General features: G+C 71.3%; 54 protein-coding genes and 3 pseudogenes (1 of these 57 only partly in view). 21 read left to right on the top strand and 36 right to left on the bottom strand.

Features of this window, described 5'->3' with window-relative positions:
- Together ACF088_RS04415 and ACF088_RS04420 are read right to left on the bottom strand one after the other, a co-directional pair.
- The coding region (locus tag ACF088_RS04415) for an Ig-like domain repeat protein (RefSeq protein WP_392373848.1) at positions 1-1,272 on the bottom strand (1,272 nt) is incomplete at its 3' end.
- Between the two features lie 502 nt (positions 1,273-1,774).
- Positions 1,775-3,187, bottom strand: a complete 1,413-nt coding sequence (locus ACF088_RS04420; protein WP_392373849.1) for a PLP-dependent aminotransferase family protein — start codon at positions 3,185-3,187, stop codon at positions 1,775-1,777.
- Positions 3,188-3,234: 47 nt separating this feature from the next.
- Between ACF088_RS04420 and ACF088_RS04425 the strand changes: the two genes are divergently transcribed.
- Both ACF088_RS04425 and ACF088_RS04430 read left to right on the top strand, forming a co-directional pair.
- On the top strand, positions 3,235-3,816 hold the full coding sequence (locus tag ACF088_RS04425) for a carboxymuconolactone decarboxylase family protein (RefSeq protein ID WP_392373850.1): 582 nt from the start codon (positions 3,235-3,237) through the stop codon (positions 3,814-3,816).
- Positions 3,813-4,565: an isocitrate lyase/phosphoenolpyruvate mutase family protein gene (locus ACF088_RS04430; protein ID WP_392373851.1), complete on the top strand. Its 753-nt coding sequence runs from the start codon at positions 3,813-3,815 to the stop codon at positions 4,563-4,565. The genes ACF088_RS04425 and ACF088_RS04430 overlap by 4 nt, the downstream gene beginning before the upstream one ends.
- A 171-nt stretch (positions 4,566-4,736) precedes the next feature.
- Here ACF088_RS04430 and ACF088_RS04435 read toward each other — a convergent pair whose 3' ends face one another.
- Positions 4,737-5,222: a carboxymuconolactone decarboxylase family protein gene (locus ACF088_RS04435; RefSeq protein WP_392373852.1), complete on the bottom strand. Its 486-nt coding sequence runs from the start codon at positions 5,220-5,222 to the stop codon at positions 4,737-4,739.
- Between the two features lie 46 nt (positions 5,223-5,268).
- On the opposite strand from ACF088_RS04435, the gene ACF088_RS04440 reads away from it, so the two are divergent.
- Both ACF088_RS04440 and ACF088_RS04445 read left to right on the top strand, forming a co-directional pair.
- Positions 5,269-6,732, top strand: coding sequence for a PLP-dependent aminotransferase family protein (locus ACF088_RS04440; RefSeq protein WP_392373853.1), 1,464 nt, complete (start codon positions 5,269-5,271; stop codon positions 6,730-6,732).
- A gap of 107 nt (positions 6,733-6,839) precedes the next feature.
- Positions 6,840-7,355: a putative immunity protein gene (locus ACF088_RS04445; protein WP_392373854.1), complete on the top strand. Its 516-nt coding sequence runs from the start codon at positions 6,840-6,842 to the stop codon at positions 7,353-7,355.
- A 312-nt stretch (positions 7,356-7,667) separates the two neighbouring features.
- Here the strand turns inward: ACF088_RS04445 and ACF088_RS04450 are convergent, their stop codons facing one another.
- Positions 7,668-8,828, bottom strand: coding sequence for a trypsin-like serine peptidase (locus ACF088_RS04450; RefSeq protein ID WP_392373855.1), 1,161 nt, complete (start codon positions 8,826-8,828; stop codon positions 7,668-7,670).
- 207 nt (positions 8,829-9,035) lie between these two features.
- On the opposite strand from ACF088_RS04450, the gene ACF088_RS04455 reads away from it, so the two are divergent.
- Complete coding sequence (locus ACF088_RS04455; protein WP_392373856.1) at positions 9,036-10,283, top strand: MFS transporter; 1,248 nt, start codon at positions 9,036-9,038, stop codon at positions 10,281-10,283.
- A gap of 83 nt (positions 10,284-10,366) precedes the next feature.
- Here the strand turns inward: ACF088_RS04455 and ACF088_RS04460 are convergent, their stop codons facing one another.
- Positions 10,367-11,074, bottom strand: coding sequence for an SRPBCC family protein (locus ACF088_RS04460; protein ID WP_392373857.1), 708 nt, complete (start codon positions 11,072-11,074; stop codon positions 10,367-10,369).
- A 198-nt stretch (positions 11,075-11,272) separates the two neighbouring features.
- Between ACF088_RS04460 and ACF088_RS04465 the strand changes: the two genes are divergently transcribed.
- On the top strand, positions 11,273-11,926 hold the full coding sequence (locus ACF088_RS04465) for a TetR/AcrR family transcriptional regulator (RefSeq protein ID WP_392373858.1): 654 nt from the start codon (positions 11,273-11,275) through the stop codon (positions 11,924-11,926).
- Positions 11,927-11,944: 18 nt separating this feature from the next.
- On the opposite strand, the gene ACF088_RS04470 is transcribed toward ACF088_RS04465, so the two are convergent.
- Together ACF088_RS04470 and ACF088_RS04475 are read right to left on the bottom strand one after the other, a co-directional pair.
- A complete protein-coding gene (locus tag ACF088_RS04470) occupies positions 11,945-12,325 on the bottom strand; it encodes a VOC family protein (protein WP_392373859.1) in 381 nt (126 codons plus the stop codon).
- 221 nt (positions 12,326-12,546) lie between these two features.
- Positions 12,547-12,876, bottom strand: a pseudogene (locus ACF088_RS04475) (ArsR/SmtB family transcription factor).
- A 128-nt stretch (positions 12,877-13,004) separates the two neighbouring features.
- Here ACF088_RS04475 and ACF088_RS04480 point away from each other — a divergent pair.
- A pseudogene (locus tag ACF088_RS04480) lies at positions 13,005-13,192 on the top strand (quinone oxidoreductase); the annotation flags it as partial.
- Between the two features lie 108 nt (positions 13,193-13,300).
- Here ACF088_RS04480 and ACF088_RS04485 read toward each other — a convergent pair.
- The 5 genes from ACF088_RS04485 to ACF088_RS04505 form a co-directional block, all read right to left on the bottom strand.
- On the bottom strand, positions 13,301-13,453 hold the full coding sequence (locus ACF088_RS04485) for a hypothetical protein (RefSeq protein ID WP_392374007.1): 153 nt from the start codon (positions 13,451-13,453) through the stop codon (positions 13,301-13,303).
- Between the two features lie 36 nt (positions 13,454-13,489).
- Positions 13,490-13,954 carry a glycine-rich domain-containing protein gene (locus ACF088_RS04490; RefSeq protein WP_392373860.1) on the bottom strand — a complete coding sequence of 155 codons (465 nt, stop codon included), beginning with the start codon at positions 13,952-13,954 and terminating at the stop codon, positions 13,490-13,492.
- Positions 13,955-14,143: 189 nt separating this feature from the next.
- Positions 14,144-14,305, bottom strand: coding sequence for a hypothetical protein (locus tag ACF088_RS04495; RefSeq protein WP_392373861.1), 162 nt, complete (start codon positions 14,303-14,305; stop codon positions 14,144-14,146).
- Positions 14,306-14,437: 132 nt separating this feature from the next.
- Entirely contained in the window at positions 14,438-14,821 is a 384-nt protein-coding gene (locus ACF088_RS04500) for a hypothetical protein (RefSeq protein ID WP_392373862.1), read from the bottom strand.
- Entirely contained in the window at positions 14,818-15,189 is a 372-nt protein-coding gene (locus tag ACF088_RS04505) for a DUF6415 family natural product biosynthesis protein (protein WP_392373863.1), read from the bottom strand. The genes ACF088_RS04500 and ACF088_RS04505 overlap by 4 nt, the downstream gene beginning before the upstream one ends.
- A 151-nt stretch (positions 15,190-15,340) precedes the next feature.
- On the opposite strand from ACF088_RS04505, the gene ACF088_RS04510 reads away from it, so the two are divergent.
- The 4 genes and pseudogenes from ACF088_RS04510 to ACF088_RS04525 form a co-directional block, all read left to right on the top strand.
- Positions 15,341-16,783: a helix-turn-helix domain-containing protein gene (locus ACF088_RS04510; RefSeq protein WP_392373864.1), complete on the top strand. Its 1,443-nt coding sequence runs from the start codon at positions 15,341-15,343 to the stop codon at positions 16,781-16,783.
- 15 nt (positions 16,784-16,798) lie between these two features.
- Positions 16,799-17,284 (top strand): hypothetical protein, encoded by a 486-nt coding sequence (locus ACF088_RS04515; RefSeq protein WP_392373865.1) that lies wholly within the window; start codon positions 16,799-16,801, stop codon positions 17,282-17,284.
- 65 nt (positions 17,285-17,349) lie between these two features.
- Positions 17,350-17,511 (top strand): hypothetical protein, encoded by a 162-nt coding sequence (locus tag ACF088_RS04520; RefSeq protein ID WP_392373866.1) that lies wholly within the window; start codon positions 17,350-17,352, stop codon positions 17,509-17,511.
- A 474-nt stretch (positions 17,512-17,985) separates the two neighbouring features.
- Positions 17,986-18,771 (top strand): annotated as a pseudogene (locus ACF088_RS04525) (zinc-binding dehydrogenase); the annotation flags it as partial.
- A gap of 119 nt (positions 18,772-18,890) precedes the next feature.
- Here the strand turns inward: ACF088_RS04525 and ACF088_RS04530 are convergent.
- The 7 genes from ACF088_RS04530 to ACF088_RS04560 form a co-directional block, all read right to left on the bottom strand.
- Positions 18,891-19,109, bottom strand: a complete 219-nt coding sequence (locus tag ACF088_RS04530; RefSeq protein WP_392373867.1) for a hypothetical protein — start codon at positions 19,107-19,109, stop codon at positions 18,891-18,893.
- A gap of 222 nt (positions 19,110-19,331) precedes the next feature.
- Positions 19,332-20,324: an ABC transporter substrate-binding protein gene (locus ACF088_RS04535; protein ID WP_392373868.1), complete on the bottom strand. Its 993-nt coding sequence runs from the start codon at positions 20,322-20,324 to the stop codon at positions 19,332-19,334.
- Positions 20,325-20,326: 2 nt separating this feature from the next.
- A complete protein-coding gene (locus ACF088_RS04540) occupies positions 20,327-22,324 on the bottom strand; it encodes an ABC transporter permease (protein ID WP_392373869.1) in 1,998 nt (665 codons plus the stop codon).
- Positions 22,321-22,491: a hypothetical protein gene (locus tag ACF088_RS04545; protein ID WP_361124007.1), complete on the bottom strand. Its 171-nt coding sequence runs from the start codon at positions 22,489-22,491 to the stop codon at positions 22,321-22,323. Before ACF088_RS04545 ends, ACF088_RS04540 begins: the two co-directional genes overlap by 4 nt.
- Positions 22,491-23,615, bottom strand: coding sequence for a glycine betaine/L-proline ABC transporter ATP-binding protein (locus tag ACF088_RS04550; RefSeq protein WP_392373870.1), 1,125 nt, complete (start codon positions 23,613-23,615; stop codon positions 22,491-22,493). The genes ACF088_RS04545 and ACF088_RS04550 overlap by 1 nt, the downstream gene beginning before the upstream one ends.
- Positions 23,615-25,165, bottom strand: a complete 1,551-nt coding sequence (locus ACF088_RS04555; protein ID WP_392373871.1) for a GMC family oxidoreductase — start codon at positions 25,163-25,165, stop codon at positions 23,615-23,617. Before ACF088_RS04555 ends, ACF088_RS04550 begins: the two co-directional genes overlap by 1 nt.
- A 58-nt stretch (positions 25,166-25,223) precedes the next feature.
- Positions 25,224-26,732 carry an aldehyde dehydrogenase family protein gene (locus tag ACF088_RS04560; protein ID WP_392373872.1) on the bottom strand — a complete coding sequence of 503 codons (1,509 nt, stop codon included), beginning with the start codon at positions 26,730-26,732 and terminating at the stop codon, positions 25,224-25,226.
- A 213-nt stretch (positions 26,733-26,945) separates the two neighbouring features.
- On the opposite strand from ACF088_RS04560, the gene ACF088_RS04565 reads away from it, so the two are divergent.
- The 3 genes from ACF088_RS04565 to ACF088_RS04575 all read left to right on the top strand — a co-directional run bounded on the left by ACF088_RS04565 (position 26,946) and on the right by ACF088_RS04575 (position 28,770).
- Positions 26,946-27,761, top strand: a complete 816-nt coding sequence (locus ACF088_RS04565; protein ID WP_392373873.1) for a hypothetical protein — start codon at positions 26,946-26,948, stop codon at positions 27,759-27,761.
- 134 nt (positions 27,762-27,895) lie between these two features.
- On the top strand, positions 27,896-28,480 hold the full coding sequence (locus ACF088_RS04570) for a Uma2 family endonuclease (RefSeq protein WP_392373874.1): 585 nt from the start codon (positions 27,896-27,898) through the stop codon (positions 28,478-28,480).
- 80 nt (positions 28,481-28,560) lie between these two features.
- Positions 28,561-28,770, top strand: a complete 210-nt coding sequence (locus ACF088_RS04575; RefSeq protein WP_164992965.1) for a DUF5988 family protein — start codon at positions 28,561-28,563, stop codon at positions 28,768-28,770.
- Between the two features lie 28 nt (positions 28,771-28,798).
- Here the strand turns inward: ACF088_RS04575 and ACF088_RS04580 are convergent, their stop codons facing one another.
- The 4 genes from ACF088_RS04580 to ACF088_RS04595 form a co-directional block, all read right to left on the bottom strand.
- On the bottom strand, positions 28,799-29,833 hold the full coding sequence (locus ACF088_RS04580; RefSeq protein WP_392373875.1) for a hypothetical protein: 1,035 nt from the start codon (positions 29,831-29,833) through the stop codon (positions 28,799-28,801).
- A 2-nt stretch (positions 29,834-29,835) separates the two neighbouring features.
- Positions 29,836-30,210: a hypothetical protein gene (locus tag ACF088_RS04585; RefSeq protein WP_392373876.1), complete on the bottom strand. Its 375-nt coding sequence runs from the start codon at positions 30,208-30,210 to the stop codon at positions 29,836-29,838.
- 16 nt (positions 30,211-30,226) lie between these two features.
- Positions 30,227-32,041, bottom strand: coding sequence for a hypothetical protein (locus tag ACF088_RS04590; protein ID WP_392373877.1), 1,815 nt, complete (start codon positions 32,039-32,041; stop codon positions 30,227-30,229).
- Positions 32,042-32,292: 251 nt separating this feature from the next.
- Positions 32,293-33,819, bottom strand: a complete 1,527-nt coding sequence (locus ACF088_RS04595) for an MFS transporter (protein ID WP_392373878.1) — start codon at positions 33,817-33,819, stop codon at positions 32,293-32,295.
- A gap of 103 nt (positions 33,820-33,922) precedes the next feature.
- On the opposite strand from ACF088_RS04595, the gene ACF088_RS04600 reads away from it, so the two are divergent.
- Entirely contained in the window at positions 33,923-34,822 is a 900-nt protein-coding gene (locus tag ACF088_RS04600; protein ID WP_392373879.1) for a helix-turn-helix transcriptional regulator, read from the top strand.
- Between the two features lie 28 nt (positions 34,823-34,850).
- Here ACF088_RS04600 and ACF088_RS04605 read toward each other — a convergent pair whose 3' ends face one another.
- Positions 34,851-35,033 (bottom strand): DUF397 domain-containing protein, encoded by a 183-nt coding sequence (locus ACF088_RS04605; RefSeq protein WP_392373880.1) that lies wholly within the window; start codon positions 35,031-35,033, stop codon positions 34,851-34,853.
- Positions 34,951-35,907: a Scr1 family TA system antitoxin-like transcriptional regulator gene (locus ACF088_RS04610; RefSeq protein WP_392374000.1), complete on the bottom strand. Its 957-nt coding sequence runs from the start codon at positions 35,905-35,907 to the stop codon at positions 34,951-34,953. The genes ACF088_RS04605 and ACF088_RS04610 overlap by 83 nt, the downstream gene beginning before the upstream one ends.
- Before the next feature lie 205 nt (positions 35,908-36,112).
- Between ACF088_RS04610 and ACF088_RS04615 the strand changes: the two genes are divergently transcribed.
- Entirely contained in the window at positions 36,113-36,472 is a 360-nt protein-coding gene (locus ACF088_RS04615; RefSeq protein WP_392373881.1) for a hypothetical protein, read from the top strand.
- A 97-nt stretch (positions 36,473-36,569) separates the two neighbouring features.
- Here the strand turns inward: ACF088_RS04615 and ACF088_RS04620 are convergent, their stop codons facing one another.
- From ACF088_RS04620 to ACF088_RS04645, 6 genes are all read right to left on the bottom strand, one after another.
- Positions 36,570-37,562, bottom strand: coding sequence for a malate dehydrogenase (locus ACF088_RS04620; protein ID WP_392373882.1), 993 nt, complete (start codon positions 37,560-37,562; stop codon positions 36,570-36,572).
- Between the two features lie 555 nt (positions 37,563-38,117).
- On the bottom strand, positions 38,118-39,260 hold the full coding sequence (locus tag ACF088_RS04625) for a helix-turn-helix domain-containing protein (RefSeq protein ID WP_392373883.1): 1,143 nt from the start codon (positions 39,258-39,260) through the stop codon (positions 38,118-38,120).
- A 240-nt stretch (positions 39,261-39,500) separates the two neighbouring features.
- Complete coding sequence (locus ACF088_RS04630) at positions 39,501-40,463, bottom strand: helix-turn-helix domain-containing protein (RefSeq protein WP_392373884.1); 963 nt, start codon at positions 40,461-40,463, stop codon at positions 39,501-39,503.
- Entirely contained in the window at positions 40,460-41,329 is an 870-nt protein-coding gene (locus ACF088_RS04635; protein WP_392373885.1) for a helix-turn-helix domain-containing protein, read from the bottom strand. Before ACF088_RS04635 ends, ACF088_RS04630 begins: the two co-directional genes overlap by 4 nt.
- A gap of 534 nt (positions 41,330-41,863) precedes the next feature.
- Positions 41,864-42,292: a DUF3017 domain-containing protein gene (locus tag ACF088_RS04640; protein ID WP_392373886.1), complete on the bottom strand. Its 429-nt coding sequence runs from the start codon at positions 42,290-42,292 to the stop codon at positions 41,864-41,866.
- Positions 42,293-42,357: 65 nt separating this feature from the next.
- Positions 42,358-43,212 carry a bifunctional methylenetetrahydrofolate dehydrogenase/methenyltetrahydrofolate cyclohydrolase gene (locus ACF088_RS04645; protein WP_392373887.1) on the bottom strand — a complete coding sequence of 285 codons (855 nt, stop codon included), beginning with the start codon at positions 43,210-43,212 and terminating at the stop codon, positions 42,358-42,360.
- A gap of 242 nt (positions 43,213-43,454) precedes the next feature.
- Between ACF088_RS04645 and ACF088_RS04650 the strand changes: the two genes are divergently transcribed.
- Both ACF088_RS04650 and ACF088_RS04655 read left to right on the top strand, forming a co-directional pair.
- On the top strand, positions 43,455-44,237 hold the full coding sequence (locus tag ACF088_RS04650) for an RDD family protein (RefSeq protein ID WP_392373888.1): 783 nt from the start codon (positions 43,455-43,457) through the stop codon (positions 44,235-44,237).
- A gap of 118 nt (positions 44,238-44,355) precedes the next feature.
- Positions 44,356-44,931, top strand: a complete 576-nt coding sequence (locus ACF088_RS04655) for a hypothetical protein (protein ID WP_392373889.1) — start codon at positions 44,356-44,358, stop codon at positions 44,929-44,931.
- A gap of 81 nt (positions 44,932-45,012) precedes the next feature.
- Here ACF088_RS04655 and purH read toward each other — a convergent pair whose 3' ends face one another.
- Both purH and purN read right to left on the bottom strand, forming a co-directional pair.
- Positions 45,013-46,578 carry a bifunctional phosphoribosylaminoimidazolecarboxamide formyltransferase/IMP cyclohydrolase gene (purH, locus tag ACF088_RS04660; protein ID WP_392373890.1) on the bottom strand — a complete coding sequence of 522 codons (1,566 nt, stop codon included), beginning with the start codon at positions 46,576-46,578 and terminating at the stop codon, positions 45,013-45,015.
- The gene (purN, locus tag ACF088_RS04665; protein WP_392373891.1) at positions 46,575-47,231 is read right to left on the bottom strand and encodes a phosphoribosylglycinamide formyltransferase; all 657 of its coding nucleotides are present in this window, start codon (positions 47,229-47,231) and stop codon (positions 46,575-46,577) included. The genes purH and purN overlap by 4 nt, the downstream gene beginning before the upstream one ends.
- Before the next feature lie 254 nt (positions 47,232-47,485).
- On the opposite strand from purN, the gene ACF088_RS04670 reads away from it, so the two are divergent.
- Entirely contained in the window at positions 47,486-48,382 is an 897-nt protein-coding gene (locus tag ACF088_RS04670) for a hypothetical protein (RefSeq protein WP_392373892.1), read from the top strand.
- 121 nt (positions 48,383-48,503) lie between these two features.
- Here the strand turns inward: ACF088_RS04670 and ACF088_RS04675 are convergent, their stop codons facing one another.
- Positions 48,504-50,114, bottom strand: a complete 1,611-nt coding sequence (locus ACF088_RS04675) for a DUF6350 family protein (protein WP_392373893.1) — start codon at positions 50,112-50,114, stop codon at positions 48,504-48,506.
- 123 nt (positions 50,115-50,237) lie between these two features.
- On the opposite strand from ACF088_RS04675, the gene ACF088_RS04680 reads away from it, so the two are divergent.
- Entirely contained in the window at positions 50,238-51,125 is an 888-nt protein-coding gene (locus ACF088_RS04680; protein ID WP_392373894.1) for an RNA polymerase sigma factor, read from the top strand.
- Between the two features lie 297 nt (positions 51,126-51,422).
- Here ACF088_RS04680 and sucD read toward each other — a convergent pair whose 3' ends face one another.
- Together sucD and sucC are read right to left on the bottom strand one after the other, a co-directional pair.
- Entirely contained in the window at positions 51,423-52,307 is an 885-nt protein-coding gene (gene sucD / locus ACF088_RS04685) for a succinate--CoA ligase subunit alpha (RefSeq protein WP_311624746.1), read from the bottom strand.
- Between the two features lie 20 nt (positions 52,308-52,327).
- Positions 52,328-53,503: an ADP-forming succinate--CoA ligase subunit beta gene (gene sucC / locus ACF088_RS04690; RefSeq protein ID WP_392373895.1), complete on the bottom strand. Its 1,176-nt coding sequence runs from the start codon at positions 53,501-53,503 to the stop codon at positions 52,328-52,330.
- Between the two features lie 985 nt (positions 53,504-54,488).
- Between sucC and ACF088_RS04695 the strand changes: the two genes are divergently transcribed.
- Positions 54,489-54,964 carry the 5' portion of a peptidoglycan-binding protein gene (locus tag ACF088_RS04695; protein WP_392373896.1) on the top strand. It continues 412 nt past the right edge of the window, so 476 of the gene's 888 nt are visible here — the first part of the coding sequence; it begins with the start codon at positions 54,489-54,491; its stop codon lies off the right edge, out of view.

The following is a 54,964-nucleotide window of genomic DNA, read 5'->3' on the forward strand; positions in this document are numbered from 1 at the left end:
CGCCGTGCCCCCGGAGAGGGTGCCGGTCAGCGTCGGACCACCGCTGATGACGAAGGTGACCGTGCCCGTCGGCGTACCCGCACCCGGCGCAACCGGGGCCACCGTCGCCGTGAACGTCACCGACTGCCCGAAGACCGACGGATCCGGCGACGAGGTCACCGTGGTCGTGGTCGCCGCCTGGCCGACCGTCTGCGTGTCCGTGCCGCTGGAGGCGTTGAAATTTCCGTCCCCGCTGTAGGTCGCGGTGACCGTGTGCGTACCGGGGGAAAGAGCGCTGGTGGTGACGCTCGCCGTGCCCCCGGAGAGGGTGCCGGTCAGGGTCGGACCACCGCTGATGACGAAGGTGACCGTGCCGGTCGGGGTGCCCGCGCCCGGCGAGACCGGGGCCACCGTCGCCGTGAACGTCACCGGCTGGCCGACTGCCGACGGATCGGGCGCGGAGGTCACCGTGGTCGTCGTGGACGCCTTGTTGACGGTCTGGGTGTCCGTGCCGCTCGACCCGGCGAAGGTGCCGCTGCCGCTGTAGGTCGCCGTGACGGTATGGGAGCCCACGCTGAGGCTGCTGGTGGTGACGCTCGCCGTGCCGCCCGAGAGCGTGCCCGTCAGCGTGGGGCCGCCGGAGATCACGAAGGTCACCGTGCCGGTCGGCGTACCCGAACCGGGCGGGACGGGGGCGACTGTCGCCGTGAAGGTCACGGCCTGCCCGAAGACCGACGGGTCGGGGGACGAGGTGACGGTCGTGGTCGTCGGCAGCAGGGTCGCCTGCACCGTTTGTGTGTCGGTACCGGAGGACGGATTGAATTGGGCATTGCCGTTGTAGGTCGCGGTGATGGCGTGTGTGCCGACGCTGAGACTGCTGGTGGTGACGGTTGCGGTGCCGCCCGAGAGCGTGCCCGTCAGGGTGCCGCCCCCGCCACCGCCGATGACGAAGGTGACCGTGCCGGTCGGTGTGCCCGCCCCCGGCGCGACCGGCGCAACGGTGGCGGTGAGGGACACCAGCTGCCCGAAGGTCGACGGGTCCGGGGACGAGGTGACCGTCGTGGTCGTCGACGCCTTGGTCACCGTCACGGAGGTCAAGCCGCTGGACGGAGAGAACAGAGCGCTGCCGTTGTAAGTCGCGGTGATGGTATGAAAGCCGACGCTGATACCGCTGACGGTGACGGTCGCGGTGCCACCCACGAGTGTGCCCGTCACTGTGGGCCCGCCGGTGACGACGAAGGTGACCGTGCCGGTGGGTGTCCCCAGCCCCAGCGGGATGACAGTGGCGGTCAAGGTGACCGGCTGTCCGAAGACTGCTGGATTTGGTGACGCGGATGCCAAGGTGAAGGTGGGTGCCATGGAATGGCCCTCCGGATGGTGTGATGAGGGCGGGCCGTTCAGCTCCCCGTAGTGCATGACGCGCTGCGGGAAGTGGGCATCAACCTGGGGAGCAGGCTCGGTACTTACTGCCGACGGAGCTTCGCATCTGCGTACCGATGTCCTCCGCCAGGTTGGCAACCCGCCGGTCGAGAGCACCAGTAGGCGCGCGGATCAGGGCGCCGCGCCATAGCCGTCCCGCGCATTTACCCTGAATGGCGCAGCGCAGAGCGGCTCGCACGGCGCCCCGCGGCGCGCGCTGCGGGGCGCGGAGGCGACGGGCGTCGGTACGGGTGGCGAGCGATCAGCGCAGGGCAACGCCGAGAGCTGGTGCCGCACCACCTTCCACGTCGTTGCACAACAGCGCAGTTGCGAGGCGCCCATGCTCCGGTCGTTCGTCGTTCCTTCTCCCCCCCTCCTACTCCCCCGGCGGCAGCGCCCTGAGCAAGGCGTCCACGGCGCCCGCGAAGGAGTGGTCGGGCGGGGTGCCGTAAGCCACTACCAGTGCGTCGCGGGGGGCCGGTGGGGCGGTCGGGTCGTGGAAGCGGCTCAGGCCCTCCAGGGCGAGGCCCTGCCGGTGGGCGGCCCGGAGGATGGACTGTTCGGTGCCGGGCGGGAGTTCCAGTACGGCGTGCAGGCCGGCGGCGATGCCGGAGACACGGACCTGGGGTGCGTGGTCGGTCAGAGCGGCCACCAGTTGATCGCGGCGTCGTCGGTAGCGCAGCCGCATGCCGCGCAGATGGCGGTCGTAGGCGCCCGAGGAGAGGAACTCGGCGAGAGTGAGCTGGTCCAGCGCCCCGGACTGCCATTCGCCGGTGCCCTTGAGGGCGAGCACCGGATCGACCAGGCGTTCCGGAAGCACCATCCAGGCCAGCCGTAGCGCGGGGGCGAGGCTCTTGCTCGCGGTGCCCAGGTAGACGACGTGGTCGGGATCCAGGCCCTGGAGGGCGCCGACCGGCTTGCGGTCGTAGCGGAATTCGCCGTCGTAGTCGTCCTCCAGGATGAACCCGCCGGTGGCGCGCGCCCAGTTGATGGCGGCCGCCCGGCGGTCGGGGTGGAGCGGTACGCCGGTGGGGAACTGGTGGGCGGGGGTGAGGAGGGCCGCGCGTACGTCGTCGAGGGCGGTCAGCTCCTCGGTGCGGGCGCCGCGTTCATCCACGAGGAGCGGGACGGTGCGCAGGCCCGCGCGGGTGATGACGGCGCGGTGGAAGTCGAGGCCGTACGACTCGACGGCCAGCCGCCCGGCGCCCAGGACGCGGCTGAGCAGGGCCAGCCCCTGCAAGAAACCGGCGCAGATGACGATGCGGTCGGGGTCGGCGCGTACGCCGCGGGCGCGGGCGAGGTAGTCGGCGAGGACGGTGCGCAGCTCGGGGCGGCCGTAGGCGGTGTTGTAGCCGAAGGCCTCGCTGGGGGCGGTGGTCAGTGCGCGGCGGGCGGCGGCCAGCCAGGCGGTGCGAGGGAAGGCGGAGACATCGGGGGTGCCCGGGGTGAGGGCGAAGCGCGGCCGGTCGGCGCGGCCGGCCGGGCCCGGGGCACGCCGGGCGGCGGGCGTGGCCCGCGGCAGGACCCTCTCGGCGACCCGGGTGCCGGAGCCCTGGCGGGCGCTGAGCCAGCCCTCGGCGACCAGCTCGGCGTAGGCGTCGGCGACGGTGTTACGGGCGATGCCGAGGTCGGCGGCGAGCGAGCGGGAGGAGGGCAGCCGGGTGCCGGGGGCCAGGCGGCCGGACCGTACCGCGTCCCGCAGCGCCCGCAGCAGCGCGGCGCGCAGACCGCCGGGACCGGTGAGATCCAGGTGCAGATCACGCCCGAAAGTGGCCCAGGAATTCTCCATGGAAATGGACCATACAGCTATGCCATTGCCACCGTAGCGTCGTAGGCATGACGACACGGACAGCACAGCAGGCAGCCCAGCCCGCACCGCCCACTCCAGCAGCTCAACCCGCACCGCCCACTCCAGCAGCTCGGACACAGACAGCTCGGACACAGACAGCTCAGGCAACGCAGCCGGCACACGGGCACGGCCCCCGCCTGCCCTGGGCGAAGCTCGCGCCGGAGGTCTACAAGGCCATGATCGCGCTGGAGGTGGCGGCGAAGAAGGACCTCGACCCGACGCTGGTCGAGCTGGTGAAGATCCGTGCCTCGCAGCTCAATCACTGCGCGTTCTGCCTCGACATGCACGTCAAGGACGCCCGTGCGGCCGGCGAGACCGAGCAGCGGATCTACCTCCTCAACGCCTGGGAGGAGGCCGCCGACTTCTACTCCCCCAAGGAGCAAGCCGCCCTCGCCCTCACCGAAGCCGTCACCCTGCTCACCGAGGGCTTCGTTCCCGACGCCGTCTACGACCGTGCCGCCGCCCACTTCGACCAAGCCGAACTGGCCCACCTGATCGCGGTGATCACCACCATCAACGCCTGGAACCGCTTCGGCGTGTCCACCCGCCTGGCCCCGGGCCGGGCATGACCACCACGGACCGCCCCCTGGCCGCCACCGCACTGCGCGCCCTGCACCACGGGCCCGAACTGCCCCTGGTCCTCCCCGGCCCCTGGGACGCGGCCAGCGCCCGGGTGTTCGCGGACGCCGGCTTCCCGGCACTCGCCACCCCCAGTGCAGGCATCGCGGCCTCCCTCGGATACGAGGACGGCCGGACGCCGGCCGACGAGATGTTCGCAGCCGTCGCCCGGATCGTGCGGTCCGTGGACATCCCGGTCTCGGCCGATGTGGAGGCCGGATACGGGCTGTCCGCCGAGGAGTTGGTGGGCCGCCTCATGGACGCCGGGGTGGTGGGCTGCAACCTGGAGGACACCGACCCTGCCACCGGCGCCCTACGGGACCCGCAGGAACAGGCGGACTGGCTGGCCCGGGTACGGGCCGAGGCCGGCGAGGCGCTGGTGCTCAACGCCCGGATCGACACCTACCTGCACGGTGTCCAGGACACCGAGGAGGCGGTCCGGCGCGGCCGGCTGTACGCAGCCGCCGGCGCCGACTGCGTCTATCCGTTCCTCGCCCCGCCCCCGGAGCTGGCCGCCCTGGCCGCCGGTATCGGCCTCCCCGTCAATGCCGTGGTGACACCGGACGGCCCCACCCCGCGCGAACTCGGCGCCCTCGGCGCGGCCCGGATCACCTTCGGCCCCGGCCTCCAATGCCGGACGATGGCAGCGGTGGCCGGGATGGCGGAGCGGTTGCGGGAGGAGCTGGTGGCGGAGGACTGACGGCCCGCGGGAGCTGACGGCCCGCGGGGCTGACGGCCTGCGGGGGGGGCTGACGGCCCGCGGGGGGGGCTGACGGCCCGCGCCGCGCCCGCGAGCGCCGAACCCACGAGCCGAGCCCATGAGATCCGAGCCCATGAGGTCCGAGCCGGGGAGCGCCGCGCCCACCGCCCCCTACCGCTCGTCGGTCCCCGGTACCTTCCCCGTGCTGATGGCGATCCGGTTCCACGTGTTGATGGTGAAGATCAGCGCCAGCAGCCGGGCCAGCTCCGCCTCCTCGAAGTGGCGGGCGGCGCGCTCGTAGACCTCGTCCGGCACGCCCCCCTGAGCGACCAGCGTCACGGCCTCGGTGAGGGCCAGCGCCGCCCGCTCCTTCGCGGTGAAGAAGTGCGCCGCCTCCTCCCATACGGCCACCATGTGCAGCCGCTCCGCGCTCTCGCCCGCCTTGTGGGCGTCGGAGGTGTGCATATGGAGGCAGTACGCACACTTGTTGAGCTGCGAGGAGCGGATCTGGACCAGTTCGACCAGGGCGGGGTCCAAGCCCTCACGAGCCGCGGCATCGAAACCGATCAGCGCTTTGAAGGCCTTCGGTGCGGCCTGGGCGAAGTTCACCCTGGCGCTGCGGACCTCTGCGTCGTTGCTGTGCTCTTGAAGCGTCATGCCTTGAATCTAGAAGCACGGGCGACCGTCTGTAGGGTGCATTTCCATGCCGGAATCATGGGTCAATCTTGCCGAGAGCCTGGGCGCCGATCTGCATCTGGAGCTGACCGGAGCCGGCAGCCGCCGTGCCGTCCTCATCCGGGCGCTGCGGGACGCCGTACGGTCCGGCCGCCTGGCCCCCGGCACCCGTCTGCCGCCCTACCGCTCACTCGCCGCCGACCTCGGTATCGTCCGTAACACCGTCGCCGACGCCTACGCCGAACTGGTCGCCGAGGGCTGGCTCAGCGCCCGCCAGGGCTCCGGCACCCGCGTCGCCCGGCGGCACCTCCCGGACGGAGTCCGGGGGAGCACCGAGCCGCTGACGCCCGGCCGCGCCCCGGCCCACCGTGCCCAGGCGAGCCGCCCCACCCACAACCTCCTCCAGGGCCGGCCGGACGCCGCGTCCTTCCCGCGCACCGCCTGGCTCGCCGCCGCCCGCCGCGCACTGACCGCCGCCCCGCACGACGCCTTCGGCCCCGGCGACCCCCGTGGCCGCCCCGAACTGCGCCGCGCTCTCGCCGACTACCTGGCCCGCACCCGCGGCGTGCGCACCGACCCCGAACGCATCGTCATCTGCTCCGGCTTCGCCCACGCCCTGCGCCTGCTCCTGCCCGCCGTCCTCCCCGGCCCGCTCGCCGTCGAGTCCTACGGCCTCCCCTTCCACCGTCACCTCCTGACCACCACCGGCCTCCGCACCCACCCCCTCGACCTCGACGCACACGGCGCCGACACCGCGCAGTTGGCCCGACTCGACGGCATGGGCGCGGCCCTCCTCACCCCCGCCCACCAGTTCCCCACCGGCGTACCGCTCCACCCCGACCGCCGGACGGCCGCCATCAACTGGGCACGCGCCACCGGCGGGTTCATTTTGGAGGACGACTACGACGGCGAATTCCGCTACGACCGCAAGCCCGTCGGCGCCCTCCAGGGCCTCGATCCGGAGCGCGTCCTGCACATCGGCTCGGTCAGCAAGAGCCTGTCCCCCGCGGTGCGCCTGGGCTGGATGGTGCTCCCCGACCGTCTCGTCGACGCCGTACTGGAGGCCAAGGGCGAGCGCGAGGCCTGGGCCGGCGTCACCGACCAGCTCACCCTCGCGGAGTTCCTCACCCACGGCTCCTACGACCGGCACATCCGCCGTATGCGCCAGCGCTACCGCAGACGCCGCGACCAGCTGATCGACGCGGTGACCACCCACGCGCCGGACCTCACCGTCACCGGCATCTCCGCCGGACTGCACGCCGTCCTCCAACTCCCCGACGACGCGGCCGAGTCGGATGAACACACGGCCCTGCGCGCCGCCCGCCGGCAGGGCCTGGCCCTCGACGGCCTCTCCGGCTACCGCCACCCCGCCGCCACCATGCCGCCCCGTCACGGCCTGGTCATCGGCTACGCAACACCCACCGACAGCGCCTTCCCCGGCGCCCTGGCGGCGCTGTGCCGGGCCTTGTTGCCGCCGAAGGCTCGGAGCTAGCTCATTCGGCGCCGGAGAGCATCGCTGAGAAGTGCAGGGCAAGGGCGCACGCGCGGGTAGTACTGGATTCCTGCGGACTCGGAAATCCCGGAGAAGGAGCGCCAACCATGATCCTCCCGAAGGTCCGGGACCCCCGCTTCGTGACGATCCGCCGCGGTGGGACCCTCACTGATGCGGATCACCATCTCCTCGCTCTCTGGGCGGCATCTTGTGCGGAGCACGTCCTTGGCCTCTTCGAGTCGGCTCGGCCCGAGGACCCACGGCCGCGTCAGGCGATCGAGCATGCCCGCGCCTGGGTGCGTGGCGAGGTCAGGATGATGCAGGCTCGCGCGGCGGGAGGCCATGCCATGGGCGCGGCCCGAGACCTGCGTGGTGCAGCCCGGCATGCCGCGTACGCCGCCGGCCAGGCCGGGGTCGTCGCACACGTCGCCGCACACGAGCTCGGTGCGGCCGCCTATGCGATCAAGGCCGCACGCGCTGCCGCGCCGGAGGGCGAGGGCGAGGCCGCAGGGCGACGCGAGTGCCAATGGCAGCGTGACCAGCTCCCGGCGGAGATTCGCGAGCTCGTGCTTGACGACCAGCGATTGCGGAACGGCATCTGCTGGTCGGTGTTCGACTGCTGAGCGCGCGTCGGGGCACCTGCACCGTCCACCCGGCGATGACCGCCGCCGGCATCTCTCGGTCTTCGAACCCGCACGGCGGGCCGTGCGCGGCCCACCAGCCCGACCGCCTCTGCCGGGCGGCCAGGCTGCCGGCGAACCTGTTCGCGGCCGGCTGCTGACTCGTCCTCGACGATGCGCACTTCACCCGCCGCGGCTACGGAGACGACGCTGCCGACGACACACCGGGAGCCGGCCCGCCTCGCCTCCCGGCCTCCGCCTCCCGGCCTCCGCCTCCCGGCTCCCGGCCCTCGCCTACCGACTCCCGGCCCTCGCCTACCGGTTCGCGAACTTCTGGCTGATGTCGTGGAAGACCCGCTCGGCCTCCGGGCCGAGGTGCGGACCGGCCAGCCAGGTGTGGGCGTTGGAGCTGATCGAGGTGTTGGACACCAGCGTCAGCTTGCCGCCGTGGTTGACGAACCAGCCGCCGCCGGAGGTGCCGCCGGTCATGTTGCAGCCGATGCGGTTCATGGCGGGTGTGCCCTGCTGCATGACGAGGCGGCCGGGGCGGGCCGGGCAGTTCATCATGCGCGCGCCGTCGAACGGCGGCGCCGCCGGATAGCCGAAGGCGTCCAGGGAGGCGATGCGGTCGGCGGAGGGAGTGTCGAACGCGACCCGGGCGGCGTTCCCCACGGTCTCCTGGAGCGACTTGCCGCCGCCGTTCTCCGGCTTCACGTGCAGCACCGCGAAGTCGTAGGCGGAGCCGCCGTTGCCGGTGTGCTGGCTGCCCATGTTGATCCACTCACCGGACGTGGTGATCCAGTCGGCCCAGAACCGGCCGTACGGGGTGACCTGCTGGGAGGGGGCGCCGCTGACCTGGTTCATCGCCACGCCGTTGTCGTTGTAGGACGGCACGAAGACGATGTTGCGCATCCAGCCGCCCTGCTTGCCGGAGTGCACGCAGTGGCCCGCGGTCCACACCAGGTTGGACTTGCCCGGGTGCGCGGGGTCCTCGACGATCGTGCCGGAGCAGACCATCGGGCCCTTCGGGCTGTCGAAGAAGATCTTTCCGACCGGTGCCATGTGCTGGTGGTACGGGCGGGCGACCTGCTTGGCGGTGATGGGCTGCGGCTCGGGGTCCGTGGCGTCGAACTCGCTGCCCGCGCCGGTGGCCTTCACCCCGATCTCGGGCGAGTTCTTCGCCTTGGCCAGCCGGTCCGACTTCCAGTGGTCCTTGATGACCGGGTTGGCGAAGTCCGACGCCTTGCGGGCCCACTTGTCCCAGTTCTGCCAACCGCCGTCCTTCCACTTCTTCAGATCGTCCAGGCTGGTCGGCATGCCCTTGGGGATCTGGAGCCCCCCGTCACCCTGGCCTTTCTGGTCGGCGGCACCCGAAGCGGCGGCCTTGTCGTCACTGGGGCCGCAGGCGGTGACGGTGCCCGTGAGCAGCGCGACCAGTGCCGCGGCCGCGGCGGTGGAGCGGCGGATGGATGGCATCGAGCGAAGTCCCCCTGCTAGGCGGCGGCGCCGGGCGAGCAGCGCGCCGTAATTGTCATGTCCCTCATCGGGCTGCGCTCTACTATGCCGTGGCGCCAAGACCGCCGGGCAGCCAGGTCCCGGCGTCCCGACGTCCCGGCGCCCCGGCGTCACAGGGTCACAGCGTCACAGCGTCACAGCGGACAACAGGACGGGACGGAGCAAAGGGTGAGACACCGGCAGTCGTTGGGGCGGGAGTTCGGTTGGCTGTGGGCCGCGTACGCCGCCAGCGCCGCCGGGACCTGGCTTTCGCTCGATGCGTTCCCGCTCATCGCCGTGCTGGTGCTGCACAGCGGAACGGCGCAGGTGTCCGTGCTGTCCGCGGCAGGCCTGGCGGTGGGGGCGTTGATCGCGATCCCGCTGGGGCCGTGGGTGGAGTTCCGTCGTAAACGGCCGGTCATGGTGGGTATGGACCTGCTCCGGTTCACGGCGTTGCTGACCGTGCCCGCCGCGTACGCGCTCGGCGGGTTGAGCTTCGCCCAGCTCGTCGTCGTATCGGTGATCGTCGCGGCTGCCAACATCGTGTTCACCGCCGCGAGCGGCGCGTATCTGAAGGCCCTGGTGAGGCCCGACGACCTCTTGGTGGCCAACGGCAGGTTCGAAACCACCACTTGGACGGCCACCGCGCTCGGTCCGCCCCTGGGGGGTGTCGCCATCGGGGTGTTCGGGCCGTTGACGACGGTGGCGGCGAACGCGGTCAGCTTCCTGCTCTCCGCACTCGGGATCCGGGCGATCGGCGGCCAGGAAGCGCAGGCGCCGGGCCGCCCCGCCCAGCGGTTCACCATGGCCGACGTCGTTGAGGGCTGGCGCTACATCCTGGGCCACCCCCACCTGCGGCCGCTGTTCTTCAACACCGGCCTGGTGAACGGGCTGATCATGGCGACCATGCCGCTGCTGACCGTCCTCCTCCTGCACGACCTTGGCTTTGCACCGTGGCAGTACGGCCTGGCCTTCGGTGTGTCGTGCATCGGCGGCCTCGTCGGCTCACGGCTCGCCCGGCCCTTGGTCACGAGGTTCGGACAGCACCGGGTACTGCTCACCGCCGGCGCCCTGCGGGCGTGCTGGTCCGTGGGGCTGGGGTTCATCGGTCCCGGCCCCTCGGGGCTCGCCCTCCTCATCGTTGTCGAGTTCGGCCTGATCCTGTGCATGGGCATCTTCACCCCGGTGTTCGCCACCTACCGGCTCGCCCACACCGCCACCGACCGCGTGACCCGCACCCTGACGGCGTGGTCCATCACGAGCAGCACCACCACCGCGGCCCTGACGGCGTGCTGGGGACTGCTCGCCGGCCTCACCGGCACCCGCACCGCCATCGTCCTTGCCGGTGCGCTCCTCCTGTGCACTCCTCTGCTGCTGCCCCGCCGCGCACCCGCGCCGCAGGCCGCCCCTCGGGAGCCCGTTGGGGAGCAGGCGTGACCCGCGGCGCCTCGCTGCTGAACGACGCCCGGTCCAGCTGTCCCGCCGAGTGACGCACGGCGGGCGCGGCCCCGGTTCCTGGCTCAGAGCGGCCGGTGGTCGGCGCGGGCTTCGGCGGCGGACTTCAGGTTGCGCAGCCATGCTTCGAGGCCCTCGCGGAGGATCTTGGTCGCGGTGGGAACGTCCGCTTCGACCTGGGCGCCGGTGTGGGTCTCCTCGGTACTCACCCGGACGCCGCCCTTGACCTTGGTGAAGTTCCATACGTGGACACCGTCGATGCGCAGCCCTTCGCCGATCGCCGGGCCGGTCCAGCGGAGGCACGAGTGGCCCTTGATCTGCCGGACGGTCGAGGTGATCTCCAGACTGGTGGCGGGAGTCGAGGGGTTGGGGGGTACCGGGGTCGTCCACCGGAATGCCGAACCCTTGCGGAACGGGCCGTGGTCGAGGCGTTGCACGGTCTCGACGGGGGCCTGCCAGGACGGCCAGTGCTCCACGTCGGTCTGCAGCTTCCAGACGGTGCGCAGCGGGGCATGGATCACGGTCTCGGTCCGGTGGCGGACGAGAGCGTCGGGGTCGACGCCCTTCCCCCGGCAGGTGAGGGACGTGCCGGGGTGGGAGGGGTGAGAGATGCGGGAGGTGGGGGAGCCGGCCGCCCCCGCGGGTACGGCGGCGGTGCCAAGGAGGCCGAGAGCGAGCGGGACGGCGAACAGGGCGGCGCGGAAGCCGGTGCTCCGGGAGCCAGTGTGACGGAAGCCGGTGCTGCGGAAGCCGGTGCTGCGGAAGCCGGACATGGAGTTCCCCTCTGTCGGTCGGGGGTGTGAGCGCTGCCCGTCCGGCGGGGGCGCGACCACACCGCACGCATTCGGACTACAACCTCACACCTTCGTTAGCACTTATAACGCCACCCAGAGCGGCAGGTCAACAGTTGCGTGATAACCTCTAACCAACTCTTGAAGATATATCCGGATGCATGGGGACGGTGACAGGCCATGGCGACGACGGGCGCGAACACCCCGCGGGAGCGCTATCGGGCCCAGGTGCGGGCAGAGATCACGGAACGCGCCTGGGAGCAGATCGCCACGGCGGGGGCGTCCGCGCTCTCCCTCAACGCGATCGCCAAGCAGATGGGCATGAGCGGACCGGCGCTCTACCGCTACTTCGCCAGCCGCGACGACCTGATCACCGAACTCGTCCGGGAGGCGTACCGAAGCCTCGCCGAGACCCTCCGCGCGGCCTCCACCGATGGCGCCGACCTGGCCGGGCTGGCACACGCCCTGCGCGACTGGGCCCTGGCGGACCCGCAGCGGTACTTCCTCGTCTACGGCACCCCCGTCCCCGGCTACCACGCGCCCGAGGACACCACCGCCATCTCCTCCGAGATCATGACGACCCTGGTCGACGCGTGCACGGAGCTCGCCCCGGAAGACGCCACGACGCCCTTCGACACCTACCTGGCGGACCACCGGGACTGGGCCGCCGGCCACCCCGCCCCACCCGCGGCCCTCCACCGGTTCCTGACCTTCTGGACCCGCCTGCACGGCGTCCTGTCGCTGGAACTCGCCGGCCACTTCACCGGCATGAACCTCGACCCCGCCCTGCTCTTCACGGCCGAACTGGACGACCTGCTGGCACCACGGTCCTGAGGTCGCACGCGGCGCGGCCTAGGCGTCGTGCGCATACCAGCGGAGCTCGACGATATTGCCGTCCGGGTCGCTGACGTACAGGGACTCACCCTCGCCGCGGGCGCCGAAGCGCGGCCCGGGGCCGTCGACCACCGTGAACTCGCCCGAGTCGATGACCTCCTGCCAGTCGACGGGCTCGACGACCAGGCAGAGGTGGTCGACGTTGGAGCCCTCGCGGGGCCCCTGGGCGAGGTCGATGATGGTCGTCGGGCTCACGCGCACGGAGGGGAAGGGCACCTCGCCCGCACGCCAGGCGTCGACGCGGACCGGCTCCAGACCGAGCCGGCCGCAGTAGAAGTCGAGCGAGCGGTCGACGTCGGAGACGTTCAGGACGAGATGGTCGAAGGCAGTGACGCGCATGGGAGCTCCTCTGGGGGCGCCCGGCTGGGACAGAGCGCCGTCGGTGGTTTCACGACGAACGTATCTGCCCGATCAGGGAGTCCGGATCGGCCGTTGGTCCCGGTCCTGGTCCATCGGTCCTGCTACTCCGGTCCTGGTCCGCTGGCCCTGGTCCGCCGCCCCTGAACCGCCGTTCCTGAACCCCCGGCCCTGGCCCACCAGTCCTGAACCGCTGGTCCGGCCTAACCCTCCTCGCGCAGCACCAGGCCGAGCAGCCCCGGAAAGCGGGCGTCGAACTCCTCGCGGCGCAGGCGGTTGAGGCGCTTGGGGCCCTGGTCGCGCTGTTCCACCAGGCCCGCGGCACGCAGTACGCCGAAGTGGTGGCTCAATGCGGCCTTGCCGACCTCAACCCGGAAGCTGCCGCAGCTGTGCGATCAGTCGGCGGAAGCCGCCAACTCGCGGACCAGCTGGAGTCGTACGGGGTCGGCGAGGGCGGCGAGGGCGGACTCGACGGGGACGTCCTCGGGGTGGGTGTGCACCGGCTCGGCGCGGTGGCTACTGCGATCCGACATTCCTCGATCCCCCTTGATCGCTCTTGCTTGATCGCTCTTGCTTGATCGCTCTTGCCGAGCGTTCGATCCAGATCACACAGTTGGAGTGTTCGCATCCCATTGAACACTCGTGAGGGGTGTGTGCTGTCATGCGTGCGGTGGAGTTCCAGGAGTACGGCGGTCCTGAGTCCTGAGGATCGTGGAGACCGACGTTCCCGAGCCGGGGCCCGGGCAGGTGAGTATCGATGTCGCCTACGCCGGGGTGAACTTCGCCGATCTCAAGGCCCGCGCCGAGGGCTACCGCGTCCCGGCCCTGCCCTTCCGGCCGGGCCTGGAAGCACCGCGGTCTCTGTCGACGGCGGTAACGCTGTCGCTGTGGTCATGGCTACCCCTCTTGCGAGATGGACACCGCCCTATGGTCGACCCACAGGGCGGGTGGCGCCTATCACTCGTGGGAGTGTGGCGGCCGGTCCTCCTCGTTCACGGCGTCGGGGACCAGGAAGGCTCGAATGGGCGGCCGCTCATCGCTGCCGATCGCGACCCGGGCCGTCTTCATGGCCTTCACGACCTCGGCATACTTCGGGTTGATCCACTCCATGGCAGTCCTCTCCGTCCGCGAACTTGAAGGCTAGCGCTAGCCCTTCGGCTTGGGCTGGATGATGATCGGCCGCTCTCGGGGCTCGGAGTGCTGGCACTGCGCGGCCACCGAGACCAGCTCGCCGTCCGGCGGGCCCCACAGGTCCACGTCCACGCTGTACCCGGCCTCTTCGATCAGGGCCATGGTGCGATCCATGATGTCCTGGTCGTAGCGGGTGGGGTCGGGCTCCTCGGGCCGGTGGTGGATGAAGGCTCCCAGCCGGCCGCACAGTTCGGCATAGACCTGCGTGTGCAGGATGAGCGCGTGCCAGCCGGCATCGACCACGCGCGAGGGAACGAGGCGGGCGGCGGGGAAAGTGGCGCAGGCCGCGACGAACGCGAGAGCCTCTTCGAGGATCACCGAGGCGTCGTCCGCCTCGACGTCGGGGTTGTCGGTCCGGATGGTGGAGCAGACGGCGGCGAACTGCTCCTCGCTGAGTAACGATCGTGCAGACTGGCCCATGTGGTTCTCCAATCGGTGAGGTGATGCCTCGCTGTGGAGGCCCGAACCCGTCCCGGCCGCGCTGTCCGGCCAAGGAACCGGCCGGGACGGGGGTCTAGGTGTGCGGTCGGCCGCCGGTGTCGGGGGGACGGGGCGGCGGCCGACGTATCCCGCAGCGCCGTGCGCGGGGGTCTCAGCGCTGCGGGGGCTTCAGGGGCGCAGCCTCTCGGGCTCGCCGGGGAGGGGGACACCGGCGCGCCGCGCGAGGATGCGCGCGACGCCGTCCGGGATGGGCGGCCCGACCGGGCCGGGTGCGCAGGCGCCGCAGCACGTGACCGTGCGCGCGGGCCCGGTGGCGGTGTCGATCTCCACGAGTCGAAGGTCGAGGGTGGCCCCGCAACCGCAGCGGCTATCCATGACCACCCCCGGCGCTGCCGACGGCGATCACGAAAACGATCGCGGCAAGGCACGTCCAGTACGTGACGATGCGTCGCTGCCGGCGCGTCACGGCCGCCTCCCCACCAGCAATGTGCGGCCAAGCCGGTCCGACTCGCCGAACGTCGTTGCGGTCCAGCCGCCCGCCGTGAGGATGCGCGTCTGGAATGCGAGCCGTTCCGTGTCGTCGGCGGAGAGGCGGCCCCAGTTGTGCACCAGGCAGAGCACATCCCGCTCCGCCGCCGCCTCCCGCATCGCGGTGAGCAGCGCGTCCAGCTTCGGGCGCTGCGCGGTCAGGGCGTCGTCACCGCGGTCGATCCAGCGGCCAGCCACGCTCCAGCCCATGCGGTCCACGTAGCTGTCGCAGCCGAGCAGCCGCATCTCCAGATGCCGGACGAAGCGCGACGCGCACCGGTCGTAGACGAAGGCCACCGGAGCCATGGGCGCGGTCACGGGCGGACCGCCGTGGTGTGCATGGCCAGCAGGTACTGGACGTCGCGGGCGATGCCAGCCACCTGTGCGTGGGCCGCGAGCGTGTCAGGCCGGAGCGGCTGCCCGGCCCGCTCCCCGATCCCGGTCAGCCGCGCGGCCACCTGGTGTGCAAGAACGCTGTCCTGCGGCAGCCGAGCCTGATCCGCGCGCACCAGGGGGAGGAGGAGGGCGGTGTGCCCTCGCAGTTCCTCCTGTGCGGCGGTGAGTTCGTCCAGCGCAGGCCGGGCGGCACCCAGGCGCAGCGCCCGGCGGATCGCCTCGCTGATGCTCTCTGCGTCGACCGGCACCTCATGGGTCAGGTCGGGCGTGATGCCCGGCGGACTGTCCATTCCCTGCTCCGATCTTTTCGCGATGGACAGAGCGTGCTCCCAACGCGACAGATCAGGAATGACCAACAAGGGTTACCGAGGCGGTAATAGACTCGTTTCCGGTGCAGCACGACAATCGCTCGTGCCTAGGATCGCTCCGGAAGAGGGCCCTATGGACGCCCCCGTAAACCCGCTCGCTCCCGATGTGTTATCGCGTGACGACCTGCGCCGTGCACTCGACGAGCATGACTTTGCAGCCGCTTTCGCCCTGATCAAGAAGTGGGGCGGTCTGAGCCAAAACCGCATCGCCTCAGCATGCGATCTCACCCCGGGCAAGGTGTCCAACATCATCTCGGGACGCCATCAAATCACCTCAATCACCGTCATCCGTCGTATCGCCGACGGCCTCGGTATCCCCGGTGATCTGCTCGGCCTTGCCCCTCGCCCTTGGGAGGCACAAGCCCGGCACCATCCTTCCCCGCCGCCCGCCGAGGATCGCCAGCCCTCCGAGGAGGTGCCGTGGCGTCCTGACGCCACAGTCGGCCTGGCCGACCACCTAACGAGGAGCGATCTCGTGATGAACCGCCGTGCCGCTGCACGCGCTCTGTCCGCTGCGGCCATTACCGGCGCCGCGCTGCTCGACACCCTTGAGGGGTGGCTACAGCCCGCCAGCGCCGAACGCCGACCCCGGCGCCAAGGCCGGCTCGGAACGCTGGACCTTGACGACCTGGAGACCACCGCTCGTACCTTCCGCGCGTGGGATCACCAGTTCGGCGGGGGCCTGCGCCGAAAGGCGGTCCTCGGTCAGCTCAACGAGGTGGCATCTGCCCTTGATGAGCACCAGAGCCCAGTCATCGAGCAACGTCTCTACGGCGTCATGGCTCAACTCGCGGGTACGGCGGCCACCATGGCATGGGACTCCGGGCACCAACGCCGTGCACAGGACTACTACCTCGTAGCGCTCCGGTCCGCACATGCCGCCAGCGACGCTGCCTTTGGAGCCAACGTGCTGGCCGGCATGGCGCGGCAAGTGCTCTACGCCGGTCGCCCGCATGATGCTCTGGAACTGATCCGTCTGGCGCAGGACGGTGTCCGCACCACGGCGGGGCCACGGCTGCGCGCGATGCTTCACACGCGCGAGGCGTGGGCGTATGCGGCTATGGGGCGGCACGCAGCTTTCCGCCGCGCGAGCGGACAGGCTGGCGAGGCACTGGCCGGAGCCGGGCCAGGCGAGCCGTACTGGATTGACTACTTCGACAGCGCCGAACTCGCTGGCGTCACCGGCGGCCGACTTCTCGACCTGGCTCGCCAAGACCCCCGCACGCACGCGCCCACCGCGGCGCAGGAGATTCGCACGGCCCTCGACCTGCGCGGGCCGGAAGCCAGTCGAAGCCACGCCCTCGACTGGATCGGCCTTGCAGAATGCGGATTCCTGGCGGGCGATATCACCGAGGCAGTGGAAAGCACCCATCGCGCCGTGGGTGCTGCCGCTCGAACTCAATCAGGCCGGGTCCGCAAGCAACTTGCCCAGCTCTACCCGTATACGGTCGGCAGGGACGCCCCCGGCCCGCTACGCGAGGCCCGGGACCATATCCGCGAGCTGCTGGCGACGTAGGGAGATACTGAGAGCATGACCACCATCGCCGTAACGGGGCATATGGACCTCGCACAGAGCACGGTGCCGCTGGTTCAAGAGGCGCTGCGGAACCTGCTCCGCGAATACCGCGACGGTGAGTTGATTGGGGTCACCTGTCTCGCCCGCGGTTCGGACACGTTGTTCGCTGAGGCGGTCGTCGAGGCTGGTGGGCGCCTGGTCGTGGTCGTGCCCTCGCGGGACTACCGGCAGGTGAAGGTGAAGCCTGACCACGCCCCCGCGTTCGATCGGCTGTCCGCCGCTGCGGACGTGGTGACCATGCCGTACGACACAGCGAATCGGGACGCGTATGAAGCGGCCAACGGAGAGCTGCTGAAGCGCGCCGACCGGCTCGTTGCCGTGTGGGACGGCGTCCCGCCGTCAGGCAAGGGGGGCGGCACAGCGGACACCGTCGAGCAGGCGCGCAGCGTCGGGGTCCCTGTGGACGTCGTGTGGCCGAGTGGGGCCCAGCGCGGCAAGTAGGGGCCGTTCGCGTGACGCCTGCGAATAGGGGGGCGGCTGTCGGTGCTGAGCTGTACCGTTCGCCCATGGCCACCCCTGTTACGCCTGATGAGGCGAACGAGGCGATACGCGCCTTCATGACCGAGCGGGCCGGTCGCCCGCTCTGGTCCGACGAACAGGCCCAGTACGAGCAGCTGCTCGACGACTGGTCCACTGCCGTCCATGCCCACACCGTCGCGTCCGCGTGAGCCCTACTGCCGCCGCCGATCAGGCGCAAGCACCGCGGGCGGGCTGGTGGCGCCCGGCGTCGGCTCGGGTGACGGATACGGTGCGCCATTCCGCCGGCACACCAACGCGTCTGGACCGCCAGCCGCAACCTGCAGCGAGCAGCCACTCGGGCAGGTCTGCCCGTTCCGTCCGTCCGCACCACCGCGGCCGTCCGAGCCGTCCGAGCCGTCTTTGCCCGGCTGTCCGGCAGGACCAGCAGGCCCCGCCGGGCCGGGTACGGATGAGTCCGCGCCCGCCTTCCCGTTCGTGCCGTCCTTGCCGTTGCTGCCGGGGGTGCCGTCCTTACCCGTCGCCCCGGACGGCCCGGCCGGGCCGGGTTTGCCCTGCGGTCCCGTCGAGCCGCGGGGGCCAGGAATAGGCACCGGCACCCGCGCACGGTCGGGAAGACCCCTCACGGCCTTCGATGGGTCCGGCGCCACCGGCGTTTCCCCCTCGTCTCCGGGCGCATTCGCGCGGTCGGCGCGGAGGTCGACGGGCTCCGGCCGGGGCAGGAGGTCGCGGCGCTCACGGACGGCGGCGCGTATGCGGATACCGTGGTCGCCGCCGCGGCGAGCGTGTTCCCGCTTCCGCAGGGGGTGAGCCTGCGCACCGCGGCCACCTTGCCGACGGTGCTGCCCACCGCGCATGCCCTGGTGCACGAGGTGGGCCGGCTGCGGGCCGGCGAGACCGTGCTGGTGCAGGGTGCGGCGGGCGGGATCGGCACGGTCGCGGGCCAGTTGGCGAAGGCGGCCGGGGCGGGTGCCGTCTACGGCGTCGTATCGGATGCGTCGAAGGCGGAGCACGCACGCACCTACGGCTACGACGAGGTGTTCGTCGGCCCGGACTTCGACGAGGAGGTGCGGCGGGCCACGGGCGGGCGGGGCGTCGATCTCGCCCTGGACCCCGTCGGCGGTGACACCTTCCGGCGCAGCCTGGAGGCACTTGCCGTCTTCGGCCGCCTGGTGTCGTTCGGTCATGCGAGTTCCGCCGAGCCCTGGCAGGTGGGCCAGCCCGAGCTGTACCCGCGCGGGCGCTCGGTCGCCGGGTTCTCCATCCTGGCGCTGGCCCAGACGGCGCCGGAGGCGCTGCGCGCACTGGCCGGGCGGGCTTTCCGTACGGTCGCCGAAGGGGGCGTGGAACTCCCCGTGACGGCGGAGTTCCCGCTCGCCGAAGCTGCCGGGGCGCACCGGCTCCTCGGCAGTCGCAAGAGCACCGGGAAGCTGCTGCTGCGGGTGGGGTGACACGGGGAACGGGGAACGGGGAACAGGAAACGGAGAACAGGGAAGGCGCGGGGCGGGTGAGGCAGGGGCCAGGGGGCTCCCGCGCTCGTCGCCTCCCTCGCGCCCGGCGGGCGGGCCTCCTACCGCCGCGCCGGTCTGGGGTCCCGGTATGCGGAGGGGTGTGGTCTGCCGGCTGCTCCGTAGCGGTACTCCTGGAGCTGTTCCGCTGTCGGGTACCACTGTTTGTCGCAACGGCAGCACCACCAGCGCCAGTTGTCCCAGTCGGTGTCGGTGTGCGTGGTGTCCTTCCACAGCACGTCGTGGCAGTCGGGCGTGGGGCAGGTCGGCGGCAGCGACATGGCGGGCCTTTCGTCGGTGGCGGCTGCCCAGCCTTCTGCGCCTGCCGCCGCGCCGTGCGGCGGTTCGCCGCCCGCCACCCGAACGGGTAAGGGCCCTGCGGTACCCGGCAGGGGGACCGAGGACCCGACCGGGCCGGAACGCGCTCGCGGGCAGTCGCACACCCTGTGCGACTGCCCGCGAGATCCCGCTGTGCCCTTGCGGCGGCTACGCCCTTGCGGCCGCTACTTCTTGGGCAGCCACTTCTTCCAGACGTCCGGGTGCTTCTCCACCCAGCGCTTGGCCGCCTCGTCGGCGGACAGACCGCCCGAGGCAATCGACTCGGAGACCTCGTTCTGGTCGTCCTTGGTCCACTTGAAGTTCTTCAGGAACGCCGCGGCACTGCCGCCCTTCTTGGCGAATTCCGTGTTGAAGAACTTCTGCAGCGGGGTGGTCGGATAGGCGCAGTCGATGGACTTGGGATCCTTGGCGCCCTTGGCCGCGCAGGCATCGGTGTACTTGGGCAGCTTGACCTCTTCCATCGGCACCTGGTTGAAGAGCCACTGCGGCTCGTACCAGTACGTCAGGAAGGGCTTCTTCTCCTTGGCGAACTGCTGGATCTGGGTGATCTGCGCCGCCTCGGAGCCCGCGAAGACGACCTCGTAGTCCAGCCCGAGGTTCTTCACCAGCGCCTTGTCGTTGGTGACGTAGGACGGCGAACCGTCCATCAGCTGCCCCTTGTTGCCGCTCTCCGACGTACGGAGCTGCTTGGCGAACTTGTTGAGGTTCTTCCAGTTCTTGACCTCGGGGTGCTTGTCGGCCCAGTACTTGGGGACGAACCAGCCGATATGCCCGGTGACGCCGTTGCCGCCGCCCGCGGTGATCGTCTTCTTGTCCTTGACGTACCGCTTCTCCTGGTCGGGGTGGCCCCAGTCCTCCAGGATCGCGTCGACCCGGCCCTGGCTGAGGGCGTCCCAGGCGGGAATCTCGTCCACCTGGACGGTGTCGACGTGGTAGCCCATCTTGTGTTCGAGCAGGTACTTGGCGACCGCGACATTGGACTGGGCGCCGACCCAGGTCTGCACCGAGAGGGTGACCGACTTGGAGCCCTTGGCCGCCGCGAACGGCGAGGACTGCTTGGTCATGTCGGCCTTGCCGCAGGAGGACAAGGAGAGGGAGAGGACCGCCGCGCCGGCCAGCGCGGCCGCCCCGAGGGTCATGGTGCGCTTACGGGACATGGTCAGGCTCCCTTCCCCGTCGTGCGGCGTTCCGTGGGCTGGGTGACCCGGTCGAGCATCAGGCCCAGGCACACGATGGCCACACCCGCGACCAGGCCGAGGCCCAGGTCTCCGGTGGCGAGGCCGGTGACGACGTCGTAGCCGAGGGCACCGCCGCCGACCAGGCCGCCGATGATGACGACGGCGAGGACCATGACCACGCCCTGGTTGACGGCCAGCAGCAGCGAGGGCCGGGCCAGGGGGAGCTGGACCTGGCGGAGGATCTGCCAGCGGGTGGCGCCCAGCGAGCGGGCGGACTCCATGGCGGAGGGGTCCACCTGGCGCAGGCCCTGGGTGGTGATCCGGATGACGGCCGGGAGGGCGTAGACCACGGCAGCGGCGGCGGCCGGGGCGCGGCCCACGGCGAAGAGCGCCACGACCGGGATCAGGTACACGAACTGCGGCATGGTCTGCATGACGTCCAGGACCGGGCGCAGGATCGCTTCGAAGCGCTTGCTGCCCGCTGCCAGGATGCCGACGCCGAAGCCCAGCACCAAGGTCACCGCCAGGGCGGCGAGGACCTGGGAGAGGGTGTTCATCGACGGCTTCCAGACGCCCAGGACGCCGATGGCGGCCATCGCGAGGACGGCGGTCAGGGCGGTGCGCCAGGTGCCGATGAGCCAGGCCAGCGCGGCGACGATGAGCAGCGCGCCGTACCAGGGCAGTGCCGTCAGGCCGTCCCGCAGCGGGTTGAGCACCCAGTCGGTGAAGTGCGCGGCCCAGTCGGCGGTGCCGCCGACGACGGGAACACCGGAGTAGAGGTGGTCGACCATCCACTCCTTGAAGTCGTTGACGGGGCGGGCCAGATCAACGGCCCAGGCGTCCGGCCAGACCAGGGAGCCGGACAGCCGGCCGACGAGGGCGAGGAGGGCGGTGACCGCCGCGACGCCCGCCCAGGCCAGCCGGCCGCGCAGCCACTTCGGGCCGGTGGCCGCGGTGTCGGCGCCGAGACGCTCACCGGCCGCGGCCGTGGTGCGGTCCATGACGATGGCCAGCAGCACGATCGGGATGGCGGCGGAGAGCGCGGCGCCGACGTCGACCGAGGCGAGCGCCTGGTAGACGCGGTCACCGAGACCGGCGGCGCCGATCATCGAGGCGATGACGACCATGCCCAGCGCCATCATGATCGTCTGGTTGACGCCGAGGAGGAGTTCCTTGCGGGCCAGCGGCAGGCGGGCGGTCAGCAGCCGCTGCCGGCCGGTGGCGCCGAGCGAGGAGACGGCCTCCAGGACGCCGGGGTCGGCGCCGCGCAGGCCGAGCGCGGTCAGCCGGGCCATCGGCGGAGCCGCGTAGATGACGGTGGCCAGCAGCGCGGCGGGGACGCCGATGCCGAAGACCAGCACGACGGGGAGGAGGTAGGCGAAGGCAGGCAGGACCTGCATGGTGTCCAGGACCGGGCGGAGCATCCTGAACAGGCGCTCGGAGAGGCCGGCCGCCAGGCCCAGCAGGCCGCCGACCACGACCGAGACGACGACCGCCACGACCATCAGCGCGAACGTCTGCATGGTGGGGACCCACATGCCGAGCAGGCCGCTGACCAGGAAGGAGATCAGGGCGGTGGCGGCGATGCGGAGGCCGGCCACCCGCCAGGCGAGCAGCGTGACACCGGCCGTGACGCCGGTCCAGCCGAGGGCGAGCAGCAGCAGGTAGACACCGCGTACCGAGATCACCACGGCGTTGCTGAGGTGACCGAGGAAGTAGACGAACAGCCAGTGGCTGTCACGGTTGTCGATGATCCAGTCGCTGGTCTTGCCGAGCGGACCGGAGACATCGACGGTCAGCGACGACGGCCAGGCGGCGCCGTACTTGGCCTGCAGCAGCGGGACGAGGACCGCCGCGGCGAGCACCAGCAGCAGGAGCTTGCTCAGGGCGCGGAGCTGCAGTACGGCCCGCAGGGGGCCGGGCCGTACGGCATCGCTCAGCGGGCGCGTCGCAAGGGGAGGCGTGGAGAAGAAGGTCATGCTCGCCCCCGCTTCACGGTGCCGGTGGGCATGTTCAGGGCGGCGCAGCGCTGGGCCTCACGCCAGTGGCGCAGCAGGCTGGCGCGCAGCCGGGCCCGCGGCGTGGCCGCCGGAGCTCTGGAGCCGACGGCGCGCACGGCGCCGCGGTGGGTGGTGGCGGCGTACATCAGGCGGCCACCTCGTCGTGCTGCGGGCCGTCGAGCCGGGCGACCACGTTCAGCAGGCAGGCGTGGTCGACGATGCCCAGGCAGCGGCCGTCGTCGACGACGCGGGCGGCACCGCCGGAGCGGACGACGGCCTCGATGGCGTCGGAGATAAGGGTGTCGGGGGCCAGCGCCGGGCCCTGGTCGGCCTCGCCGTCCTCGGCCGGGCGCATCGCGCGGCGCACCGTCAGCACCTGCTCGCGCGGGACGTCGCGGACGAAGTCGCGGACGTAGTCGTCGGCCGGGGAGCCGACGATCTCCTCGGGGGTGCCGAGCTGGACGATCTCGCCGTCGCGCATCAGGGCGATCCGGTCGCCCAGGCGCAGCGCCTCGCTCAGGTCGTGGGTGATGAAGACCATCGTCCGGCCCTCCTCGCGGTGCAGGCGGACGACCTCTTCCTGCATATCGCGGCGGATAAGCGGGTCGAGCGCGCTGAAGGGCTCGTCGAAGAGGAGGACCTGGGGGTCGACGGCGAGGGCGCGGGCCAGGCCGACGCGCTGCTGCTGGCCGCCGGAGAGCTGGCCGGGGCGGCGCTTCTCCATCCCGGCCAGGCCGACCTTGTCGACCATCTCGTTGGCCTTCTCGCGGCGCTCCGCCTTGCCCATGCCCTGGATCTCCAGGCCGTAGGCGACGTTGTCGACGACGGTGCGGTGCGGCAACAGGCCGAAGTGCTGGAAGACCATGGCGGCACGGCGGCGGCGCAGTTCGCGCAGCGCGGTGCGGTCCATGGCGCGGACGTCCTCGCCATCCATCTCCAGGTCACCGCTGGTCGGCTCGATCAGCCGGGTCAGACACCGCACGAGGGTGGACTTGCCGGAGCCGGACAGGCCCATGACGACGAAGACCTCGCCCTTGTGGACGTCGAAGGAGACATCGCGGACGGCGGCCACACAGCCGGTCTGCTCGCGCAGCTCCTGGGCGCTCAGTGTGGCGACCGAGGAGTCGTCGGGGATGCTCTCGGCTTTGGGGCCGAAGACCTTCCAGAGGTGGCGGACGGAGAAGACGACCTCACGGCCGTCCGCTGCGGAGGCGGACTCGGGCGTGCGGGCGTTGGGTATCTCGGATGCGCCGGCGGCGGTGGTAGCCATCACGCATCACCTCCTTGGGTCGGAGCCTTGTGGAGCAGTTCGGCGCACTTCTCCCCCACCATGAGCACGCCCAGCATCGGGTTGACGGCGGGCATCGTCGGGAAGACGGAGGCGTCGGCGATACGGATGCCGGCCAGCCCGCGGATCTTCAACTCGGGGTCGACCACGGCCAGTTGGTCATCGGCGGCGCCCATCTTGCAGGTACCGGCCGGGTGGTAGACGGTGTGGGCCGCCTTGCGCACCAGCTCGCTGATCTCCGCGTCGTCGGTGACCTCGGGGCCGGGGAAGACCTCGCGCTTGAGCCACTTCTTGAACGGCTCGGCCTGGGCGACCTTGCGGGCCAGCTTGATGCCGTCGACGAGGGTGTCGCCGTCGTAGTCGACCCCGTTCTCGTCGTACTCGAAGTACTTGAAGTCGAGGGCGGGCTTGACCTCGGGGTCGGCGGAGGTGAGGTAGAGGCGGCCGCGGGAGCGGGACTTGGGGATGTTCGGCGTCATCGACACCCCGTGCTCGGGGCGCTCGTAGCCCAGCCGCTCGGGGTTGTCGGTGAACGGAATTTGGTAGAAGTGGAACATCAGGTCGGGGCCCTTGTGCTCCGGGTCCCGCTTGACGAACAGACCCGCGTCGGAGTCCATCGCGGAGTTGCCCGGGATCGGTCCGTCGGTCTCCCAGACGATCACCGACTCGGGGTGGTCGATCAGGTTCTCGCCGACCCCCGGCAGGTCGAGCACACAGGGCAGACCCAGCGCTTCCAGGTCCTTCCGCGGCCCGATGCCGGAGTGCATCAGCAGCCGCGGGGTGTCGACGGCGCCGGCGCACACCAGCACCTCGCGGGCGGCCTCGACGTAGACCTCCTCGCCGTCCTTCGTGCGGACGTGGACGCCCTTGGCGGTGGTCCCGTCCAGCTCCAGCTTGTGCGCCCAGGTCTCCAGCATCAGCGTGAGGTTCGGGCGGTCGCCGGCCTCGATGTGCGGGTGGAGGTAGGCGACCGACGCGGAGGAGCGCTTGTTGTTCTCCGGGTGGTAGGAGAGGTCGAAGAAGCCGACGCCCTCCTCGAAGGGCTGGTCGTTGAAGCCGACGACCTCGGGGACGCCGAGGGCGGTCTTGGTGGCCTCGATCCAGTCGGTGGCGATCTGGTTCTGGTCCTTCTTGGCCACCCGCACGATGTTGTTGCGCAGTTTGCCGAAGTAGGGGTCCATGTGCGTGGCGCCCCAGCCGGCCGCGCCCGCCGCTTCCCACTCGTCCCAGTCGGACGGCAGCGGCTTGAACGAGATCAGCGTGTTGTGCGAGGAGCACCCGCCGAGGACCTTGGCGCGGCTGTGCAGGATGTGCGAGTTGCCGCGCGGCTGCTCGGTGGTCGTGTACTCGTAGTCCAGGTCGCCGCCGAGCAGACCGAGCCACTTGCGCAGTGTCAGGACGTCCTCGCGGTCGATGTCGGACGGACCGCCCTCGATGACAGCGACCGTGACGTCCGGGTCCTCGGTGAGGCGGGAGGCGATGACGGAACCGGCGGTGCCACCGCCGACAACGACATAGTCATACACAGGCATTGGGGGTGCTCCTTCTTACAACGTGCGTGGTGCGGGTGGTGCCAGGTGACGGGCGGGGTCAGCCCGCGAACCAGCGCACCGGCTCCGGCCGGAGGTTTTCGTAAATGTGCTTGCTCTCGCGGTACTCGTCCAGACCTGCGGGGCCCAATTCCCTGCCTATGCCGGACTTGCCGAAGCCGCCCCACTCCGCCTGCGGGAGGTAGGGGTGGTAGTCGTTGATCCAGATCGTGCCGTGCCGCAGCCGGGCGGCGACCCGGCGGGCGCGCGCGGTGTCGCCGGAGAACACCGCACCGGCCAGGCCGTACTCGGTGTCGTTGGCGAGCGCCACGGCCTCGTCCTCGGTGGTGAAGGTCTCGACCGTCAGGATCGGCCCGAAGGTCTCCTCGCGGATCACCTTCATCTCGCGGTGGCAGCCGTCGAGCACGGTCGGCGCGTAGAAGTAGCCGGTGGCCGGGCGGACCTCGGACGGCTTGGGCCGGGCGCCGCCGCAGCGCAGCTGGGCACCCTCGGCGAGCGCGGAGGCGACGTACGCCTCGACCTTGTCGAGCTGCTGCTGGGAGACGACCGGGCCGCACTCGACGCCGTCCTCGGTGCCCCGGCCGAGCTTGATCTTCTCAGCGCGGCGGGCGAGCTCGGCGACGAAGCGGTCGCGCACCGACTCCTCGATGATCAGCCGGGCACCGGCCGAGCAGACCTGGCCGCTGTGGATGAAGGCGGCGTTCAGCGCCTGGTCGACGGCGGTGTCGAAGCCCTCGTCGGTGGCGCAGGCGTCGGCGAACACCACATTGGGGTTCTTGCCGCCCAGCTCCAGCGCGATCTTCTTGGCGCCGGAGACCGCGGCCGCACCGGCCTTCGTCCCGCTGACCAGGCCACCGGTGAAGGAGAACAGGTCGACGTCCGGGTGCTCGGCCAGCCGCTGGCCGACCGGCAGGCCCGCGCCGGTGACGATGTTGGCGACCCCGGCCGGCAGCCCGGCCTCGACCAGCAGCTTGATCAGGTGCACGGTCGACAGCGGGGTGACCTCGCTGGGCTTGATCACAAAAGTGTTGCCGGCCGCGAGGGCCGGCGCGATCTTCCAACTTGCCTGCAGCAGGGGGTAGTTCCACGGCGTGATGAGCGCACAGACACCGACCGGCTCGTGCACGACGATGCTGTGCACATCGGGCGATCCGGCGTCGACGACCCGGCCGCCGCTCTCGTTCATCACCAGGTCGGCGAAGTACCGGAAGGCGTTGGTGACGTCATCGACGTCGACCCGGCCCTCCTCCAGCGTCTTGCCGGTGTCCCGGCTCTCGATGAGGGCGATCTCCTCACGGTCGCGCTGCAGCAGGTCGGCGACCCGGCGCAGCAGCGCGGAACGTTCGGCGACGGCCGTACGGGGCCAGGCACCCGCGCCACCGTCGAAGGCCCGGCGGGCGGCCTCGACCGCCGCGTCGGCATCCCCGGCACCCCCCTCGGACACCAGCTGGAGCGTCGTCGCGTCGGCGGGGTCGAGGACCTCCCGCGTTTCGCCGGATGCGGCGGGGAGCCACACCCCGTCTACGTGAATGGTCTCGATTGACGACACGTCGTTCTGCCTTCCGGTTACCGTTCTGTTCCCACTGGTGCAACCACTGGCGTCACCAGCAACGGGGACCCCTCCCCTGAAGCCGAGCATCTATGCCCAAACATTCATGGAAAGTGACTCGACTCACTGAATGTGCGGCGCAATGTCCCGGAACGTACCCTGAATAGCCGTATGTACCTGGCGGACTGTTCCCTCGGGACCGGAGGTACCGAGATGACCAGCAGACGGCGTGCCGCCTCTGCCACCGCGGCTCTGACCTGCAGCGTGACCCTGCTAGCCGGGATCACCTGCACCGCGGCCGCGGCGGCGGCCGACACCTCGGACGGCGGCGAAGGCGATCTCACGAACAAATCGGCCCAGCAGATCGCCGATGACGCTCTCCGGCAACTGGTCGGCGCGCAATCCCTGCGGTTGCGCACCCAGACCAGTGCTGATCCCACCAAACTCGACCTCACCCTCGACCGCGCCGGTAACTGCACCGGCGCCATCAGTAAGGGCGAATCCGGCAGCGTCGAACTCATCAAGCGCGGAAACCAGGTCTGGATGAAGCCGGACGCGGCCTTCTGGAAGGGCCAGCTGCCCGGCAAGTCGGGCGAGGAAGCCGCGGCGAAGTACGAGAACACGTTCCTGCACGGCACGACGCAGAACTCGTTCCTGCGGAACCTGTCCGCCGCCTGCGACCTCAAGGCGTTCCAGAAATCGGCGTCGACCCCCGGAAAGCCCTCGTCCGGCAGCAGCACCCCCTCACACGCGCCCGCGGTGTCCCTCACCAAGGGCCGGCCGACCACCGAGGAGGGCACCCGCGTCCTCCCCGTCATCAAGAAGGCCGAGGGAGCCGTGCAGACCCTCTACGTGGCCATCGACGGCAAGCACTACCCCCGCAAACTCACCGCCGAGCTCGACCACCGCTCCGGCACCATCCTGCTCAGCAACTACGACACCCCCGTCTCCACCAAGACCCCCGCGCCCGGCGACACGGCCGACATCTCCGTACTGGAGAACCGGCTGAAGGATGCGCAGGGCGCGTGACCGTTCCCCCAGCCGTTTCTCCCCACTGCCGCGCGTGCGGTACGTGACGCGTGCGGTACGTAACCGCTCGTACATTCGTATCGTTGAACCGTGCGGCTGCCCGCGCCCGCGCGGCAGCGGGGAGGAGCGGCACGGTGACCATCGAACTGACCGACAGGACCGAGATGGCCGAGAGCGGCGAGCTGGACGACCTGTTCGAGCGGCTGGATCAGATGCACATCCCCGAGGGCTACAAGGTGGAGATCGTCGAGGGGGACGTGTTCACGGCGCCGCAGCGGGACGTCCATTGGCAGACCATCCGCAGGATCGTGCGGGCGCTGGAGGACCGCTTCGGGATGGACGCCCCGGTCACCTCCGACGTACGGATCGATTTCCCCGGCGAGTTGAACGGCTTTGCCCCGGACGTCGCCAAGTGCGCCGACGATGCCGAGAAGGACGAGCTGGGCCGCTGGCGCTACGAGGATGTCGAGTTCGTCGCCGAAGTCATCTCCAAGGGCACCGCGGCGAATGACTACGGCCCGAAGAAGAGGGCCTACGCCGCCGCCGGGGTCCCCGTGTATGTGATCGTCGACCCTTATCTCGGCTGCTGCCACGTCTTCACCCGCCCGCGGGGCGACGACTACATGAGCGACCTCACCCTCAAGTACGGCGAGCCCATCGATCTGACCGGCAGCTTCGCCGGCCTCACCCTCTCCACCGAAGAGTTCCCCCGCGACTGACTCCGGTGACCGCCCGGCGCCGTCACCCGGCCTGCCGAACCGGAGGGGCCGCGGACGGCGGCCCGGACGACAATGCAGGCATGGCTGACACAGCGGCGAAAGCGGTGCTCGAAGGCGGCCCCGAAGAGCTTCCCGAGCGGATCGTGCCGGTCGATCCTCCCGGGGCCGAGCTGAAGATCCCGTTCCGGAACGGCTATGAACACTTCCGGGCCACCAGTCGGCAGAAGCACACCGCCGAGGGGGCCCTGCCCGTCTACGAGTGGTGGGAGCGGACGGAGCTGCCCGGGTAGTCCGCCCCCCGGCGGGCGTGCGCAGCGCTCAGCGGCCGGGGACGAAGCTCCGCAGGATGTTCTGCTGGGTTTCCTCCTGCTCCGGCCAGTCGGCCTCGGGACCCAGGACGAGGACGGCGTACTGGCGGCCGTCGGCGGCGGTGAAGGCACAGTCGACGACCTTGACCCGCTCACCGAGACGCTCGTTGTCATAGGCATAGACCAGTTGCGTGGCGTCGGCGCCGGGTCCCGGGTACCCCAGTGGTTCGAGGCTTATTTCCTTGTAGCCGGGGTTGCCCGACAGCCCCCGCGACGCCGTCTCCAACGCCTCGTACGGGGTGGTGTCCGGTTCGCTGATCTCGAAGATCTGCAACAGCCGGCGGTCGTCCGGGGAGGTGTAGAACACCCCGGTCCCGCGCACGCTGCGCTTCCAGGTACCGGGGAGGGCCAGCGTGAAGCCCTTCTTGTCGTGGACGAGACGGTAGCCCTCGGGAAGGTCCGTGGAGAGAGGAGTGGGGGTCTTGGTGCCGGCGGGGGCGCTGGTGGGGGCGGTGGCCGTGTTCTCCGAGGCGGAGGCCTTGGTACGGGCCGCCGGGCGCGCGGCGGCCGGGTCGTCGTCGCTGTGGCCCCAGAGCAGATAGCCGCCGCCGACGGCCGCCGCGATCACGGCCACCGCCGCACCGGCCATCAGGCCCACGCTGCGGTGCCGGACACCGGGCCCGGTGACGTACTCGGGCCCGGAGGCAGGCTCGGACGCGAGGAACGAGTCGGCGGGAGGCGTCCGGGCGGAGAACGGCCCGGCGGGAGGCGTCCGGGCGAAGAACGGCTCGGCGGCAGGCGGCCGGGAAGCAGCCGGATCGGCGGCGGGCGGGTCGGCGGGACGCGGCTCCGCGGCTAACGGGTCGGCGGCGGAGGGTCCGGTGGCGGGCGGCGGGACGGCGCCCGTCGGAGCCCCGCCGCCCGCCGCCGACGGCGCGAAGGACGGCCGGGGCGGCATCGGGCCCGTATAGGGCGCGGGCGGTGGGGTGCCGTCCTCCCAGCGCTGGGTCTCGTTGTTCCAGCGGGCCTGGCGTCCGCGCGTCATGGTCAGCCTCCCGCCAGGGCCGCGACCGCCTGGCTCACCGCGGCACCGGAGGCCAGCAGGCCCACCACGGCGCCGGCGTCGGCGAGCGCCGTACGCAGCCGGGCACGCCGGCCGGGGCCCGCCGCCCCGCTGCCCTCGATCTCCGCCTCGGTCTCGGCGAGTTCCCCGCTCAGGGCCGTGATCTGCGGGCTCTCCACCGCCCGGGACAGATCGTCACGCAGTGCGCGGACGGCGTGCAGCAGCGCCTCCTGCGCCGGGTCCGCCGAGGGGCCGGCCCCGCCCTCGTTGTAGGTCACCGCGTTGTGGTCGCCGATGGCGAAGGCACCCCGGACGCTGCCGATGTGGATGCCTTTGCCGCGCTCGTCAGCCGTTGCCACGCTGGGTACTTCCCTTCTAATCGGAGCCGCGAGGGGGAGTGTTGTGGGTGATCGTGTTGTGGTCGCCGACGCCGACGGCGCCCTGTGCGGACTCGATGTAGACGCCGCCCTCGGCCACATGCACCACCCGCTGCTCGAACTCGGCGGTCTGATAGCCCGCCTCGCGCAGCGCCGTGGTCACCCCGGCCACCACCCGCTGCTGAACGGTCCCCAGATAGCGGGCGACGTCCATGTCCTGGAAGAGCGACGACTCACCGAACGAACCCAGCTCGCGTACGGAGGCACCGGGGCCTTCGGGGAGCGCCGCGCCGTGTCCCGCGGTGCCCAGCTGCCAGCTCGCCACCAGGCCGCGCAGCAGCGTGAGGAGGGCATTCACCGCGGAGCGCGGGGTGTGGGACAGCGCCCACACCGCCTTGCCGAAGCGGTCGTGGCGCCGGAACTGGTGGGCGAGCCGGTCGGCGTCCTGGAAGAGCTGCCGCAGCGGCAACAGCACATGCGGTGCCACCTCCAGCATCAGCATCCCGCCCTGCGTGTGCACCCGTACGAAGAGCGTGGTGACGATGCCCTCGTCCCAGCCGCCGATCCGGATGCGCAGGAAGTGCCGGCGGGTCTCGCCACCCTCCTCCACCGCCGCCGCCCGGTGCCCCTCGAACTCCGCCGGTGCGTACGGCGCCGCAGCGCGGGTCGGCAGCCCCTCGGCCGGCAGGAAGACGCACTCGTCCATCTCCAGCGCGCGCAGCCGGTCGCGCACCGCTGCCGCCCCCGGCGAACCGTGCGGTGACGGTACCCGCAGCGCCGCCACCAGGGGGATGATCCGGGCCAGGATGGCGCCGTTGTCCAGCGGTTCGGGCTCGCGGTCCGCCCGGGGGTTCAGCTCCACCGCCAGCGACCAGGTCTTGTACGGGTATCCGGCGCCGCAGAACGGGTGGGCGGCCCGGTACATCACCAGCGGCCCGTGCTGCTCGACCCGCACCCGCTCCCGCAGCTGCCGGGAGCGCTGACTCTGGGACCGTTCGGCAGGGTCGGACATGACGTCGGGGAAGCGTTCCCTGGACAGTTCGCGCGCCAGCGCACGGGCGAACTGCCCGCGTTGCACCGCGACCATGACGGCCAGCGCCAGCGGCAGCAGCAGCGCGATCCGCACCGGCAGCAGGGTGTCGGCCCCGATGCCGCCCCCGAGTGCGGAGACAGCCGTTCCCATGCCGAGGGCGCCCTCCGACGACAGGCTGCCGTACGAGTCGTAGCTGTCCGGGGCGCCACTCGTCAGGGGGTTGAGGGCGTCCGGGAGGGGGAAGAACATCCAGTCCACGCTCACGTTGGCCCCGCCGCACGCCACCACCAGCAGCGACAAGCAGTAGAGCGTCAGCGACAGCCGTCCGTACCAGCGCAGCACGAAGGCGCACAGCACGGCCAGCCAGCGCGGGATCTGTGCCCGGAGGACGGCGCGGCCGAGTGCCATCAGGACGATGGGGAACAGGTAGAGCACCACGAGGCCCGCGGACAACGGGATGGCCGCGATCCATAGCAGCACGATCGCTGCCGCCCAGCTCAGTTCCAGCCGCCGGGCGCGCAACGCATGGGCCAGGACCCGGGCTGCGTCGATACCCAGGGAGGGCGCGGCGAACCGCTCCTCGTGGACGTACAGCTCGTCGATGACGGTGTCGCGGAAGGTGTCGTCCAGGTAGGTGCCGGCGCACAGCAGCCGCGTGGCTTCGCTGGCGCCCGGCGGGGTCGGGGGGAGCGGCGGGGGCCCGGCGCCCTCCGGTGTCCGGCCCGACCGCCGGGGTCCGTCGGGCTCTCCTTGCTGCTGAGGCACATCCGTACGAGCCATCACCCTCCCCCGGAACACCAACTGGCCGCCCCGGTGGCCTGGTTGACGGGCGAGCTGCCGGTGGCCGGGCGCGGGGCAGTGCGGAAGCCGCAGCATAAGGGAGCGGAGCACTCCGTGTCAGCGCGATGACACAAGGTCGCCGCGCAGCCCGCTGACAACCACCAGTGCCAGGCGCTCTCGCATGGGGGCGCGTTGTTCGGGAAGTTCCTCCACCTCCATCCCGCCTCAGCACCCGGCGGAAGCCGTCTCCGTCATCGAACGCCGGTCTTCTCGCCCCGGTCCTGCGCCAGGGGCTTTGCACCGTCATCGGCTGCACCGGGGAGGGTCTTCGGCATCCAGCGCAGGGCGAGGAGGCCGAGCGTGCCGTGCAGGACGCCGGCGACCAGGGCGGCGACATGCAGGCCGGTGACGAATGCGGTCTTCGCGTCACTGATCACCTCGGGTGCGAGGCCGGGGATCTGGAGTGTCTCGCTGAGGGTGTCGGCGATGTCCGGTCCCTGGATGCGGAAGAGCAGGGCGGCGAGCGAGCCGAGGAGTGCGATGCCGAGGGCATTGCCGATCTCGTTGCTGGTTTCGGCGACCGCGGCCGCGGACCCGGCGCGTGCCGTGGGAACGGCGGCGACGGCGGTCTCGGCCACCACGCTGAACGAGATGCCGTAGCCGAGCCCGGCGATGACGGTCGAGACGAGGTACCAGACGATGCCGTCGGAGACGCTGGTGGGCACCAGCAGGAGCAGCCCGATGGCGACGCAGAAGTGGCAGGTGAGGAGCGCCGCCCGTTTGCCGATGCGCCCGACCAGTGCCGGAGTGACGATGCAGGTGACGGTGAGGACGGCGGCGCCGGGCAGGGCGAGGAGAGCCGCGTCCAGGACGGACAGTCCCAGCACCGACTGGAGGTAGCTGCCACCGAGGTAGGCGGCAGCCGACCACGCCATCAGCGGAAGGAGCCCGGTGATGATCGCGATCGTGAACACCCGGTCGCGGAACAGGCCGAAGTCGATCAGCGGATGGTCGAGGCGGCCTTGCCGCCGGGCGAACCAGCCCAGGACGACGGTCCCGGCGATTCCCACGCCGGCCGAGGTGGCCGTCAGCCCTTCTGTGGCGGCGTGCTTGACCGCGTAGACGGTCAGCAGCAGGCCCACAGCGGAGAGCAGGACACTCAAGGCGTCGACGTGGCCGGCCCGGGTGGCACGCACTTCGCGGAGCAGCACCGGGGCCAGAAGCAGGAACAGCACAACGACAGGCAGGTTGATGAGGAAGACCGATCCCCACCAGAACCGGCTCAGCAGCTGCCCGCCGACGACCGGCCCGAGGGCGAACCCTGCGGCGAACGTGGCTGCGAAGACCCCGATCGCCCTTGCTCGCCGGCGTGGGTCGGTGAACAGTTCGCTGAGGAGCGCCAGCACCGACGGCAGCAGAGTGGCACCGGCCACGCCCATCAGCGTGCGGAAGGCGATCAGTAATTCCGGGCCGGGCGCGAACGAGGCTCCCGCCGAGGCGATGCCGAACGCCGCCGCGCCGATCATCAGCAGCTTCAGCCGGCCGTAGCGGTCACCGATGCTGCCGAACGAGATGAGCAGGGACCCGACCGCGAATCCGTAAACGTCCAGGATCCACAGGGCCTGATCGGCGGTCGGCGAGAGGGCCTCGGTGACCTTGGGCATCGCCAAGAACAGGACCGAGCCGTCCATCGCCACCAGCAATACCGGCCCGAGGACCACCAGCAGGCCGAGCCACGCCCGAAGACCGGGCCGGTGAGAAACACGCTGTTCGTTCATGCCGCCGACCGTGCAGCGCCACCCGCGCGGCAACCAGGCCCACGCCATGGGTACACCTCACAGGGACACCCTGAACAAACCCGCGCCGCCTACGCTGGAGGCCATGGAGCTGGAGAGCCTGGGGACGTATCTCAAGACCCGCCGGGCCCGGATCACGCCCGCCGACGCCGGACTGCACACCTATGGCACCACCCGCCGCGTACCGGGTCTGCGTCGCGAGGAGCTGGCCCAACTCGCAGGCGTGAGCGCCGGATACTACGTCAGGCTGGAACAGGACCAGGCCGGCACCGCCTCCCAGCAGGTCCTCAACGCGCTCGCCCGGGTCCTCCAGCTCGACCCGGCCGAGACAGCCCACCTGCACAACCTCGCCCACCAGCCCGCCACGCCCCGCCTCGTCCGGCCCGGCCCCGAAACACCGCACCCACGGGTACTGGCGCTGTTGGCGTCCCTGGGCGAGCACACACCGGCCGTCGTACTCGGCCGCCGCGGCGACGTATTGGCCTGGAACCGCACCGGACACGCCCTCGTCACGGAACACGTCGACTTCGACACCCCACACCACCACGAGCGACGGCCGTCCATCCCCCGCATGTTCTTCCTGGACCCCCTCACCCGCGACCTCTACCGCAACTGGGCAGAACTCGCCCAGAACCATGTCGCCTACCTGCGTCTGACCGCGGGCCGCTATCCCACCGATGCGCGACTGGCCGAACTGATCGGCGAACTCGCCATGCGCAGCGACGACTTCGCCGAGCTATGGGCCGCAGGTGACGTGGCGGACTGCACCGTGGGCCCCATGCTCCTGCAACACCCCACCGTCGGAGAGCTCAACATCGACTACCAGGTGTGGCTGCAGCCGGAGAGCCCCGGCCACCGGCTTGAGGTCTACACCCCCAATGACACCGCCTCGGCCGACGGGCTGCGCCTGTTGGCCACCCAAGTCGCCGCCCCCGTTGCGGACGGCAGCGAGCTGCCGGAAGCGGCCCCCCACGTCGACGCGTGACACGGCTGCGCGTCTTGGCTGCGGGGGGTCAGACGACCGCGGGGAACTCCCCGCTCTTGAGCGCGGCGACGAAGGACGACCAGCCGCCCGTCGGGAAGACCAGCACGGGACCGTGCGGGTCCTTGCTGTCACGGACGGGGACGGCGTCGGGGATACCGGGGGCTATTTCGATGCAGTTGCCGCCGTCGTCGTGGCTGTAGCTGCTCTTCATCCAGGTGAGCGCCGCTTCGACGCAGTCGCCGCCGTCGCGGTCGCTGTAGCTGCTCTTGGTCCATATCGCTGTGCTCAGCTGGTGCTTGTCCATGGTCCCCGTACCCTTCCATGAAGTCGCCGATCAGCGCGGCGGATTCGGGGGCTGACAGAGCATCCGCCCTGAGCACATCATAGGTCTGGCTGTGGCGGGCATAGACGGCCGGATCATCGTTGAAATGGCCACGGTCCAGCGACTCCGAGTACACCCACTGCTCCCCGTTCGGCAGAGCGATCAGGGTCATTGAGGTTTTGGGTCGGATGATTTCAGGGCGGTGCGCCGGGGCGATCTGGATACGGATGTTGGGGCGCTGCCCCACGGCCAGCAGGTGTGCGCACTGGCCGCGCATGACGGCCGCGCTTCCCACCACGTTACGCAGGCAGCTCTCGTCCAGGACCGCGACGTACAGGGGACCGCCACGGCCGAGGTAGCGCCCCTGTCGGCTGAGTCGGGCCCTGACGCGCTCTTCCGCCCTTTCGCTGCTCGCCAGGTCGGAGAACAGCCCCCAGGCGTACTCCTCCGACTGCAACAGCCCTGGCATAACTTGCGCTTGATACTGGCGCAGAGCCACCGCCACCGCATCCATCTCCGCCCGCCGCTCGAACCAGTCCGGATGCTGCACCTCCGGATACCAGTCGATCCGCCCCCATAACCGCAGCAGCACCCCACCCGTCTGCAACAGCTCGTCGCACTGCTTGGCGAAGGATTCCTGCGGTACGCGGGTGCCCGCCTCCACGCGGGCCACCTGCGAGCGGTCGCACGGGATCTTGTTCGCCAGCTCCTCCTGCGTGAATCCCGCCGCCTCCCGGAAGTGCTTCAACACCTCCCCGAACACGGCGGCATTGGTGGCTGCCGGTCCACTCGTGGCGTTGCGTCGTCGTCGGCTCACCGCATCCCCCTTGGTGCCAGATGGTGAGTGTCACGCGTCGGACGTTGCAGTCCCGCACTACGGGGCGCAACGCTGAACACACCCAACGTAATGGGTCATTCGGCCGACTGTGCCGCCTTCTCACGCAACCAACCTCTGGGAGTCAATGAGCATGAGTTACGACCGGGATGCCGCCCCCGTCTGGCCGGGGCTGCGCCTGCTGCCGTGGGAGGGCGAGGGCGGGAAGCCGTGCTTCTTGTCGGCGGACGGCGCCGGGGGTGTGCTGTCCCGGCTGGCCGATGAGATCGAGGCGGAGCAACTGGGTGACGGTGCCGAGGTCCTCAAGGGTGCGGTGGCCGTACTGGACGACGGCAAGGCCGGGGAGCATGCGCTGCGGCTGGCGTTGCGGGCGACCACGCAGGCCTTTGGCAACGTGCTGCGGGTCGCCGACAGCCGGGGCGCGCGCCTGCCCGCGACGGCGGACGGTGACCACGAGGCCGATGGCAGGGAGCTGCGGGCCAGGTCCACATAACCGAGTGTCCACATGACCGAGCCCGCACGGCCGTTGCAGGCCGTACGGGCTCGTCGGTGCTGCGGTGCCGCCCGGGTGGGGCGGCCGCTGCGGTGGGTCAGCCGAGGAGGCCGAGACCGCGGACGGCCTCGCGCTCCTCCGTCAGCTCCTGCACGGACGCGTCGATGCGCCCGCGGGAGAAGTCGTTGATCTCCAGGCCCTGGACGATCTCGTACCTGCCGTCCTTGGTGGTGACGGGGAAGGAGGAGATCAGGCCCTCCGGGACGCCGTAGGAGCCGTCCGAGGGGATGCCCATCGAGGTCCAGTCGCCGGCGGCGGTGCCGTTGACCCAGGTGTGGACGTGGTCGATGGCGGCGTTGGCGGCGGAGGCGGCCGAGGACGCGCCACGGGCCTCGATGATCGCCGCACCGCGCTTGGCGACGGTCGGGATGAAGTCCTCGGCCAGCCACTTCTCGTCGTTGACGGTCTCGGCGGCGTTCTTGCCGGCGACCGTGGCGTGGAAGATGTCGGGGTACTGGGTGGCGGAGTGGTTGCCCCAGATCGTCAGCTTCTGGATCTCGGACACCGGGGTGCCGGTCTTCTTCGAGAGCTGCGAGAGCGCGCGGTTGTGGTCCAGACGCGTCATCGCGGTGAAGCGCTCGGCGGGTACGTCCGGCGCGGCGGCCTGGGCGATCAGGGCGTTGGTGTTGGCGGGGTTGCCGACGACCAGGACCTTGATGTCGTCCGCGGCGTGGTCGTTGATGGCCTTGCCCTGCGGCTTGAAGATGCCGCCGTTGGCCTCCAGGAGGTCGCCGCGCTCCATGCCCTTCGTACGGGGGCGGGCGCCGACGAGCAGTGCGACGTTCGCACCGTCGAAGGCCACGTTCGGGTCGTCCGAGATGTCGATGCCCTGCAGCAGCGGGAAGGCGCAGTCGTCCAGCTCCATGGCGGTGCCCTCGGCGGCCTTCAGACCCTGTGGGATCTCCAGAAGGCGCAGCTTGACCGGCACGTCCGCGCCGAGCAGATGACCGGAAGCGATGCGGAAGAGGAGTGCGTAACCGATCTGGCCGGCGGCGCCGGTGACGGTGACATTGACGGGAGTGCGGGTCATGGCGATCTCCTGCGCGGTGTTTTCCGGGGGCAAGCCCCTGGACCACCATGGGTGGCGGTGGGTGTCCCTGCCCAGCTATCCGGGTCTCTTGGTATCGAGAGACCCGGCCGTCAGGCTATCGGACCCCCGCCCGGTGCAAGCGACGGGCCGGTGTGGAACACCTCACCGGGTGCTTCCGGGAGGCCGTGCGGCCGTCCGTACGGCGGTCCGTACGGACGGCCGCACGGCCATCCGTACACGCGCGTCCACCCGGCGCGGTAGGCGCTCTGCGCAGGTCCTGCAGGAGGAGGGGCGGCGGCCGCCCGCTCAAGGAGGGGGGAGTGCGGGCGGCCGCCAGGTTGTGCCACACCCGTGGGGGGGTATTCGTCGTCTGCCCGAGATCCCGGCGGGCATGCCCCCTGAATTTCGGACAGCTTCCGGGGAGGGTGATCCGGGACTGGAAGCGGGCCGGACGTGGGGCGGAAGCGGGGCGGAAGCGGGGCGAGCGGCCCGGCGTCCGGCCGGTCACCGCCCGCTTCCCAGCGGGTATGGCCCAGCGGACCGCCCAGCCGATTGCTAGCGGACCGCCTGGGTGGACCGGCTGGCCTGCCCGGCGGGCGTGGCCGGAACCGGACGGGCGCAGCTCTTGGCACCCGCCACGGTGGTCTGGCAGGCCGCGACCTTCGCCGGGTCCCCGGACACCGCGACCATCGGGGTGTAGGCGTCGCCACCCCGCTCGGCCTGCGCCGTGGCGCTGTGGCCGCCGGCGCTGATGGTCGCCTGGTCGCCCCGCGCCGCTCGGCTGATCCGCGCCCAGGCGGTATGGCAGACGGCGCTGTAGCGGACCTCGATCACCGCGCGCCCCGCCAGACCGCGGGACGGGGTGACCGCATGCGACCCGCCGCAGCCCATCTTCTCCGGGTCCTTGCCCACGCAGCCCTCCCCGGTGCAGTGCACTCCGGCCGGAAGCTGCGGCTTCGCGCTCGGCGCGGTCGCGGGGGCGGCCGCCGGCTTCGGGGCCGGTTCGGCGGCCGGTTTCAGCAGCAGTACGGCGCCGCCGGCCACCAGCAGCGCGCCGACCGCACCGGCGACGAACACGGCCGTCCGGCCGCGGCGGGCACGCCGGTTCGCGGGTGCGGCAGGTGAGGCGGCCGGCGCCGGGAAGTGGCCCGCTGCGGCTGCCGGCTGCCCGGCGGGAAAGTCGGCGCTCGACGGGAGGTCCAGGCGCGGCTGTTGCGGCAACTGTGCCGTCAGCGGCTCCGCGGCCTGCGCCGACTTCGCACCCTCGGCCTTTGCCGCCTTCGCTTCCTTCGTCGCCTTTGCAGGCTTGGCCGACCTTGCGGACTTCGCGGCCGGCGCGGCCTGTGCCGGCTCCGTGTCGAACTCCCCCAGAGCGGCGCGCGCCTGGGCCACGCTGATCGCTTCCATGGTGACGTCCTGCCGCATCTCGGCCCGGCTCCAGGCCCGCTCGGCCAGCTCCCACAGCGTGGTGAGATGCGCCGGTTGCGCGCCGGTCAACTCGGCGAGCGCGACCACCGCGCGCAGCGGCGGCAGCAGCCGCCCGTTGAGATACCGCTCCCAGGACGTCTTGCTGTAGCCCGTACCGTCCGCGACGGCGGCCACACTCAGCCCGCTGCGGTCCACGAGCCTGCGCAGCTGACCGGTGAACTCCCCTACCTGCGGGTCGAGTTCCTCCGGCAGCGCCTTCCAGCGAGGCATTGCCTCCCCCTATCCCCCCGCTTACGTGCGACAGCGGCTCCCCCGGCCCGCCCTCCTTGCTCCCGGCACGGACGCCCCCGGTCAGGACGGCAGTTCATGTGCACGGACGCACGGGTGCATCCGGGCAGAGGTCACCCACCCGCACGCCCCGCGGCCCCCGCAGTGTCGCATTTCGACCGGACTCCTTACGACTTCCGTACGTTTCTTGACAAGAACAGCCCGCGCAACCCCCTCAGGGGCCTACGGTGCGAAGCACTCCCCTGCCCCGCCGCCCGCCGGATAGAGACACAGACGGATGCCCTCGGGTCCGCGGGCCGCCGCCATCGGCGTGACGAGATACCCCTCGGCATCGAATCGGTCCACCACCCGTACCGACCGCGGCCGCGCCCCCGGCACCGACACCTCCAGACGGTCCCCGACCCGGCCGTTACGGAGCCGGCCCCAGGCCGCGTCGCAGGCCTTGCCGAAACGGAGCTGCACATGCTCCCCCCGGGCGGCCGTGCGCTCCACGGGCGTCTCCACCAGGTCCGGGAGCTCGCAGTGCATCGACTCCGGATCCCTGCCGTCACACGCCATCGCCCGGCAGCCGGTCACCTCGGAGGGCTCGGGTGCGGCACCTTTGGCCGGGCCGGTCCCCACACCCCCCGCTCCCACCCGGAAGACCAGCGCCGCCACCCCGACCGCCAGCAGGCCGACACACGCGCCGGCAACAACGGCCACGACGCGCTGCGGCAGCCGCGGGGACGGCGCACCGGCCGCGGCGCTTCCCGGGGCCCGGCACGGCGCAGTGCCGGGGTCCGACGCCGCGCCCCGACCCGGGAGAGCACCCCTGCCCGGCGCCGCGCCGCGGCCCCACGCCGGGCCCCGGTCCGGTGCCGCCCCCCGGCGCTGCGCCACGCCCCGACTCCCGGCCCCGTCCGGCCGACCGCGGCCGCTCCAGGCCGCATCCGCCAGTTCCCACAGCGCCAGGAGCCCTCCGGGCGGTTCCCCCGCCAGCAGACACAGCGCCTCGACCGCGCCCCGCGGCGGCAGCTTCTTCGCGTTGAGATAGCGCTCCCAGGACGACTTGCTGTACGGCGTCCGCTCGGCGAGACCGGCCAGGGTGAGCCCCGTACGCCCTCTCAACTCCCGCATACGCGCTGCCAGTCGGGAAGTCTCGACGCCTTCCCCGCCTTCCCCCGGTTCGCTGCCGGACCCGCTCACCGGCGCAGCACCTTCCAGGTGTCGGGGCCCACGATCCCGTCCGTGGGCAGCCCGGACCGGGCCTGCAGACGTTTGACGGCACGCAGGGTCTTCCCGCCGACGATGCCGTCCACCACGCCCGGGTCATAGCCCTGGCGGTGCAGCAGACACTGCGCCTCGACGACCTCCCAGCCCGTCGCACCACGGTCCAGGATCGCCGTGTCGGTGCGGCTGTGCCCGGCGTACAGGGCGCCCGCACGGCGCTGCACGGAACAGGGGAGGGCCTCGCCCGGCCGGTGGCTGAACGCCGGTGCGGCACTGGGCCCGCTGACGGCCGGCACGACGTCCTCACCACTGCTGCCTATACCGGAGGCGTCCTCCCAGAGGCGGCCGACCAGCAGCACCGCACCGGCCATGACGAGCACGGCCAGGGCCCCCAGCACCAGCGGCCCGAGCGGCACTTGACGACCGGCCGGGGTCGCGGCGGATGCGGCGGATGAGGCAGGTACAGCCGGTGCGGCCGGTGCGGCCGGTACGGAGGTGGCAGCGGGTCCAGCGGCTACGGCTGCCTCGCCCCGCTCCGCCCCTGTCTTCGCCCCTGCCTCCGCCTGCGGCCGGTCCGCGTGCCAGGCCTGGGCGGCGACCTCGTGCAGCGCCAGCAGCCGGGTCGCATCGGCCGCACAGACGCGCGCCAGCTCCTCCACCGCCTCGCGCGGCGGCAGCTTCTTGCCGTTGAGATAGCGTTCCCAGGACGACTTGCTGTACGAGGTCCTGGCGGCGAGCGCGGCCAGGCTCAGCCCGCTGTGGTCCTTCAATCTCCGTAACCGGACGACCAGCTGCCGCACCCGGTGGTCCAGCGATTCGGGCAGACCTTTCCAACGCGACATGTTCCACCCCACACGCGTTCGTTCTCCCCCCGAGGCCATGAGCCGGCCCCCTGTGCCGCCGATGATGGCGCGGACACGACCTCCGTTCCCGCTTTTTACTCTTTCCACGCGGTACCCGAACCGCCCCGCCGCCCCCTTCACCGTCCCACCGCAGCGTCCACCCCGACGATGTCCCCGCAGGTCACAGCCGGGACATCCCACGGCGTCCGCAGCCGGCGGCCACCGTGTGCCGGACCCCGGCGGGCGGGAGCGCGACCGGTGGCACTCCCCCGGGCCGCACGGCCCGTCCCGCGCCGCCTGCACCGTGGTCCGTGCGCCGCCTCCAGCGCCGTCCGTGCGCCGCCCCCGCCGCGTTCCGTGCGCCGCCCCTTCCGTGCTCTCGCCGTGCTCCGTGCGCCGCCCGCCTCCCGTCGTACGGCACTCGCCTCCGCACAGCACAGCGGCGGCCCGCCTTCTCCCGGAGGAGAGGACGGGCCGCCGTCATCGCGCCGTACCGGACGCTACAGCTGCCGGTACGGCCAGGGAGGAGACCCCCTACCGCACGGTGAAGTGGACGATGTCGTCCAGGAACGGGATGTGGATCCACGGCTTGGGCTGCACCATCAGCGCCAGCATCACGATCACGAAGCCGAGCCCCCCGTACGTCGCCATATCGGTGAAGCGGGAGCGCACGGCCAGCATCCCCACCGACGGCAGCGCCCACCGCAGCACCGCGCCGGCCAGCAGGGAAAGCCCGATCACGATCGACCCGATACGGAACGCATCGAGCGCCACGAGCAGCAGCCCGGCCGCGACCCCGCCCATCACGCTGAGCAGCGGCCACTGCCGGGCGGGCGCGGGGTAGCCGCCCGAGGCGGCCCGCCCGCCGCCTTCCGGCCGCGCGGTGTCGCGGGTCAGCGTCGGAAAGCGGCGCGAGGAGCGCTGCGGCTCACTGGCCCCGCCCGAATGCGCTTCGGCACCCATGGCTGGCAGTCCCTTCGGTGTCCGGATCCGTCTGTCTCAGGGACAGGGTCTCAGATCTCGTGTGGTCAGCCCGCCGCGCGCTCGGCGGCCTCGACGACATTGACCAGCAGCTGGGCGCGGGTCATCGGGCCGACGCCGCCGGGGTTGGGGGCGACCCAGCCGGCCACCTCGGCGACGCCCGGGTGCACATCGCCGACGATCTTGCCGGCCTCGTCGCGGCTGACGCCGACGTCCAGGACCGCCGCACCGGGCTTGACGTCCTCAGGCTTGATGATGTGCGGCACACCGGCCGCGGCGACGATGATGTCGGCCTGCTTGAGGTGCGCGGAGAGATCACGGGTGCCGGTGTGGCACTGGGTCACCGTGGCGTTCTCGGACTTGCGGGTGAGCACCAGCGGCATCGGGCGGCCGATGGTGATGCCGCGGCCGACGACCACCACATGCGCGCCCTTGATCTCGACGTCGTGGTGCCGCAGCAGCTGGACGATGCCGTACGGGGTGCACGGCAGCGGCCCCTCGATGCCGAGCACCAGGCGGCCCAGGCTCATCGGGTGCAGCCCGTCGGCGTCCTTGGCCGGATCCATCAGTTCCAGGACACGGTTCGCGTCGATGCCCTTGGGGAGCGGGAGTTGGACGATGTAGCCGGTGCAGGCCGGGTCCTCGTTCAGCTCCCGTACGACCGCCTCGATCTCCTCCTGGGTGGCGGTTTCCGGCAGCTCCCGCTGGATCGAGGCGATGCCGACCTGAGCGCAGTCACGGTGCTTGCCGTTGACGTACCAGCGGCTGCCGGGGTCGTCGCCCACCAGGAGGGTGCCCAGCCCGGGCTGCACGCCCTTGGCCTTCAGCGCGTCGACGCGGGTGGTGAGCTCGGACTTGATAGCGGCTGCGGTGGCCTTGCCATCCAGGATCTGGGCAGTCATACCCCCCATCTTCGCGGATGAGGGCGGCGGCGTTCCAATCAGGGCATGCGGGGCGTCCATGGCCGGAATTGATCATTGCACTTGCACAACAGCCGGGGGCCTTGACTGGACAGAGTGAATGGGCACCTAGAAGGATTGACACACAGTGCCGCAGGCTTTGTCGGGGGGTGGCCAGTGAAACCTGTTTTTCCTCCGAGTCACGCCGCGTCGTGCCCCAGTCACCCAACGGAGGAAAACAGCAGATGAGTTTCGGCGACCCGAACAACCCCTACGGCCAGCAGCCGCAGGTGCCGCAGGGCCCGTACGGGCAGCAGCCGCAGGCGCCGCAGGGCCCGTACGGGCAGCAGCCCCCGGTACCGCCGCAGGGACAGCCCGGCTACGGTTACCCCCAGCAAGCCCCCCAGCAGCCGTACGGCTACCCCCAGCAGCAGGTCCCGCAGCAGCAGGCCTACGGCTACCCGCAGCAGGCGGCGGCCCCCTACGGCCAGCCCATGCCTGGCATGGGCATGGGCATGCCGCGGGGGTACGCGAGCTGGGGTGCGCGGGTGGGCGCCTTCCTGCTCGACGGCCTGATCATCGCCGCGGTGCCGATCATCCTGTACATCGTCGCCGGCATCATGACGGCAGGCTCGGTCTCCTCGGCCCGCCCGGACTACTCCAACTGCCCGACGGGCGACTACGACTGCATCCGGAACACGGCCAACGACGCCGTGGCGAGCAGCACACCGGTCGGCGCCATCATCATGATCGCGATCGCGTGGCTGATCCTGGTGGGCGGCAGCTTCTTCCTCATGGCCAAGGAAGGCAGCTCCGGCCAGACCCCGGGCAAGAAGACGGTGGGCATCATGGTGCTCAAGGAGACCACCGGCCAGCCCCTCGGCTTCGGCATGACATTCGTGCGTTACCTCTGCCGCTACCTCAACGGCCTGCTGTGCGGCATCGGCTGGCTGTGGCCGCTGTGGGACGAGAAGAACCAGACGTTCGCGGACAAGATCGTCGGCACCGTGGTCGTGAGCGTCAAGTAAGCCCGCCCTGGGCTGCACGGACACCCTCAACGGCACACGAAGGCCCCCTCGCAGCCGCGACCGGGGGCCTTCGCGGCGCCCGCCGATACCGCTTCAAGTCGCCCGAAGGACACCGCTCGTGAGCTATCCCAACCCCAACCCCTACGGCCCCCCGCCGGGCCAGCAGCCCGGTTACGGCTATCCCCAGCAGCCCCCGCCTCCGCAGCAGCCGATGGCCCCGTACGGGCCCTACCCGGGCGGCGGCCAGCTGCCCGGCATGCAGCCGCAGTACCCGGCGGTGATGCCCGGCGGGGCCAAGACCGCCCGGGTGATGCTGTTCGTGCTCTCCGGCCTGAACCTCATCGGGCTGGTCCTCGCCGTGATGGGGCTGGGCGGCGTCAGCAAGGCCGGGCACAACGTCTCGCCTTACGCCGCCGCGGATGACATCACCGCGATCAACGTCGGCAAGGGCCTGCTGATCGCGGCGATCGTGCTCATCGTGATCTTCACCGCGGCCGCGATCACGCTGGCCCTGCAGTTCGCCAACGGCGGCAACGGGGTGCGGATCGGCTGCATCGTCTTCGGTGTCGCCACCATCATGCTGAGCCTGTGCACCTTCCCCTTCGGACTGGTCCACACGGTCCTGGGCGTCCTGGTCGTGGTCTTCGCCTCCAAGGACGAGAGCAACGCCTGGTTCAACAGGCCGCGTTACTGACGTCTTCGGTACAGCGCGGCGAAGGGCCGCACCCCGGCTGGGGTGCGGCCCATTTTTTACGCCGGTACCGGCGCATCAGGCTCAGTGGAAGAAGTGCCGGGTCCCGGTGAAGTACATCGTCACGCCGGCCTTCGCGGCGGCCTCGACGACGAGTTCGTCGCGGACCGAACCGCCCGGCTGGACCACGGCCTTGACGCCGGCCTCGGCCAGCACCTCGAAGCCGTCCGGGAACGGGAAGAAGGCGTCGGAGGCGGCGTAGGAACCGCTCGCCCGCTCCTCGCCCGCCCGCTGCACCGCGAGCTTCGCGGAGTCCACGCGGTTGACCTGACCCATGCCGACACCGACCGTGGCGCTGTCCTTGGCGAGCAGGATGGCGTTGGACTTCACGGCGCGGCAGGCACGCCAGGCGAAGGCCAGCTCGGCCAGCTCACCGGCGGGCAGTGCGGTCCCGCTGGCCAGCGTCCAGTGGGCCGGGTCGTCGCCCTCGGCCTGCAGCCGGTCGGTCTCCTGGAGCAGGGCGCCGCCGTCAACGGCCTTGACCTCCACGGGATTCGACGGCGCGTCGGGGCAGCGCAGCACCCGGATGTTCTTCTTGCGGGCGAGGATCTCGACCGCGCCGTCCTCGTAGCCGGGGGCCACGATGACCTCGGTGAAGATCTCGGCGACCTGCTCGGCCATCGCCACGGAGACCGGGCGGTTGACCGCGATGACGCCGCCGAAGGCGGAGAGCGGGTCACAGGCGTGCGCCTTGCGGTGCGCCTCGGCGACGTCCGCGGCGACCGCGATACCGCACGGGTTGGCGTGCTTGATGATCGCCACACACGGCTCGGCGTGGTCGTACGCGGCCCGGCGCGCGGCGTCGGTGTCCGTGTAGTTGTTGTACGACATCTCCTTGCCGTGCAGCTGCTCGGCCTCCGCGAGCCCGCCGCTGCCGTCCACGTACAGCGCGGCACCCTGGTGCGGGTTCTCGCCGTAGCGCAGGACGTTCTTGCGGGCGTAGGTGGCGCCGAGGAACTCGGGGAAGGCGGAGTCGTCGGCCGCCGCGTAGTCGTCGGCGAACCAGGAGGCGACCGCCACGTCGTAGGCCGCGGTGTGCTGGAAGGCCTCGGCCGCCAGCCGCTTGCGCTGCGCCAGTTCGAAGCCGCCGCCGGTGACGGCCTCCAGGACATCGCCGTAGCGGGCGGGGTTGACGACCACGGCCACCGACGGGTGGTTCTTGGCGGCGGCGCGGACCATCGAGGGGCCGCCGATGTCGATCTGCTCCACGCACTCGTCGGGGGTGGCGCCGGAGGCGACGGTCTCCCGGAACGGGTAGAGGTTCACGATCACCAGGTCGAACGGCTCGACACCGAGCTCGGCCAGCTGCCGGCGGTGGTCCTCCAGGCGGAGGTCGGCCAGGATGCCGGCGTGCACCTTCGGGTGCAGGGTCTTGACCCGGCCGTCCAGGCACTCGGGGAAGCCCGTCAGCTCCTCGACCTTGGTGACCGGCACCCCGGCCGCGGCGATCTTCGCGGCCGTCGACCCGGTCGAGACGAGCTGAACGCCCGCCGCGTGCAGCCCCTGCGCCAGCTCCTCCAGCCCGGACTTGTCATAGACGCTGACCAGCGCGCGGCGGATGGGCCGCTGCGTACCTTCGGTGGCGGTCACGAGATACGTACCTTTCGTCCCTCAATGCGGTAGCCGTGCCGGGCCAGACGCCCCACGACCTCGACGAGCAGCGATCGCTCGACTTCCTTGATGCGCTCATGCAGCGCGGATTCGTCGTCCTCGTCCCGGACCTCGACCACGCCCTGGGCGATGATCGGGCCGGTGTCGACCCCGTCGTCGACGAAGTGGACGGTGCATCCGGTGACCTTTGCGCCGTACGCGAGCGCATCGCGCACGCCATGGGCACCGGGAAAGCTCGGCAGCAGCGCCGGGTGGGTGTTGACGGTGCGGCCGCCGAAGCGGGCGAGGAACTCCTTGCCCAGGATCTTCATGAAACCGGCCGAGACCACCAGATCGGGCTCGTACGCGGCGGTCGCCTCGGTGAGCGCCGCGTCCCAGTCCGGGCGGCTGTCGTAGTCCTTGACCCGGCAGATGAACGTCGGGATCCCGGCGGCCCCGGCGCGCTCCAGGCCCGCGATGGCGCCCCGGTCCGCGCCGACGGCCACGATCTCGGCGCCGTACTCCTCCGGGCCCAGGCCTGCGATGGCGTCCAGCAGCGCCTGCAGGTTCGTTCCGGAACCGGAGACGAGGGCGACGATGCGGGCCGGGCGGCCAGGCTGGGCGGACTGGGCGGGGGGTGGGGAGGAAGCCACGGCGGGGCTCTTTTCCGATCTCGCGTGCTTTGTGTGGTCGTACAAGACTGCGGGTACCGCAGATCCGGGGAACCCTACGAAGGCGCCGACCGTCAGCAACGATACCGGCACACCGAGCGGCCCCCACGGGACGGGGGCGGGCACGGGAGGTAGCGTCAGGCCTAAGACTGCATGCAGTTCGTGGTAACCGGGCGCCGGCCGTGACGGCCCGCGTACGGACGCGCAAGACGAGACAAGGGGAAGACGCACTCCAGATGACGGACCGACGCCGCCGCGCGGCCCTCCTGCTCCCTCCCCCAGCTACCGCTGGGTGGTTCCCCCAGCCCACCACCGCCCCCGGGATGGTGCTGCTGCCGCGTGAGCGCAAGCCGTCGTCCTCGTCCCCGGAGCCCGCCGCCCCGGAATCCCCGGACTCCGACCAGGACAACCCCTTCGCCCCGCCGCCGGCCGACGCACCCGACCAGGAGTGGCGCCCGCGCCACCGCGCCCACACACCGGGCCAGGGCGGCAACGACGAGGAAGAGCCGCCGCAGGACGAGTCGGCGCCGGGCTGGGGCAACCAGTGGAGCCCCCGGCAGCCGGGGCGGCAGAGCGGCGGTTTCGGCACTCGGCCGGGCGGCCGCAACGGCCAGCAGGGCAACGGCCCCGGTGGGTCCGGCAACCCCGGCGGGCTGCGCTGGGACCCCACCGACCCGGCCCAGCGCCGGGCGCGCTTCGCACTGCTCGGCGGGCTGTGGGCGTTCTTCTGCGTGCTGTTCGGCCTGCCGGAGGTCGCCCTCCTGCTGGGCGCGCTGGCGCTGTACTGGGGCGTCAGCTCGCTGCGCGCCAAGCCGAACACCGCGAAGGCCGACGCGGCGGCCACCACCGCCGCCATGGAGGGCCGCCCCGCCCCCGCCGCCCAGCCCGCCACGGACGCGCAGGCCGGTACCCCGTCCTCGCCGGGCAGCACCCGCCCGCAGGTCACCGCGGCGATCGCGGGGCTGGTGATCGGCTCGCTGGCGCTGGTCATGGTGGCCGCGACCTTCACCGTGCAGATCGTCTACCGCGACTACTTCACCTGCGTGAACGACGCCCTGACCCAGTCGGCCGGCAAGTCCTGCGAGAAGCTGCTGCCGCGCGAGCTGCGGCCGCTGCTGAGCACGCAGCAGTAGGCAGCGGTGAGCGGGCCAGCAGGCGGCGGCAGTCGGCAGCCGCAGACGGCAGAAACAGGCCGTAGCAGCAGGCCGTAGCAGCAGGCGGCAGAAACGGGCCGTAGTAGCAGGCGGTGTGGGGTCAGCCGTTGGGGCTGACGGGGGTGGCGGCCGGTTCCGTGACAGCCGGTTCAGCCGGTTCCGTGGCAGCCGCCGACTCCGTGGCCGCGGGGACATCGGGGCGGGGAACAGCGGCGGCGGAGCCGGGAACAGCGGCAGCGGGGCCGGGAACGGTGCCCTTGCCGTCGGCCGCTGCGGTGCCGGGGCCGGGGCCGGGGTCCTCGCCATCGGCCGTCGTGGTGCCGGTACCCGTCGCGGCGCCGGGGCAGGTGTCCTCGTCATGACCCCGCCGGCCCGCCCGCAGCCCCCAGGCCCGTAGCGCGATCGCGCCCGGGACGCCGGTCAGGGCGGTCCAGCCCACTGCCGCCAGGCCCGTACGCCACCAGCTCGGGCCGAATGCGGCGAGCGCTCCGGTGCCCAGCGCGCCACCGGAGAGGCCCGCGAGCACTGCCGTGACGGCGCCGCAGAGACCGGCCCCCAGGGCTGCCGCACATGCCGTCGTCCACCACGACCAGGGGCGTCCCGGAGCGCCGGGCGCCGGCGCGGGACGGGTCACCGAGCGGGCGACCGAGCGGGCCAGCAGCGCCCCCGCGACCAGGGGCACCACGGCCACCGCCCAGGTCAGCGGGCTTCCCGGGCCGGTATCCGGCAGCCCGCCGAGCAGCGGCAGCTGGGGCAGCGCCGAGGGTGCCGAGGTACCCAGCGGGCCGACCGTGCTGCCCGCGCCGACCGTGAAACCCGGCCCCAGGGCGTAAGCGGCGCCCCAGACGGCCGCGTTCGGGAGCAGGACGAGACACAGCAGCAGCACCGTGGCGTGGCTCGCCCAGTCGGGCGCCAGTCGGAGCAGGTCGTCGCGCACCCGGCCCGCGTGCAGGCCGAGGGAGAGCAGGGTGAGCAGGGCGCCGGACACCAGCAGGGCGCCGAGGGCGGCACCGGCGGCACGCTGTGCGGCGGCGAACCGGGAGCCGCCGAGGAGGCTTCGCAGGCCGCCCGGCACCGTGGCCACGGCCCGCAGCGCCCAGGCAGGCAGCAGATCGGCGCCGGGATGCCGCAGCAGGAACCAGCCCGTACCGGCGAGCGTGGCAAGCGCGGTGGCCGGTACGGACGCCAGCACGCTCAGCGGCTCGGCGCTCAGCTGCCCGGTGGAGGCGTAGAGCAGCACCCCGGCCGCGATCAGCAGATAGCCACCGAGCAGCGCACCGAGCAGGGTGCGCGGCACCACCGCCCGGCTGGCGTCCGCCGCGCTGCCGGGGCCCGCGGCGGGGCCGGTGCGGGCGTCGGCAGCGGTCGCCAGGGTGTGGCGGGCGGCCCGGTGGAGCAGCCAGACCGGGAGGACGGCGAGCAGCAGCGGGGTCACGGCGACCGGGGCGACGGAGTGGCCCGTGGTACGTACGAGGGCGCCGCCGTGCGCCATCAGCCACAGGTCGGCGGCGAGGTGCAGGGCCCGGGACGGGCCGCTGTCGGGTGCGGGGGAGGCGACCCACAGCAGCAGCACGGCGACCGCCAGCGCGCCGAGGCCGAGGCCGGCGGCCGTCACGCCGCCGAGGAAGGCCGCGCCGATCGCGGAGGAGCGCTGCGCGGCGGCTCGGCCGTGCGAGGACAACGTGGGGCCACGCTCGGTCAACTGGCTCACGCGGCCATGCTGCCAACAAGAGGCGTTTCCTCCCCGCACTGGCGAAATGCCCGACGTGTCGCGATGCATCCGGTGATGCCGGTTTTCCACACTGCTGTGTATGACCCAGCACGAGATGACCCGATGACCCGGCGCGAGGTGACCCGGCGCGAGGTGACCCAGCGCGAGATGCTCCGGTGCGAACAGGCCGCCACCGCCTTCGACGACCTCCACACCCGGCACGCGGCAGCCCTGATACGGCAGACCTATCTGCTCACCGGGCGGCCGTGGCTCGCGCGGCGGGCCGTGAAGCAGGGGTTCCGGCGGGCCTGGCAGCACTGGCCGCAGGTCGCGGTGGACCCGGATCCGGCGGGGTGGGTGCGGGCGGCCGCGTACGAGTACGCGCTGACGCCGTGGCACCGGCTGTGTCCCGGGCTGCGGACCGCCCGGAAGCCGAAGCAGTTCCACGAGAGCGGCGAGCCCGCGGACCGTGCACTCCTGGAGGCACTGCTGAGGCTGCCCGCCCCCTACCGGCGGGCGCTGTTGCTGCACGACGGGGTCGGGCTGGGGCTCTGCGAGACCGCGGCGGAGATCGAAGCGAGTACCCCGGCCGCGGCCGGGCGGCTGACGCATGCCCGGGAACGGGTCGCCGAGCGGCTGCCGGAGCTGGGGCTCGACGGGCACCCGCCGGCCCGGCAGGGCGAGATCCTGCGGGCCCGGCTCACCGCACTGACGGTCGCTCAGCACGTGACACCGGCTGCCGCGGAGCGCGTACGGAGCGACGCCGAACGCAGCGATCTGCGGACCACACGGGCGGCGTTCGGGCTCGCCGGAGGGTTCGCGCTGGCGGCGGTGGTGATGATGATCGTGACGCCGGACCACTACACGCCGCCGCCGCACAAGCCCCTGGCGACCGCGCCACACGTCGCCGTTTCACCCACCGGGCACCGTGGCCCGGACGTCAGGAAGCAGGGCAATGCCGCCGTGCGGAAGCGGCTCCGGGAGGCCCGTCTGGCGCCGGACGTCCGCTAGCCAGGGGCCGGACGTCGCTCGGGACCGGACGTCCACCAGGGGCCGGATGAGGGCCGGCCCCTGGTGGACGTCCGAGGGCCTTCCGAGGGCCGGCGCCACGCTCCGGTCCGTCGCCCCGGAACGCACACCGCCGGACCCTGCCCCGGGCGCCGAGCGCCCCCGCGGCGGAAGGTTCTTCCACCGCGGGGGCGAGGCGCCACAAGGGCGAGGGTCCGGCGGTACCGATGACGGCCGTCAAGGACGGCGTACGCGATATGCGCGACGTACGTCCCCTCCGGCAACGACGCCGGGAGGCAGTCAGCCGCCGAGGATCTCGCGGGCCAGCCGCGCGGTCTCCGACGGGGTCTTGCCGACCTTGACGCCGGCGGCCTCCAGGGCCTCCTTCTTCGCCTGGGCGGTGCCGGAGGAGCCGGAGACGATGGCGCCGGCGTGGCCCATGGTCTTGCCCTCGGGCGCGGTGAAGCCCGCGACGTAGCCGACGACCGGCTTGGAGACGTTGGCCTTGATGAAGTCGGCCGCACGCTCCTCGGCGTCGCCGCCGATCTCGCCGATCATCACGATCAGGTCGGTGTCGGGGTCCGCCTCGAACGCCTGGAGGGCGTCGATGTGCGTGGTGCCGATGACCGGGTCGCCACCGATGCCGACGGCCGAGGAGAAGCCGATGTCACGGAGCTCGTACATCATCTGGTAGGTCAGCGTGCCCGACTTCGACACCAGACCGATGCGGCCGGGCTTGGTGATGTCGCCCGGGATGATGCCGGCGTTGGACTGGCCGGGGGTGATCAGGCCGGGGCAGTTCGGACCGATGATCCGGGTCTTGTTGCCCTTGGACTTCGCGTACGCCCAGAAGGCGGCGGAGTCGTGGACCGCGATGCCCTCGGTGATCACGACGGCCAGCGGGATCTCGGCGTCGATCGCCTCGACGACGGCGGCCTTGGCGAAGGCCGGCGGCACGAAGAGCACGGACACATCGGCGCCGGTCTTCTCCATCGCCTCGGCGACGGAGCCGAAGACGGGCACGTCGGTGCCGTCGAAGTCGACGCTGGTGCCTGCCTTGCGCGGGTTCACACCGCCGACGATGTTGGTGCCGTCACCGAGCATCAGCTTGGTGTGCTTCATGCCAGTGGCACCGGTCATGCCCTGGACGATGACCTTGCTTTCCTTGGTCAGGAAGATAGCCATGGTTGTTGTGTCCTCGTCCTTTACTTAGCAGCCAGCTCGGCGGCCTTGTCGGCCGCGCCGTCCATGGTGTCCACGCGCTGCACCAGCGGGTGGTTGGCCTTCGACAGGATCTCGCGACCGAGCTCCGCGTTGTTGCCGTCGAGGCGCACGACCAGGGGCTTGTTGACGTCCTCGCCCTTGGACTTGAGCAGCTCCAGGGCCTGGACGATGCCGTTGGCGACCTCGTCACAGGCGGTGATGCCACCGAAGACGTTCACGAAGACGGACTTGACGTCCGGGTCGCCGAGAATGATCTCCAGGCCGTTCGCCATGACCTCGGCGGAGGCGCCGCCACCGATGTCGAGGAAGTTGGCGGGCTTGACGTTGCTGTGCTTCTCGCCGGCGTAGGCGACGACGTCCAGGGTGCTCATGACGAGACCCGCGCCGTTGCCGATGATGCCGACCTGGCCGTCGAGCTTGACGTAGTTCAGACCCTTGGCCTTGGCCGCAGCCTCGAGCGGGTTGGCTGCGTCCTTGTCCTCCAGGGCCTCGTGCTCCGGCTGGCGGAACTCGGCGTTCTCGTCCAGGGACACCTTGCCGTCGAGGGCGATGACGTCACCGCTCGCGACCTTGGCCAGCGGGTTGACCTCGACGAGGAGCGCGTCCTCGGCGACGAAGGTCTTCCACAGGGTCACCATGACCTCGGCGACCTGCTCGGCGACCTCGGCCGGGAACTTCGCCTGGGCGACGATCTCGCGGGCCTTCTCGATCGTGACGCCCTCGTTGGCGTCGACCGGGACCTTCGCGAGCTCGTCGGGCCGGGTGGCCGCGACCTCCTCGATGTCCATGCCGCCGGCGACGGAGGCCATGGCCAGGAAGGTGCGGTTGGTGCGGTCGAGGAGGTACGAGACGTAGTACTCCTCGGCGATCTCCGGAGCGGTCTCGGCGATCATCACCTTGTGGACCGTGTGGCCCTTGATGTCCATGCCCAGGATCTGACCGGCCTTCTCGACCGCGTCGTCCTCACTGGTGGCCAGCTTCACGCCGCCGGCCTTGCCTCGGCCACCGACCTTCACCTGCGCCTTGACGACCGACTTGCCGCCCAGCCGCTGGGTTGCCTCGCGCGCCGCCTCAGGCGTGTCGATGACTTCACCGGCCAGCACCGGTACACCGTGCTTGGCGAAGAGGTCCCTCGCCTGGTACTCGAACAGGTCCACGCGCGTCCGTCCCTTGTCTTCTCAGAATCGCCGTAGTGATCGCGGTTCGTTGTCTGCGATGGGCGTGCCGCGAAGGGCAACGTGACGGCGCTGTCACTGAGGGAGGCGTACACGGTGACCGGATACGCGGCATGTCCGTCTCGCAGGTTATCGCCGTAGGACGTGCGGCCCTAAATCGCAGATCACACTCCAGCGGTGATTACCATCACAGATCTTTTGGCCACGTTACGTCTTCTCGGGATTTCTGCATGCCGTCGGCCGGTTTGTCGTGAGCTGGTTCGCCGTGGACTGGGTTTGCCGCGGGCGTGTTTGCCGCCGGCCGGATTGCCACCGGCCGGTTTGCCGTCGGCCGGTTTGCCGGGGCCGTTATTCGACCTCCTCCGGGCATGTTGAAGATCAGGGGCAGCCGGCCCTTCCGTACGACTCCGCACGACTCCGTACGGCTCCGCACGACTCCGTACGGCTCCGCACGACTCCGTACGACTCCGCGCGTCTCTGTAAGAGTCCGTACGGCGAGCCCGTTGTCACTCGGCTTGCGCGCTCACGTCGCGCATCGTTCGCGACCTCCTCCCGGTACACCTCTGTGCGCCCCGCCTCCGGCGATTCCGGTGACGACGGCACGGGAATCTGGGGGGGGGAAGCCGCGACTCACGCTCAGACCTCCAGACCTCCAGACCTCCAGACCGCCAGACCGCCAGACCGCCGGACCTCCGGACCGCCAGACCTCCAGGCCGCCGCAGACGGTCCGGAAAGGCCTCTTGCCCCTTCAACTTCCCGCTACAGACACTGTCTTGAGCACTTACGGATACCAACGCACCAGGAGTCACACACTTCAACCTTGGTCCCGCTCCCCCTTTCTCGATTTCTCGGTGCCCACCTCCCACCCGGCGCCGGAAGCGACGTACGGCGCGGCGGGTCCGGTGCCGAGCAGGGCACAGACCACCGCGGCGGCCGAAGCCGCGGTCGACGTAGGAGGTACGGACCGATGGCCACTCCCCTGACCGCGAGCAAGCTGATCGCGGCGCTGCGCGATGAGGGCCTGGTGGTCCACGAGGTCCGCGACTGGCGTGAGCACAACCGGAACGCCAAAGGCCCCTGGGGCCCGATGAACGGCGTGATGATCCATCACACCGCCACGCAGGGCACCGACAGCTCGGTGGACCTGTGTTACGACGGGCGCTCCGACCTGCCGGGGCCGCTGTGCCACGGCGTGATCGACAAACAGGGCGAGGTCCATCTCGTCGGCAACGGCCGCGCCAACCACGCCGGGCTCGGTGACGGCGACGTTCTGCGTGCGGTGATCAACGAGGATGCGGAGCTGCCGCCGGACGACGAGGCGGATACCGACGGCAACTCTCACTTCTACGGCTTCGAATGCATCAACCTCGGCGATGGCAAGGACCCTTGGCCCGAGAAGCAGAAGATCGCCATCGAGCAGGCCGCGGCGGCGATCTGCCGGGC

The organism is Streptomyces sp. NPDC015125 (assembly GCF_043080045.1).
GTDB lineage: Bacteria > Actinomycetota > Actinomycetes > Streptomycetales > Streptomycetaceae > Streptomyces.

Bases quoted from the DNA above. Each gene is read 5' to 3' on its own strand.
- ACF088_RS04425 (WP_392373850.1), top strand. From the start codon at position 3,235: ATGACGACACGGACAGCACAGCAGGCAGCCCAGCCCGCACCGCCCACT.
- ACF088_RS04575 (WP_164992965.1), top strand. From the start codon at position 28,561: ATGGCTGACACAGCGGCGAAAGCGGTGCTCGAAGGCGGCCCCGAAGAG.
- ACF088_RS04490 (WP_392373860.1), bottom strand. From the start codon at position 13,954: ATGGGCCAGTCTGCACGATCGTTACTCAGCGAGGAGCAGTTCGCCGCC.
- ACF088_RS04440 (WP_392373853.1), top strand. From the start codon at position 5,269: ATGCCGGAATCATGGGTCAATCTTGCCGAGAGCCTGGGCGCCGATCTG.
- ACF088_RS04555 (WP_392373871.1), bottom strand. From the start codon at position 25,165: ATGCCTGTGTATGACTATGTCGTTGTCGGCGGTGGCACCGCCGGTTCC.
- sucD (WP_311624746.1), bottom strand. From the start codon at position 52,307: ATGGCTATCTTCCTGACCAAGGAAAGCAAGGTCATCGTCCAGGGCATG.
- ACF088_RS04580 (WP_392373875.1), bottom strand. From the start codon at position 29,833: ATGACGCGCGGACGCCAGGCCCGCTGGAACAACGAGACCCAGCGCTGG.
- ACF088_RS04680 (WP_392373894.1), top strand. From the start codon at position 50,238: ATGACCCGGCGCGAGGTGACCCGGCGCGAGGTGACCCAGCGCGAGATG.
- ACF088_RS04510 (WP_392373864.1), top strand. From the start codon at position 15,341: ATGGACGCCCCCGTAAACCCGCTCGCTCCCGATGTGTTATCGCGTGAC.
- ACF088_RS04625 (WP_392373883.1), bottom strand. From the start codon at position 39,260: ATGCCTCGCTGGAAGGCGCTGCCGGAGGAACTCGACCCGCAGGTAGGG.
- ACF088_RS04485 (WP_392374007.1), bottom strand. From the start codon at position 13,453: ATGGAGTGGATCAACCCGAAGTATGCCGAGGTCGTGAAGGCCATGAAG.
- ACF088_RS04445 (WP_392373854.1), top strand. From the start codon at position 6,840: ATGATCCTCCCGAAGGTCCGGGACCCCCGCTTCGTGACGATCCGCCGC.
- ACF088_RS04460 (WP_392373857.1), bottom strand. From the start codon at position 11,074: ATGTCCGGCTTCCGCAGCACCGGCTTCCGCAGCACCGGCTTCCGTCAC.
- ACF088_RS04520 (WP_392373866.1), top strand. From the start codon at position 17,350: ATGGCCACCCCTGTTACGCCTGATGAGGCGAACGAGGCGATACGCGCC.
- ACF088_RS04435 (WP_392373852.1), bottom strand. From the start codon at position 5,222: ATGACGCTTCAAGAGCACAGCAACGACGCAGAGGTCCGCAGCGCCAGG.
- ACF088_RS04450 (WP_392373855.1), bottom strand. From the start codon at position 8,828: ATGCCATCCATCCGCCGCTCCACCGCCGCGGCCGCGGCACTGGTCGCG.
- ACF088_RS04645 (WP_392373887.1), bottom strand. From the start codon at position 43,212: ATGACTGCCCAGATCCTGGATGGCAAGGCCACCGCAGCCGCTATCAAG.
- ACF088_RS04505 (WP_392373863.1), bottom strand. From the start codon at position 15,189: ATGGACAGTCCGCCGGGCATCACGCCCGACCTGACCCATGAGGTGCCG.
- ACF088_RS04420 (WP_392373849.1), bottom strand. From the start codon at position 3,187: ATGGAGAATTCCTGGGCCACTTTCGGGCGTGATCTGCACCTGGATCTC.
- ACF088_RS04430 (WP_392373851.1), top strand. From the start codon at position 3,813: ATGACCACCACGGACCGCCCCCTGGCCGCCACCGCACTGCGCGCCCTG.
- ACF088_RS04550 (WP_392373870.1), bottom strand. From the start codon at position 23,615: ATGGCTACCACCGCCGCCGGCGCATCCGAGATACCCAACGCCCGCACG.
- ACF088_RS04590 (WP_392373877.1), bottom strand. From the start codon at position 32,041: ATGGCTCGTACGGATGTGCCTCAGCAGCAAGGAGAGCCCGACGGACCC.
- ACF088_RS04600 (WP_392373879.1), top strand. From the start codon at position 33,923: ATGGAGCTGGAGAGCCTGGGGACGTATCTCAAGACCCGCCGGGCCCGG.
- ACF088_RS04605 (WP_392373880.1), bottom strand. From the start codon at position 35,033: ATGAAGAGCAGCTACAGCCACGACGACGGCGGCAACTGCATCGAAATA.
- ACF088_RS04530 (WP_392373867.1), bottom strand. From the start codon at position 19,109: ATGTCGCTGCCGCCGACCTGCCCCACGCCCGACTGCCACGACGTGCTG.
- ACF088_RS04515 (WP_392373865.1), top strand. From the start codon at position 16,799: ATGACCACCATCGCCGTAACGGGGCATATGGACCTCGCACAGAGCACG.
- ACF088_RS04565 (WP_392373873.1), top strand. From the start codon at position 26,946: ATGACCAGCAGACGGCGTGCCGCCTCTGCCACCGCGGCTCTGACCTGC.
- ACF088_RS04540 (WP_392373869.1), bottom strand. From the start codon at position 22,324: ATGACCTTCTTCTCCACGCCTCCCCTTGCGACGCGCCCGCTGAGCGAT.
- ACF088_RS04535 (WP_392373868.1), bottom strand. From the start codon at position 20,324: ATGTCCCGTAAGCGCACCATGACCCTCGGGGCGGCCGCGCTGGCCGGC.
- ACF088_RS04620 (WP_392373882.1), bottom strand. From the start codon at position 37,562: ATGACCCGCACTCCCGTCAATGTCACCGTCACCGGCGCCGCCGGCCAG.
- ACF088_RS04470 (WP_392373859.1), bottom strand. From the start codon at position 12,325: ATGCGCGTCACTGCCTTCGACCATCTCGTCCTGAACGTCTCCGACGTC.
- ACF088_RS04615 (WP_392373881.1), top strand. From the start codon at position 36,113: ATGAGTTACGACCGGGATGCCGCCCCCGTCTGGCCGGGGCTGCGCCTG.
- ACF088_RS04595 (WP_392373878.1), bottom strand. From the start codon at position 33,819: ATGAACGAACAGCGTGTTTCTCACCGGCCCGGTCTTCGGGCGTGGCTC.
- ACF088_RS04640 (WP_392373886.1), bottom strand. From the start codon at position 42,292: ATGGGTGCCGAAGCGCATTCGGGCGGGGCCAGTGAGCCGCAGCGCTCC.
- ACF088_RS04635 (WP_392373885.1), bottom strand. From the start codon at position 41,329: ATGTCGCGTTGGAAAGGTCTGCCCGAATCGCTGGACCACCGGGTGCGG.
- ACF088_RS04650 (WP_392373888.1), top strand. From the start codon at position 43,455: ATGAGTTTCGGCGACCCGAACAACCCCTACGGCCAGCAGCCGCAGGTG.
- ACF088_RS04670 (WP_392373892.1), top strand. From the start codon at position 47,486: ATGACGGACCGACGCCGCCGCGCGGCCCTCCTGCTCCCTCCCCCAGCT.
- ACF088_RS04465 (WP_392373858.1), top strand. From the start codon at position 11,273: ATGGCGACGACGGGCGCGAACACCCCGCGGGAGCGCTATCGGGCCCAG.
- ACF088_RS04545 (WP_361124007.1), bottom strand. From the start codon at position 22,491: ATGTACGCCGCCACCACCCACCGCGGCGCCGTGCGCGCCGTCGGCTCC.